Annotated in this window: 57 protein-coding genes, 1 tRNA gene and 1 other RNA gene (2 of these 59 only partly in view); 7 read left to right on the forward strand and 52 right to left on the reverse strand. The window is 71.0% G+C overall.

The window, feature by feature from the left end:
* From C6C15_RS12775 to C6C15_RS12855, 17 genes are all read right to left on the reverse strand, one after another.
* Nucleotides 1-650 carry the 5' portion of an alpha-hydroxy acid oxidase gene (locus C6C15_RS12775; protein WP_105950283.1) on the reverse strand. Its footprint begins 628 nt before the window's first position, so the window shows 650 of its 1,278 coding nt (coding positions 1-650); its start codon is at nt 648-650; its stop codon lies beyond the left edge, outside the window.
* A gap of 10 nt (nt 651-660) precedes the next feature.
* Nucleotides 661-1,383: a FadR/GntR family transcriptional regulator gene (locus C6C15_RS12780; RefSeq protein WP_060921880.1), complete on the reverse strand. Its 723-nt coding sequence runs from the start codon at nt 1,381-1,383 to the stop codon at nt 661-663.
* Between the two features lie 154 nt (nt 1,384-1,537).
* Entirely contained in the window at nt 1,538-2,191 is a 654-nt protein-coding gene (locus C6C15_RS12785; RefSeq protein WP_060921881.1) for a thymidine kinase, read from the reverse strand.
* A 9-nt stretch (nt 2,192-2,200) separates the two neighbouring features.
* Nucleotides 2,201-3,673 (reverse strand): malate:quinone oxidoreductase, encoded by a 1,473-nt coding sequence (locus C6C15_RS12790; RefSeq protein WP_060921882.1) that lies wholly within the window; start codon nt 3,671-3,673, stop codon nt 2,201-2,203.
* A 46-nt stretch (nt 3,674-3,719) separates the two neighbouring features.
* Nucleotides 3,720-4,790, reverse strand: coding sequence for an aspartate-semialdehyde dehydrogenase (locus tag C6C15_RS12795; RefSeq protein ID WP_105950284.1), 1,071 nt, complete (start codon nt 4,788-4,790; stop codon nt 3,720-3,722).
* A gap of 250 nt (nt 4,791-5,040) precedes the next feature.
* Nucleotides 5,041-6,321 carry an aspartate kinase gene (locus C6C15_RS12800; protein ID WP_025104257.1) on the reverse strand — a complete coding sequence of 427 codons (1,281 nt, stop codon included), beginning with the start codon at nt 6,319-6,321 and terminating at the stop codon, nt 5,041-5,043.
* 81 nt (nt 6,322-6,402) lie between these two features.
* Nucleotides 6,403-7,317, reverse strand: coding sequence for a DMT family transporter (locus tag C6C15_RS12805; protein ID WP_060921884.1), 915 nt, complete (start codon nt 7,315-7,317; stop codon nt 6,403-6,405).
* Nucleotides 7,314-7,907, reverse strand: a complete 594-nt coding sequence (recR, locus tag C6C15_RS12810; RefSeq protein ID WP_025104255.1) for a recombination mediator RecR — start codon at nt 7,905-7,907, stop codon at nt 7,314-7,316. Before recR ends, C6C15_RS12805 begins: the two co-directional genes overlap by 4 nt.
* Nucleotides 7,907-10,156 (reverse strand): DNA polymerase III subunit gamma and tau, encoded by a 2,250-nt coding sequence (locus C6C15_RS12815; protein WP_105950285.1) that lies wholly within the window; start codon nt 10,154-10,156, stop codon nt 7,907-7,909. Before C6C15_RS12815 ends, recR begins: the two co-directional genes overlap by 1 nt.
* 126 nt (nt 10,157-10,282) lie before the next feature.
* Nucleotides 10,283-12,790: a glycoside hydrolase family 65 protein gene (locus tag C6C15_RS12820; RefSeq protein WP_060923292.1), complete on the reverse strand. Its 2,508-nt coding sequence runs from the start codon at nt 12,788-12,790 to the stop codon at nt 10,283-10,285.
* Nucleotides 12,787-13,545 carry a beta-phosphoglucomutase family hydrolase gene (locus C6C15_RS12825; protein WP_025104252.1) on the reverse strand — a complete coding sequence of 253 codons (759 nt, stop codon included), beginning with the start codon at nt 13,543-13,545 and terminating at the stop codon, nt 12,787-12,789. The genes C6C15_RS12820 and C6C15_RS12825 overlap by 4 nt, the downstream gene beginning before the upstream one ends.
* A 99-nt stretch (nt 13,546-13,644) precedes the next feature.
* Nucleotides 13,645-14,865, reverse strand: coding sequence for an acetate/propionate family kinase (locus C6C15_RS12830; protein WP_105950286.1), 1,221 nt, complete (start codon nt 14,863-14,865; stop codon nt 13,645-13,647).
* Nucleotides 14,862-16,991 (reverse strand): phosphate acetyltransferase, encoded by a 2,130-nt coding sequence (pta, locus tag C6C15_RS12835; protein ID WP_060923289.1) that lies wholly within the window; start codon nt 16,989-16,991, stop codon nt 14,862-14,864. Before pta ends, C6C15_RS12830 begins: the two co-directional genes overlap by 4 nt.
* Nucleotides 16,992-17,053: 62 nt before the next feature.
* Nucleotides 17,054-17,752 carry a hypothetical protein gene (locus tag C6C15_RS12840; RefSeq protein WP_105950287.1) on the reverse strand — a complete coding sequence of 233 codons (699 nt, stop codon included), beginning with the start codon at nt 17,750-17,752 and terminating at the stop codon, nt 17,054-17,056.
* Entirely contained in the window at nt 17,749-18,357 is a 609-nt protein-coding gene (locus tag C6C15_RS12845; protein ID WP_060922551.1) for a rhomboid family intramembrane serine protease, read from the reverse strand. The genes C6C15_RS12840 and C6C15_RS12845 overlap by 4 nt, the downstream gene beginning before the upstream one ends.
* A gap of 48 nt (nt 18,358-18,405) precedes the next feature.
* Nucleotides 18,406-18,502, reverse strand: an RNA gene (ffs, locus tag C6C15_RS12850) — signal recognition particle sRNA small type.
* Between the two features lie 63 nt (nt 18,503-18,565).
* Nucleotides 18,566-19,033, reverse strand: a complete 468-nt coding sequence (locus C6C15_RS12855; protein ID WP_158698558.1) for a hypothetical protein — start codon at nt 19,031-19,033, stop codon at nt 18,566-18,568.
* A gap of 261 nt (nt 19,034-19,294) precedes the next feature.
* Between C6C15_RS12855 and C6C15_RS12860 the strand changes: the two genes are divergently transcribed.
* Genes C6C15_RS12860 through C6C15_RS12870 form a run of 3 tightly spaced genes read left to right on the forward strand, consistent with a single transcriptional unit; the run spans nt 19,295 to nt 23,739 of the window.
* Nucleotides 19,295-20,284 carry an AAA family ATPase gene (locus C6C15_RS12860; protein ID WP_060922553.1) on the forward strand — a complete coding sequence of 330 codons (990 nt, stop codon included), beginning with the start codon at nt 19,295-19,297 and terminating at the stop codon, nt 20,282-20,284.
* A gap of 10 nt (nt 20,285-20,294) precedes the next feature.
* Nucleotides 20,295-21,485 (forward strand): DUF58 domain-containing protein, encoded by a 1,191-nt coding sequence (locus C6C15_RS12865; RefSeq protein WP_105950289.1) that lies wholly within the window; start codon nt 20,295-20,297, stop codon nt 21,483-21,485.
* Nucleotides 21,472-23,739, forward strand: a complete 2,268-nt coding sequence (locus C6C15_RS12870) for a transglutaminase family protein (RefSeq protein ID WP_105950290.1) — start codon at nt 21,472-21,474, stop codon at nt 23,737-23,739. Before C6C15_RS12865 ends, C6C15_RS12870 begins: the two co-directional genes overlap by 14 nt.
* Before the next feature lie 18 nt (nt 23,740-23,757).
* Here C6C15_RS12870 and trhO read toward each other — a convergent pair whose 3' ends face one another.
* The 12 genes from trhO to mpaB all read right to left on the reverse strand — a co-directional run bounded on the left by trhO (nt 23,758) and on the right by mpaB (nt 33,363).
* Nucleotides 23,758-24,666, reverse strand: coding sequence for an oxygen-dependent tRNA uridine(34) hydroxylase TrhO (gene trhO / locus C6C15_RS12875; RefSeq protein ID WP_105950291.1), 909 nt, complete (start codon nt 24,664-24,666; stop codon nt 23,758-23,760).
* Between the two features lie 29 nt (nt 24,667-24,695).
* On the reverse strand, nt 24,696-25,427 hold the full coding sequence (locus tag C6C15_RS12880) for a hypothetical protein (protein WP_105950292.1): 732 nt from the start codon (nt 25,425-25,427) through the stop codon (nt 24,696-24,698).
* Nucleotides 25,424-26,152 (reverse strand): ABC transporter permease, encoded by a 729-nt coding sequence (locus C6C15_RS12885; RefSeq protein ID WP_105950293.1) that lies wholly within the window; start codon nt 26,150-26,152, stop codon nt 25,424-25,426. Before C6C15_RS12885 ends, C6C15_RS12880 begins: the two co-directional genes overlap by 4 nt.
* Complete coding sequence (locus C6C15_RS12890; RefSeq protein WP_234024149.1) at nt 26,149-26,865, reverse strand: ATP-binding cassette domain-containing protein; 717 nt, start codon at nt 26,863-26,865, stop codon at nt 26,149-26,151. The genes C6C15_RS12885 and C6C15_RS12890 overlap by 4 nt, the downstream gene beginning before the upstream one ends.
* Before the next feature lie 2 nt (nt 26,866-26,867).
* A complete protein-coding gene (gene mpaP, locus C6C15_RS12895) occupies nt 26,868-28,553 on the reverse strand; it encodes a daptide biosynthesis intramembrane metalloprotease (protein ID WP_105950295.1) in 1,686 nt (561 codons plus the stop codon).
* Entirely contained in the window at nt 28,550-29,362 is an 813-nt protein-coding gene (gene mpaM / locus C6C15_RS12900) for a daptide-type RiPP biosynthesis methyltransferase (RefSeq protein ID WP_060922559.1), read from the reverse strand. Before mpaM ends, mpaP begins: the two co-directional genes overlap by 4 nt.
* Before the next feature lie 69 nt (nt 29,363-29,431).
* A complete protein-coding gene (gene mpaA3, locus C6C15_RS17455; protein WP_301178377.1) occupies nt 29,432-29,551 on the reverse strand; it encodes an MpaA3 family daptide-type RiPP in 120 nt (39 codons plus the stop codon).
* 10 nt (nt 29,552-29,561) lie between these two features.
* Nucleotides 29,562-29,687, reverse strand: a complete 126-nt coding sequence (gene mpaA2 / locus C6C15_RS17410; RefSeq protein WP_257721411.1) for an MpaA2 family daptide-type RiPP — start codon at nt 29,685-29,687, stop codon at nt 29,562-29,564.
* Nucleotides 29,688-29,730: 43 nt separating this feature from the next.
* The gene (mpaA1, locus tag C6C15_RS17415; protein ID WP_255218700.1) at nt 29,731-29,865 is read right to left on the reverse strand and encodes an MpaA1 family daptide-type RiPP; all 135 of its coding nucleotides are present in this window, start codon (nt 29,863-29,865) and stop codon (nt 29,731-29,733) included.
* A 5-nt stretch (nt 29,866-29,870) separates the two neighbouring features.
* On the reverse strand, nt 29,871-31,043 hold the full coding sequence (gene mpaC, locus C6C15_RS12905; protein WP_105950296.1) for a daptide-type RiPP biosynthesis dehydogenase: 1,173 nt from the start codon (nt 31,041-31,043) through the stop codon (nt 29,871-29,873).
* Nucleotides 31,040-32,299 carry a daptide-type RiPP biosynthesis aminotransferase gene (mpaD, locus tag C6C15_RS12910; RefSeq protein ID WP_105950297.1) on the reverse strand — a complete coding sequence of 420 codons (1,260 nt, stop codon included), beginning with the start codon at nt 32,297-32,299 and terminating at the stop codon, nt 31,040-31,042. Before mpaD ends, mpaC begins: the two co-directional genes overlap by 4 nt.
* Nucleotides 32,296-33,363 (reverse strand): daptide biosynthesis RiPP recognition protein, encoded by a 1,068-nt coding sequence (mpaB, locus tag C6C15_RS12915; RefSeq protein ID WP_105950298.1) that lies wholly within the window; start codon nt 33,361-33,363, stop codon nt 32,296-32,298. The genes mpaD and mpaB overlap by 4 nt, the downstream gene beginning before the upstream one ends.
* Before the next feature lie 165 nt (nt 33,364-33,528).
* On the opposite strand from mpaB, the gene C6C15_RS12920 reads away from it, so the two are divergent.
* Nucleotides 33,529-33,616: transfer RNA gene (locus C6C15_RS12920), tRNA-Ser, on the forward strand.
* 52 nt (nt 33,617-33,668) lie between these two features.
* Here C6C15_RS12920 and C6C15_RS12925 read toward each other — a convergent pair.
* The 7 genes from C6C15_RS12925 to C6C15_RS12955 all read right to left on the reverse strand — a co-directional run bounded on the left by C6C15_RS12925 (nt 33,669) and on the right by C6C15_RS12955 (nt 41,506).
* A complete protein-coding gene (locus tag C6C15_RS12925; protein ID WP_158698559.1) occupies nt 33,669-34,271 on the reverse strand; it encodes a GNAT family N-acetyltransferase in 603 nt (200 codons plus the stop codon).
* Between the two features lie 18 nt (nt 34,272-34,289).
* Nucleotides 34,290-34,931 carry a phosphatase PAP2 family protein gene (locus C6C15_RS12930; RefSeq protein WP_234024150.1) on the reverse strand — a complete coding sequence of 214 codons (642 nt, stop codon included), beginning with the start codon at nt 34,929-34,931 and terminating at the stop codon, nt 34,290-34,292.
* A 47-nt stretch (nt 34,932-34,978) separates the two neighbouring features.
* Nucleotides 34,979-36,139, reverse strand: a complete 1,161-nt coding sequence (locus tag C6C15_RS12935; protein ID WP_060922564.1) for a cystathionine gamma-synthase — start codon at nt 36,137-36,139, stop codon at nt 34,979-34,981.
* Nucleotides 36,140-36,193: 54 nt separating this feature from the next.
* Entirely contained in the window at nt 36,194-37,564 is a 1,371-nt protein-coding gene (locus tag C6C15_RS12940; RefSeq protein WP_025104232.1) for a cystathionine beta-synthase, read from the reverse strand.
* Nucleotides 37,565-37,766: 202 nt separating this feature from the next.
* Nucleotides 37,767-38,735: a carbohydrate ABC transporter permease gene (locus C6C15_RS12945; RefSeq protein ID WP_025104231.1), complete on the reverse strand. Its 969-nt coding sequence runs from the start codon at nt 38,733-38,735 to the stop codon at nt 37,767-37,769.
* Nucleotides 38,735-40,072 (reverse strand): carbohydrate ABC transporter permease, encoded by a 1,338-nt coding sequence (locus C6C15_RS12950; RefSeq protein ID WP_025104230.1) that lies wholly within the window; start codon nt 40,070-40,072, stop codon nt 38,735-38,737. Before C6C15_RS12950 ends, C6C15_RS12945 begins: the two co-directional genes overlap by 1 nt.
* Nucleotides 40,073-40,183: 111 nt before the next feature.
* The gene (locus C6C15_RS12955; protein ID WP_105950299.1) at nt 40,184-41,506 is read right to left on the reverse strand and encodes an ABC transporter substrate-binding protein; all 1,323 of its coding nucleotides are present in this window, start codon (nt 41,504-41,506) and stop codon (nt 40,184-40,186) included.
* Nucleotides 41,507-41,789: 283 nt separating this feature from the next.
* Here C6C15_RS12955 and C6C15_RS12960 point away from each other — a divergent pair, with 283 nt between their 5' ends.
* Nucleotides 41,790-42,794: a LacI family DNA-binding transcriptional regulator gene (locus C6C15_RS12960; RefSeq protein ID WP_083371072.1), complete on the forward strand. Its 1,005-nt coding sequence runs from the start codon at nt 41,790-41,792 to the stop codon at nt 42,792-42,794.
* Nucleotides 42,795-42,860: 66 nt separating this feature from the next.
* Here the strand turns inward: C6C15_RS12960 and rplL are convergent, their stop codons facing one another.
* The 3 genes from rplL to C6C15_RS12975 all read right to left on the reverse strand — a co-directional run bounded on the left by rplL (nt 42,861) and on the right by C6C15_RS12975 (nt 45,082).
* On the reverse strand, nt 42,861-43,244 hold the full coding sequence (rplL, locus tag C6C15_RS12965) for a 50S ribosomal protein L7/L12 (protein ID WP_025104227.1): 384 nt from the start codon (nt 43,242-43,244) through the stop codon (nt 42,861-42,863).
* 48 nt (nt 43,245-43,292) lie between these two features.
* Nucleotides 43,293-43,781, reverse strand: a complete 489-nt coding sequence (gene rplJ / locus C6C15_RS12970) for a 50S ribosomal protein L10 (protein ID WP_025104226.1) — start codon at nt 43,779-43,781, stop codon at nt 43,293-43,295.
* Between the two features lie 326 nt (nt 43,782-44,107).
* Nucleotides 44,108-45,082 carry a hypothetical protein gene (locus tag C6C15_RS12975; protein ID WP_158698560.1) on the reverse strand — a complete coding sequence of 325 codons (975 nt, stop codon included), beginning with the start codon at nt 45,080-45,082 and terminating at the stop codon, nt 44,108-44,110.
* Nucleotides 45,083-45,322: 240 nt separating this feature from the next.
* On the opposite strand from C6C15_RS12975, the gene C6C15_RS12980 reads away from it, so the two are divergent.
* Nucleotides 45,323-46,003, forward strand: a complete 681-nt coding sequence (locus C6C15_RS12980) for a YqaJ viral recombinase family protein (RefSeq protein ID WP_060923575.1) — start codon at nt 45,323-45,325, stop codon at nt 46,001-46,003.
* A gap of 15 nt (nt 46,004-46,018) precedes the next feature.
* Here C6C15_RS12980 and C6C15_RS12985 read toward each other — a convergent pair whose 3' ends face one another.
* From C6C15_RS12985 to C6C15_RS13010, 6 genes are all read right to left on the reverse strand, one after another.
* Nucleotides 46,019-46,510, reverse strand: a complete 492-nt coding sequence (locus C6C15_RS12985) for a hypothetical protein (protein WP_105950301.1) — start codon at nt 46,508-46,510, stop codon at nt 46,019-46,021.
* Complete coding sequence (locus C6C15_RS12990; protein ID WP_105950302.1) at nt 46,507-47,127, reverse strand: hypothetical protein; 621 nt, start codon at nt 47,125-47,127, stop codon at nt 46,507-46,509. The genes C6C15_RS12985 and C6C15_RS12990 overlap by 4 nt, the downstream gene beginning before the upstream one ends.
* An 11-nt stretch (nt 47,128-47,138) precedes the next feature.
* The gene (locus C6C15_RS12995) at nt 47,139-47,711 is read right to left on the reverse strand and encodes a signal peptidase I (protein ID WP_105950303.1); all 573 of its coding nucleotides are present in this window, start codon (nt 47,709-47,711) and stop codon (nt 47,139-47,141) included.
* A complete protein-coding gene (locus tag C6C15_RS13000) occupies nt 47,708-48,289 on the reverse strand; it encodes a SipW-dependent-type signal peptide-containing protein (protein WP_234024151.1) in 582 nt (193 codons plus the stop codon). Before C6C15_RS13000 ends, C6C15_RS12995 begins: the two co-directional genes overlap by 4 nt.
* 42 nt (nt 48,290-48,331) lie before the next feature.
* The gene (locus tag C6C15_RS13005) at nt 48,332-48,958 is read right to left on the reverse strand and encodes a SipW-dependent-type signal peptide-containing protein (RefSeq protein WP_060923006.1); all 627 of its coding nucleotides are present in this window, start codon (nt 48,956-48,958) and stop codon (nt 48,332-48,334) included.
* Between the two features lie 159 nt (nt 48,959-49,117).
* Nucleotides 49,118-50,002, reverse strand: a complete 885-nt coding sequence (locus C6C15_RS13010; protein WP_199787656.1) for a LysR family transcriptional regulator ArgP — start codon at nt 50,000-50,002, stop codon at nt 49,118-49,120.
* A gap of 69 nt (nt 50,003-50,071) precedes the next feature.
* Here C6C15_RS13010 and lysE point away from each other — a divergent pair, with 69 nt between their 5' ends.
* Nucleotides 50,072-50,725 (forward strand): L-lysine exporter, encoded by a 654-nt coding sequence (lysE, locus tag C6C15_RS13015; RefSeq protein WP_060923008.1) that lies wholly within the window; start codon nt 50,072-50,074, stop codon nt 50,723-50,725.
* A 4-nt stretch (nt 50,726-50,729) separates the two neighbouring features.
* Here the strand turns inward: lysE and C6C15_RS13020 are convergent, their stop codons facing one another.
* The 7 genes from C6C15_RS13020 to nusG all read right to left on the reverse strand — a co-directional run.
* Nucleotides 50,730-51,086, reverse strand: coding sequence for an iron chaperone (locus tag C6C15_RS13020; protein WP_105950306.1), 357 nt, complete (start codon nt 51,084-51,086; stop codon nt 50,730-50,732).
* A 40-nt stretch (nt 51,087-51,126) separates the two neighbouring features.
* Nucleotides 51,127-51,930 (reverse strand): amino acid ABC transporter ATP-binding protein, encoded by an 804-nt coding sequence (locus C6C15_RS13025; RefSeq protein WP_085606301.1) that lies wholly within the window; start codon nt 51,928-51,930, stop codon nt 51,127-51,129.
* Nucleotides 51,917-52,582, reverse strand: a complete 666-nt coding sequence (locus C6C15_RS13030; protein ID WP_105950307.1) for an amino acid ABC transporter permease — start codon at nt 52,580-52,582, stop codon at nt 51,917-51,919. Before C6C15_RS13030 ends, C6C15_RS13025 begins: the two co-directional genes overlap by 14 nt.
* A gap of 3 nt (nt 52,583-52,585) precedes the next feature.
* The gene (locus tag C6C15_RS13035) at nt 52,586-53,401 is read right to left on the reverse strand and encodes an amino acid ABC transporter substrate-binding protein (protein WP_060923012.1); all 816 of its coding nucleotides are present in this window, start codon (nt 53,399-53,401) and stop codon (nt 52,586-52,588) included.
* A 199-nt stretch (nt 53,402-53,600) separates the two neighbouring features.
* On the reverse strand, nt 53,601-54,290 hold the full coding sequence (rplA, locus tag C6C15_RS13040) for a 50S ribosomal protein L1 (protein ID WP_025102336.1): 690 nt from the start codon (nt 54,288-54,290) through the stop codon (nt 53,601-53,603).
* Between the two features lie 11 nt (nt 54,291-54,301).
* Nucleotides 54,302-54,733: a 50S ribosomal protein L11 gene (gene rplK, locus C6C15_RS13045; protein WP_025102337.1), complete on the reverse strand. Its 432-nt coding sequence runs from the start codon at nt 54,731-54,733 to the stop codon at nt 54,302-54,304.
* A 284-nt stretch (nt 54,734-55,017) separates the two neighbouring features.
* On the reverse strand, nt 55,018-55,514 hold the 3' end of the coding sequence (gene nusG / locus C6C15_RS13050) for a transcription termination/antitermination protein NusG (RefSeq protein ID WP_060923013.1). It continues 538 nt past the right edge of the window; only the last 497 of its 1,035 coding nucleotides appear in the window; its start codon lies beyond the right edge, outside the window — the gene reads right to left on this strand; its stop codon occupies nt 55,018-55,020.

A 55,514-nucleotide genomic window follows, 5' to 3' on the forward strand; every position in this document is an offset into this window, starting at 1 on the left:
GTGAGCTGCGGGGGGATGCTGAAGCCGTTGCGCTTGTCGCGGAGACGGGCGCCGGCGACCGGGGTGTCGACCGTGAACTGCAGGGTGTCGAAGCCGGCGGCGGCGGCGCGACGGGCGAGCTCGTACGAGATCTCGCGGTCGCGCATGACGTAGAGCTGGAACCAGTTCCGACCGGGCACGGGGCCCTGCGGCTCCCGGACCGTCGCCGCCTTGACGTCCTCGATCGAGGTGGTCCCGAGGGTGGACAGCGTGAACGGGATACCTGATGCGGCCGCGGCTCCGGCGCCCGCGACCTCACCCTCGGTCTGCATGAGCCGGGTGAAGCCGGTCGGCGCGATGCCGAACGGGAGCGCAGACGGACCGCCGAGGATGTCGACGGCCGTGTCGACGTCCGGCGCCGGCTTGAGGATGCCGGGGTGGAACTCCACGTCCTGGAACGCCTGGCGTGCCCGGCTCAGCGACAGCTCGCCCTCAGCGGCGCCGTCGGTGTAGTCGAAGGCGGCCTTGGGTGTGCGGCGCTTGGCGATCGTGCGCAGATCGTCGATGGTGAGCGCGGCGTCGAGGCGGCGCTTGCGCCCGTCGAGCTCGGGCTTCTTGAACTTCATGAGCTCCAACAGCTCGGCGGGGTTGGGGAGCTGGCGCTGGACCATGTTCTGCCTCTCAGTTCTGCGGGGTGATGGCGCGGGTGAGGCCCGCGGCGGTGTAGTAGCCGGTGATGTGGGCGCGCACCAGGCGCCGGGCGGTGTCGATCTCGCCCGCGTCGATCGCTGCGACGAGGGCACGGTGCTCGGACCGCAGGCGGTCGGCCATGCGGTCCCAGTCATCGACGGTCGCCGCGCCCGCGAGCACGTACGACTCGATGGCGGAGCGGAGTCCCGCCATCATCGCCGCGATGACCGTGTTGCCGCTGCCCTCCGCGAGGGAGAGGTGCAGCTGCGCGTCGAGGGCCAGGAACTCGGCCGGAGTGAGGGCGCCGTCGTCCATCGCGGTGAGCAGCTCGTGCGCCCGCACGGTGTCCCGCTGGGCGGCGCCTGCCATCGCCTCCACGACCGCATCCTCCAGGACCAGTCGCGTGCGGACGACGTCGTCGAGGGGGAAGCCCTGCGCGGCCACCTGGAGCCTCAGGAGCGCGGACATCCCGCCAGTGGGGGTGGCGATCACGATGGCGCCCGCCTGGGGGCCCGAGCCGGTGGCGGTGCGGATGAGTCCGAGCACCTCGAGCACGCGGAACGCCTCCCGGACGCTCGATCGTCCGACGCCGAGGTCGCTCGCGAGGTCCCGTTCGGACGGCAGCCGGTCCCCCGGGCCGAGACGACCGTCGAGCAGGTCACGCTCGATGTGCTCGAGCACGAGTCGCCATGCGCGCGCCGGCTGCTCCGTCATCTCGCCTCCTGTGGTCAGACCACAGGTTAGCGTGTGTGGTCAGACCACGCAACGCGGCGATGCTGCGCGCATGAGCCACCCCTTTTCGCGCGTCCCGGCCCGGTGCGTACGCACGCAGAGGGGTGGGGCGACCGGAAGGGGGTGGGTCAGCGGGTCAGCCGAGGCGGCCGCCGGACTCCTCCAGGTAGCAGGTGCCGCACAGCGACTCGTAGGTCGTGAGCTCGGGCGAGGCGGAGCCGTCGGCGCCCTCGTCGATCGCGACCTGGTCGCCGTCGAACACGAAGCGGCCGCCGACCACGCGGCCGTTGAACACCGCCTTGCGCCCGCAGCGGCAGATCGTCTTGAGCTCTTCCAGGGAGTGCGCGATGGCCAGAAGACGGGCGGAGCCGGGGAACGCGTGGGTGCGGAAGTCGTTGCGGATGCCGTAGGCCATCACCGGGATGCCGTCCTCCACCGCGATACGGAAAAGGTCGTCGATCTGTGTCGGCGTGAGGAACTGCGCCTCGTCGATGAGGAGACAGGCCACGTCGACCGGGCCCGTCGGGAGGAGCTCCTCCTCCGTGGACCGCCGCATGCGCTCGCGGTGGACCGCGAAGAGCGCGCGGGCGTCGTCGTCCGGACCGATGAGGAAGTCGACGGGGCGCGTCACCCCGAGGCGACTCTCGATCTCGCCGGCGCCCTTGGTGTCGATCGCGGGCTTGGCGAGCAGCACATGCTGGCCGCGTTCCTCGTAGTTGTACGCAGCCTGAAGCAGGGCAGTCGACTTGCCCGAGTTCATCGCGCCGTAGCGGAAGTAGAGCTTCGCCACGGTCCGGGGTCAGGCGTTGATGCCGAGGACGGCGGCGGTCGCGGTGGTCGACTCCTCCGCGAGCTCCGCGTCGCCGTTGAGCTTCCGGCCGAAGGTGGGGATGAGGTCGCGCAGCTGCGACTCCCAGCCCGGGTACTCGCCGGGGAAGCACTTCTTCAGCAGGTCGAGCATGATCGGCACCGCCGTCGAAGCCCCGGGGGATGCTCCGAGGAGACCGGCGATCGAGCCGTCGCCCGAGGCGACCACCTCGGTGCCGAACTGCAGCACGCCACCCTTCTTCGGGTCCTTCTTCATGACCTGGGCGCGCTGACCGGCGTCGATGAGCGTCCAGTCCTCGTCCTTGGCCGTCGGCATGAACGTGCGGAGGCTGTCGACCTTCTTGCGGTGGTTCTTCATCAGCTCGCTGATGAGGTACGTGATGAGGTCGGGGTTGGCGAAGGCGACCCGCAGCATCGGCCAGAGGTTGTGCGGCCGGACCTGCGTGACGATGTCGAGCATCGAGCCGTTCTTGAGGAACTTCGGGCTGAACGTCGCGAACGGCCCGAACATCAGCGACGCCTCGCCGTCGACGACACGCGTGTCGAGGTGCGGGACCGACATCGGCGGCGCGCCGACCGAGGCCTGCGAGTAGACCTTCGCCTTGTGCTGCGCGACGATCTTCGGGTTCGTCGTCTTGAGGAACTGGCCACCGATCGGGAAGACGCCGTAGCCCTTGATCTCAGGGATGCCGGAATTCTGCAGGAGCTTCAGCGCCCAGCCACCGGCGCCGACGAACACGAACTTGGCCTTGATCTCGTTCGGGGTGCGGCCGACCGTCGTGCGGTACTTGATGAGCCAGGTGCCGTCCTTCTGACGCTTGAGCGACTTGACCTCGTGGTTGGTGCGCACGGCGACGCCCGACTCACGCAGGTGATCGAACAGCTGGTGCGTGAGGGCACCGAAGTCGACGTCGGTGCCGGCGGGCACCCGGGTCGCCGCGAACGGCTCGCCCTTCCGCCGCTTCTGCATGAGGAGCGGCGCCCACTGATTGATGACGCGGGAGTCTTCGCTGTACTCGATGCCGGCGAACAGCGGCTGCTCCTTGAGCACCTCGTAACGCTTCTTGAGGTACGCCACATCCTTCTCGCCCCGCACGAACGTCATGTGCGGCGTCGCGTTGATGAAGGTCGACGGCTCGTCCAGCACGCCCTTCTCGACGAGAGAGGACCAGAACTGGCGGCTCTGCTGGAACTGCTCGTTGATCGAGATCGCCTTGGCGGGGTCGAGCGGAGCGTCGCCCTGCTGCGGCATGTAGTTCAGCTCACACAGCGCGGCGTGCCCGGTCCCGGCGTTGTTCCAGGGGTTGGAGCTCTCCTGCGCTACGTCCGACAGCCGCTCGAAGGCGACGATCTTCCAGTCCGGCTGCAGCTCGTGCAGCAGGGTACCCAGGGTGGCGCTCATGATGCCACCGCCGATCAGGACGACATCGACGTTTTCAGTCACCCGAACAGTCTAGTTCGCGGCCAGGACACCGCAGACCATGCGGCCCTCAGGAGACCGGAGCGAGTCGCTCCGCGAGGACCTCGGCGATCTGCACCGCGTTCAGCGCCGCTCCCTTGCGGAGGTTGTCGTTGCTGATGAAGAGCACGAGCCCCTTGCCCTCCGGAGCCGACTGGTCGGCACGGATGCGACCCACGAAGCTCGGGTCCTTGCCCGCGGCCTGCAGTGGGGTCGGCACCTCGTCGAGCACGACGCCGGGCGCCGCGCTCAGCACCTCCGTGGCGCGCTCCGGAGTCAGGTCGCGGGAGAACTCGGCGTGGATCGACAGCGAGTGACCCGTGAACACCGGCACGCGGACGCAGGTGCCGGCGACGCGCAGGTCGGGCAGCTCCAGGATCTTCCGGCTCTCGTTGCGGAGCTTCTTCTCCTCGTCGGTCTCGTTGTCTCCGTCGTCCACGAGGTTGCCCGCGAGCGGGATCACGTCGAAGGCGATCGGCGCGACGTACTTCTCGGGCTCGGGGAAGTCGACCGCGGAGCCGTCGTGCACGAGGCGAAGGGTGTCGCCCTGCGCGAGCACGCCCTCGACCTGGCCGAGCAGCTCCTGCGCGCCCGCGAGTCCGGAGCCGGACACCGCCTGGTAGGTCGACACGATCAGGCGCTCCAGGCCGGCCTCGGCGTCGAGGACCTTCAGCACCGGCATCGCCGCCATCGTGGTGCAGTTCGGGTTCGCGATGATGCCCTTGGGCCGGTCGTCGATCGCGTGCGGGTTGACCTCGCTGACCACGAGGGGGACCTCGGGATCCATGCGCCAGGCGCTCGAGTTGTCCACGACCACGGCGCCGGCCTCGGCGAAGCGGGGGGCGTAGGCGCGGCTGGCAGTGGCACCGGCGGAGAACAGGGCGATGTCGATACCGGACGGGTCGGCGGCCTCGACATCCTCGACGATGACCGTCTGTCCGCCGAACTCGATCGACGTTCCCGCGGAACGCGCCGAGGAGAACAGCCGCAGCTCGCGGATCGGGAACGAACGCTCCGCGAGAATCTCGCGCATCACGGTGCCCACCTGGCCGGTGGCGCCGACGATGGCGACGGAGAGTCCTGATTCGGAGATGCGGGTCATGATGTTCCTTGGCTTCGTGCGGTACGGCGTACGAGGCTTCGGGCGCGGCGTCGGGATGCTGATGCTGCGCCTGGCGCCGGTGTCAGGGTTTCCGCGAGTCTATCGCGCTGCGACCACCCCGAAGCCCGTCGGTTTCACGAAGGCAGGCGCCCCCGGCGAATCAGGCGAACGCGGGACAACAGGCACGCGTGCACAGGGCGGCTTGAACCCGCGCGAACGCCTGTGCTGGCGTAGCGCGCTGGCGTGGGGGTCAGCGACCGGTGCCGGCGTGGACCGTGGCCTCCGCGTCGCCGTCGAGACCATAGGCGGTGTGCACGGTGCGGGCGGCCTCGGTGAGGTCGGTGTCGCGGAGCACGACCGAGATGCGGATCTCCGACGTGGAGATCATCTCGATGTTGATGCCGCCGGCGGACAGCGCCTCGAACAGGGTCGCCGAGACACCGGAATGCGTGCGCATCCCCGCGCCGACCACGGACAGCTTGCCGATCTGGTCGTCGTGGATGAGGTTCTGGAAGCCGACCTCGGTCTGCTCGCCGGCGAGCGCCTTGAGCGCGGCAGCGGCGTCGGCCTTCGGGACCGTGAAGGAGATGTCCGTGCGCCCGGTGGCCGAGACGTTCTGCACGATCATGTCGACGTTGGCGCCGGACTTCGCGACGATCTTGAAGATCTCGGCGGCCTTGCCCGGGACGTCGGGCACCCCGGCGACGGTGATCTTGGCCTGGCTGAAGTCGGTGGCGACGCCGGCGACGATCGGTTCTTCCATGACTGCTCCCTCGGCTTCGCGAGGGTTCTTCATGCCCTCGCCCAGAACGTATGTACCCTCGGCCGACGAGAACGTCGACCGGGCGTGGATGAGGACGCCGTGCCGGCGGGCGTACTCCACGGCACGGATGTACAGGACCTTGGCGCCGTTGGCGGCGAGCTCCAGCATCTCCTCGCTGGAGACGTGGTCGAGCTTCTGCGCCTTCGGGATCACGCGCGGGTCGGCGGTGAAGATGCCGTCCACATCGCTGTAGATCTCGCAGACGTCGGCCGATAGCGCGGCCGCCAGCGCGACGGCCGTCGTGTCCGACCCGCCCCGGCCGAGCGTGGTGATGTCGCGGGTGTCGCGGTTGAACCCCTGGAAGCCGGCGACGATGACGATCGCGCCCTCGTCGAGCGCTTCGCGGAGCCGCACGGGTGTGACGTCGACGATGCGCGCCGCCCCGTGCTGCGAGTCGGTGATCATGCCGGCCTGGCTGCCGGTGAACGACCGCGCCTCGAAGCCCATGGAGTGGATCGCCATCGCCAGCAGCGCCATCGAGATCCGCTCGCCGCTGGAGAGGAGCATGTCGAGCTCGCGCGGGGCGGGGATCGGCGCGACCTCGTTCGCGAGGTCCAGCAGCTCATCGGTCGTGTCGCCCATGGCGCTCACGGCGACGACGACGTCGTGACCGGCGCGACGGGTGTCGACGATGCGCTTGGCGACGCGCTTGATGCTCTCTGCGTCGGCGACGGACGAGCCGCCGTACTTCTGCACGATGAGGGCCACGTTCACTCCCTGGGATGTCGGGCGGATCCGCCCACGGTCATTCTACGATCGGCGCGCATGCCGCCCCGCGCATGTGACGACTCAGGCGGGGGCGGGCGGGACGGGCGTCATCGGGCGCAGCCGCCCTCCGGTGGCGGCGAACCAGCACCCGATGATGATCAGCGGGAATCCCAGGAGGAGACCAGGGGTGAGGGGTTCGGCGAGCACGATCGCGCCCAGGACGATCGCCACGACCGGGTTCACGTAGGTGAACAGCGGTGCCCTGACCGGTCCGACCTCGCGGATCAGCGCGAAGAAGGCCAGGAACGCCAATGCCGTGCAGATGACGGCGAGAGCGAGCAGCGCCCCGATCGACGGGAGCGTCGGCACTTCGTGCTGTGTGAGCAGACCGATCGGGAGATAGAAGATGCCGATCATCAGCAGGGACAGCGTGATCGTGCCGAGCGAGGGCACGTCGTTCAGCTTGCGCGCCACGATGAACGGCGCGATCGCGTACAGCACCGCGACGAGCAGCACCTCCCCGGCCGCGAGCAGGCTCACCTCTCCCCCGAAGAGCCCCGGCCCCGCCACGACGATGGCCACACCGATGAAGCCGACCAGAAGACCGATGCCGCGGGCGGGACGCAGCACGCCCCGGTCGCCGCCGCCCAGCGCGATGAGGGCGGCGAACAGCGGCACCGTGGCCACGAGGAGTCCGGTCATGCCGGAGGGCAGCGTCATCTCGGCATGCCCGAGGAGGAGGAACGGTCCGGCCATCTCCACAGCCCCGAAGGCCAGCACCCACGGCCAGTGCCGCAGCGCCGCACGGAGGGCGCCGCTGCGCAGGGCGAACGGCAGCAGGAGGAGCGCGGCGATCAGCGTCCGTCCGGCGACGATCGCCGGCGGGGAGATCGAATCCACCGCCACGCTGATGAAGAGGTAGGGCACGCCCCAGAGCAGGGCCATGACCCCGAAGAGCAGCCAGCCCCGGCGGGAGAAGCCGGACTGCGGGGTCACAGCACGCGCCGGCCCTCGAAGGCCCGGCCGAGCGTCACCTCGTCCGCGTACTCGAGGTCGCCGCCGACCGGGAGGCCCGAGGCGAGCCGCGAGACCGTGATCTGCATCGTCGTCAGGAGCCGGCTCAGGTAGCTCGCCGTCGCCTCCCCCTCCAGGTTGGGGTTCGTGGCGATGATGACCTCCTGCACGGTGCCGTCGGCGAGCCGCGTCATGAGCTGGGCGATCCGGAGGTCGTCCGGCCCGATGCCCGCGATGGGGCTGATCGCGCCGCCGAGCACGTGGTACAGGCCGCGGAACTCCCGCGTGCGCTCGATCGCCGCGACGTCCTTCGCGTCCTCGACCACGCAGATCAGCGCCTGGTTGCGGCGGGGGTCGCGACAGATCGCGCAGCGTTCCTGCTCCGCGACGTTGCCGCAGATCTCGCAGAAGCGCACCCGGATGCGGATCTCGGTCAGCAGCTCGGCGAGACGGGCGACGTCGAACGTCGGCGTCTGCAGGATGTGGAACGCGATGCGCTGCGCCGACTTCGGGCCGATGCCGGGAAGGCGGCCGAACTCGTCGATCAGCTCTTGGACGATGCCGTCGTACATCAGGAGAACCTCGTGGGGGGCTCGTAGGGCTCTTCGCGAAGGAACGTCGCGCCGAGCACCTGGCGGATCACGGCCTCTCCGTAGCGCTGCACGCCGCCGGCGGCGGGGGTGCGCTCGACGACGACCGGTGGAGCGGCCGCGGGGGTCGTATGGGCGGCCGCCTGCGGGGCCGCCGCCGGAGTCGCACGTGGGGAGGGAGGGCGGTCGTACGGAGCCGGGGGCTCGTAGGCCGGATCGTACGGCGGCTCCTCGTCGAACGCGGGAGCGTCGTCGTCGCCGGGCAGCGGCGGCTCATCGCGATCGATCCTGCCGTCGGTCGGCGGGGTCGGGGCGGCGGAGGCGGCCTCGACCTCCTCCGGCTCCTCGTCGACGGCGAGGGGCGCGGCGGGCGCGGCGGCCGCTGTCGTCGGGATGGGTGCGACCGCCCACTCCGTCACGGGGGCGGCGGCGGCGCGGGTCTGCGGGCGGGAGGGACGCGCTGACGCAGGCTCCGATGCGGAAGGGGTGTCGGCCGGGGCGCCGGACGCCGAGGAGGCGGGCTGCCGCGGCGCACCGCCGGACGGCATCGGGGCCGGCAGGTACTTGACCCGCACCCCGACCTCCTGCTCGATGGCCGTGCGGAGGTGGTCGGACGGTCCGGAGCCCGGCGTGGTCCCCTTGAACTTCGCGACGTCGTGCTGACTCGTGAATCCGAGGGTCAGCACCTCGGACTCGCCGTCGTAGGCCAGCGGCTGCACGGCGGTGGCGAGCAGCCAGGACGTGCGGCTGATGCCTTCGAGGCGCTTCAGCACGGCGGGCCAGGCGTCGCTGACACGGTCGAACGTGACGGGGGCGGACGGCGCGGCAGACGACTTTGGGGCCGGCGCGGGCGCAGGTTCCGGGGAGGGCTCGGGCTCTGCGGCCGGCGCAGGAGCGGACGGGGCCGGTGCGGGAGCGGACGGGGCCGGTGCGGGAGCGGACGGGGCCGGTGCGGACGAGGTCGCTGCCGATGCCGTGGGCGTCGCCGTCTCGGGCTCGCGCGGGACAGCCGCCGAGGGCGGGGCGGACACCGGCGGGATCACCGGCGGATGCGTCGTCGCCGGCGGGTGCAGCGCGCCCGTCGCCGAGGAGCCGGACAGGGCCGAGCCACCAGGAGCAGCAGCGAGCACACGGGCGACCATGAGCTCGAGGTGGAGTCGCGGTGACGTGGCGCCGGACATGTCGTCGAGCGCCGCGCTGACCACGTCGGCCGTGCGGGAGAGCCGCGCGGCGCCGAAGGACTCGGCCTGGCGGCGCATCCGGTCGAGCTCGTCCTCGGCGATGCCGCGGAGCACGGCGGAGGCGCCGGAGCCGACGGCGGCGATGACGATGAGGTCGCGCAGGCGCTCCAGGAGGTCGTCGACGAAGCGCCGCGGGTCCTGTCCGGTCTGCACCACGCGGTCGATGGCCGGGAAGGCGGTCGCGGCGTCGCCCGCGGCCAGCGCATCGACGATCTCGTCGAGGAGCGCCCCGTGGGTGTACCCGAGCAGCGCCACCGCCCGCGCGTAGCCGACCGTGACGGTCTCGGAGCCGGCCGGGGCATCCGATCCCGCGATCAGCTGATCCAGCAGCGACAGCGTGTCGCGGGGAGAGCCTCCCCCGGCGCGGACGACCAGCGGCAGGACACCCTGTTCGACGATGACGCCCTCTTCCGCACACAGCTTCTCGACGTACTCGAGCATCGCGGCGGGCGGGACCAGTCGGAACGGATAGTGGTGGGTGCGCGAGCGGATCGTGCCCAGCACCTTCTCGGGCTCCGTCGTGGCGAAGATGAACTTGACGTGCGGCGGGGGCTCCTCCACCAGCTTCAGCAGCGCGTTGAAGCCCTGCGGGGTGACCATGTGTGCCTCGTCGAGGATGAAGATCTTGAAGCGGTCACGGCTCGGGGCGAAGGTCGCCCGCTCGCGGAGGTCGCGGGCGTCGTCGACGCCGTTGTGGCTCGCCGCGTCGATCTCGACGACGTCGAGCGATCCCCCGCCCGCCCGGGACAGCTCGACGCAGCTCGGGCACGTCCCGCAGGGGGTGTCGGTCGGCCCCTCCGCGCAGTTGAGGCACCGCGCGAGGATGCGCGCCGAGGTGGTCTTGCCGCAGCCGCGAGGACCGGAGAACAGATAGGCGTGACCCACACGGTCGCCGCGCAGCGCGGTCATGAGCGGATCGGTCACCTGAGACTGCCCGATCATCTCGCCGAACGTCTCGGGTCGGTAGCGGCGGTAGAGGGCTGTGGTCACCCCTCCAGCCTACGGCGTGCCACCGACGTTGCTCCCCTCTCACTCGACCCGGCCCCTTTCACGCGAGCCACCCCCTTGCGGACGTCCGCAAAGGGGTGGGGCACACGCAAAGGGGTGGGTCGGCGGTCAGTCGATCGTCTCGATGACGGGGATCGCGCTCGTGATCACCGGAACCGAGGCGGAGAGCCGCGTACCGTCGTCGCGGCGGGCGTCGGCGAACTCCTGCAGGGTCGGGCGTCCGGGGATCACGGGTCCCTGGTTCGCGAGCGGGACGATCACCTCGTCCTCCAGGGTCGCGATGTACGCGTTGTCCCGCACGCTGAACGGCACCGGAGGTCCGCTGCGCACCTCGACGCGCAGCTCGTGCCGCGTGACGGTCACCTGCATCGCGGTCCCCTGCCACTGCAGCGGGAACGACAGCGACGGCCAGGACTCGGGGAGCCGCGGGTCGAAGCTGAGGTCGCCGCCGTAGTCGCGCATGCCGCCGAAGCCGCAGACGAGGGCCGTCCACACACCGCCGGCCGAGGCGACGTGCACGCCGTCGGCCGCGTTGTGGTGCAGGTCGTGCAGATCGACGAACAGCGACTGCTCGAAGTACTTCTGCGCGAGGTCCTGATAGCCCACCTCGGCCGCGAGGATCGACTGCACGACCGCCGAGAGGGTCGAGTCGCCCGTCGTCAGCGGGTCGTAGTAGTCGAAGTCGGCCTTCTTCTCCTCGGGCGAGAAGTGGTTGCCCTGGAGGAACAGCGCCAGCACGACGTCGGCCTGCTTGAGCACCTGGAAGCGGTAGATCACGAGCGGGTGGAAGTGCAGCAGCAGCGGGCGCTGGTCGGCAGGGGTGTTCGCGAGGTCCCAGACCTCCCGCTCCAGGAACAGCGAATCCTGCGGGTGGATGCCGAGGCTCTCGCTGTACGGGATGTACATCGCCTCCGCGGCCCGCTCCCAGGACTCCGCCTCACCGGAGCCGAGGCCCGTGCGCTCGACGAGGGCCGCGTAGTCCTCGGGGTAGCTGTCGCGGATCTCCCGCACGACCTTGGCCGCGTACCGGAGGTTGTATCGCGCCATGACGTTCGTGTACAGGTTGTCGTTCACGACGGTCGTGTACTCGTCCGGGCCGGTGACGCCGTGGATGTGGAACGTCTGGAGGCCGTCACCGGCGCCGGACTGCTCGACGAGCCGCGACCCCCGCCAGAAACCGAGGGTGGCCCAGAGCCGCGCGGTCTCGATCGCAACGTCTGCACCCTCGCGGCGCAGGAAGGCCTCGTCCCCGGTCGCCCGCACGTACTTGCCCAGCGCGAAGCTGATGTCCGCGTTGATGTGGTACTGCGCGGTGCCGGCGGCGTAGTACGCCGACGCCTCCTCGCCGTTGATCGTGCGCCACGGGAACAGCGCTCCGGCCTCGTTGAGCTGGGCGGCCCGGCGGCGCGCCGCGGGGAGCATCTTCACCCTGGCTCGCAGCGCGTTGTAGGCCCACCGCGGCGTCGTGTAGGTGAGGAACGGGAGCACGTAGATCTCGGTGTCCCAGAAGTAGTGGCCGCTGTAGCCGGAGCCGGTCAGCCCCTTCGCGGGGACACCGGCGCCGTCCGCCCTGGCCGAGGCCTGCGCGAGCTGGAACAGGCACCACCGGGTGGCCTGCTGCAGGTCGTCGCGCCCGCCGATCTGCACGTCGCTGCGCTCCCAGAACGCGTCGAGCCACTCGCGCTGACGACGGAACACCGTCTCCACGCCCTCGTCCGCTGCCCGGTCGAGCGAGCGACGGCAGCGGTCGACGAGCTCCCGCGGGGGCACCCCGCGGGACGAGTGGTAGCTGACGAGCTTGGTGATCGTGATGGGGACGCCGGCCTTCGCCTGGACGCGGAAGACGTTCTTGGCGATGTCCGGCTCGATGAGCGTGCGGACGTTGTAGTCGTTCTCCGTCTCGATGATGTGATCGGCGACGACGGCGACGGTCATCCCGGAGGCGGCGACCCGATACGACAGCGCGGAGCGCAGCCCGTCCTGCCAGTGCTCCGCCGGCTCCAGCACGCGGTCCGCGATGCGCTCGGCCTTGCGCGGGTCGAAGGCGGCGCCCTTGGTCGTCATCGGGGAGCCGGCGTAGACGCCCGCCCCGTCCTGACGGTTGAGCAGCTGGCAGCTGATCGTGACCGGGGCGTTGGCGTTCTCGACGACGACCTCGAGCCGCAGCACGGCGAGGTGGCGCTCCTCGAAGCTCACGAGACGCTGATCCCGCATGCGCACCCGCTTGCCGGACGGGGTCTCCCAGACCACGCGCCGTTCCAGCACGCCCGTGCGCATGTCGAGCGTGCGGGCGTACTCGCGCACGTCCGCGTCGTCGAGGGAGATCGGCTCGTCGTCGACGTAGAGGCGCATCACCTTGGCGTCGGGGGCGTTGACGATCGTCTGGCCGACCTCGGCGAAGCCGTAGGCCTGCTCGGCGTGCCGGATCGGCCACGTCTCGTGCAGGCCGTTGATGAAGGTGCCGTGCTCCTGCGCGCCGCGCCCCTCGATGTGGTTGCCCCGGAGCCCGAGGTAGCCGTTGCCGACCGAGAACAGCGTCTCGCCGACACCCTCCTCCGAGTAGCGCGTCTCGATGAGACGCCACGGGTCGACGGGGAAGCGGTCGCGGTCGATCATGCGGTCTCCGGGGTGTCGGTGCGGGCGGCGGGAAGCAGGACGCCGAGGTCGTCGACGACGTGGGTCGCGCCGGCGGCGCGGAGTGCGTCGGCGCCGGCGCCGCGGTCGACGCCGATGACGACGGCGTAGCCGGCGGCGGCGGCCGATGCGGCACCGGAGGTGGCGTCCTCGACGGCGATGCTGCGGGCCGGGTCGACGCCGAGGGCCGTGGCGCCGGCGGCGAACATGTCGGCCGCGGGCTTGGAGGCGAGGTGCTCGCGCTCGGCGACGACGCCGTCGATCACGACGCGGAAGAAGGACCGGATGCCGGCGGCCGCCAGCACCTCTTCGGCGTTCTTGGAGCTGGAGACGACGCCGAGCGGGATCCCCGCGGCGTGCAGCGCCTCGACGACGGCGAGGGAGCCGGGGAACGGAGCGATGCCCTGGCTGCGGAGGGACGCCGCGAACGCGGCGTTCTTGCGGTTGCCGATCCCGCAGATGGTCTCGGCGGACGGGTCGTCGTCCACCGAACCCCAGGGCACCTCGACGTTGCGGCTGCGCAGCAGGCTCGCGACGCCGTCGTAGCGCTTCTTGCCGTCGACGTAGGCGAAGTAGTCCTCGTCGGTGTACGGCGGCGTGATGTCCCAGCGGGCGAAGACGTCATCGAAGACCGCCTTCCAGGCGCGCATGTGCACCTCGGCGGTCGGCGTGAGGACGCCGTCGAGGTCGAACAGCACACCGTCGGCGTGGAACAGGTCGGGCAGCGCGTCTGGCACAGAGCCTCCAGGAGAAGGACGAGGGTCGGGTCGGCACCTCTCCGTGCCACTGTGCAAGCGTAATGGCGGTGGCGCGCGCGGGGTAACCCCGGACCGCGATCAGAGCAGTTCGGCCGTCTGCCTGGCGATCTGGAGCTCCTCGTCGGTGGGGACGACGAGGACCGTCACGGCCGAGGCGTCCGTCGAGATGACGCGGAGGCCGCGCTCCTTCGCCTCGTTGCGGGCGGGATCGATCTCGATCCCCGCGAAGCCGAGCGTCGCCATCGCCGCCGCCCGCACGGGCGCCGCATTCTCACCGACGCCGGCGGTGAAGGACACGACGTCGACCCCGCCGAGCTGGGCGATGTAGGCGCCGGCATAGGCCCGCAGACGGTGGACGTACACGTCGAAGGCGAGCGTGGCGGCCTCCTCCCCCGCGGCGACGCCGGCGAGGATGTCGCGCATGTCGCTGCGTCCGGCGAGTCCCGCCAGCCCGCTGCGGGTGTTCAGCAGCGCGTCGAGGTCGTCGATGGTGTAGCCGGCGCGACGGGACAGATGCACGAGAGCGGCCGGGTCGATGTCACCCGACCGCGTGCCCATGACGAGGCCCTCGAGCGGCGTGAGGCCCATCGAGGTCTCGACCGAGCGACCCCCGTCGATCGCGGTGACCGAGGCGCCGTTGCCGAGGTGGAACACGAGCTGTCGGAGGGTCCCGAGGTCGCGCCCGAGGAAGCGTGCGGCGGTCTCGCTGACGTACTGGTGGCTCGTGCCGTGGAATCCGTACCGACGGACACGGTGCTCGGCGGCGAGCGCCGCATCGATCGCGTAGGTGTAGGCCGCCGGCGGGAGCGTCTGATGGAACGCGGTGTCGAAGACCGCGACATGCGGGACGTCGGAGAACACGGCACGGGCCGCCCGGATGCCGGCGAGGTTCGCCGGATTGTGCAGCGGCGCGAGCACGGCGAGCTCGTCGATCTGCCGCTCGACGTCGGCGTCGATCAGGGTCGGCGCGTAGAAGCGCGCACCGCCGTGCACGACCCGATGCCCGACCGCGACCGGCGGATGCGCGTCGAGGGAGGGGCCGTGCGCGGCGAACTGCGCGCGCATGACCTCGAAGGCCGCGGCGTGGTCGGGGATGGCCTGTTCGTCGCGGTACGTGGCGTCGAGCATCGTCGCCGACGGTCCGTCACCCGGCTCCGGGCGCACGGTGTGGGCGACGGGGCTGGAGTCCTGGCCGATGCGCTCGATGAGCCCACTGGCGAGCTCGTCCTCGTGCGCCGTGTCGATGAGGCTGTACTTCAGCGAGGACGACCCGCTGTTGATGACGAGGATCGCGCTCACGCCTTCTCCCCCGCTCGTTCGGCGCCCTGGGCCTGGATCGCCGTGATGGCCACCGTGTTCACGATGTCGTCGACGAGCGCGCCGCGGGACAGGTCGTTGATCGGTTTGTTGAGCCCCTGCAGCACCGGACCGATGGCCACGGCGCCGGCGGAGCGCTGCACCGCCTTGTAGGTGTTGTTGCCGGTGTTGAGATCCGGGAAGACGAACACGGTCGCGCGCCCCGCCACGGCCGAGTCCGGCAGCTTGGCCTTGGCGACCGCCGCGTCGGCGGCGGCGTCGTACTGGATCGGACCCTCCACGAGGAGTTCGGGAGCGCGCTCGCGCACGAGCGCCGTCGCTGCCCTGACCTTGTCGACGTCGGCCCCGGACCCGGACTCGCCGGTGGAGTACGACAGCATCGCCACGCGGGGGTCGATGCCGAACTGCCGGGCGGTGGTGGCGGACGAGATCGCGATGTCGGCGAGCTGCTCGGCCGTGGGATCGGGGATGACCGCGCAGTCGCCGTACACGAGCACGCGGTCGGCGAGGGCCATGAGGAACACGCTGGAGACGACGTTCACCCCCGGCTTCGTCTTGATGATCTCGAAGGACGGCCGGATCGTGTGCGCCGTGGTGTGCGCGGCACCGGAGACCATGCCGTCGGCGAGCCCGAGATGCACCATCATCGTCCCGAAGTAGGAGACGTCGGTGACGGTGTCGGCGGCCTGCGCGAGCGTGATCCCCTTGTGGGCGCGCAGCCGCGCGTACTCGGCGGCGAAGCGCTCAACGAGGGCCGGGTCGGTGGGACTCAGCACCTGCGCGCCGGCGATGTCGAGGCCGAGTTCCGTCGCCCGCGCGCGGATCGCGCCGTCGTCGCCGAGGATCGTCAGCTCCGCCACCTCGCGGGACAGCAGCGCCGCCGCCGCCCGGAGGATGCGGTCGTCGTCGCCCTCGGGGAGGACGATGTGGCGGCGGTCGGACCGCGCGCGTTCCATCAGGCCGTACTGGAACATGAGCGGCGTGACGACGTGCGCCTCCGCGAGCCCGAGCTGCTCGGTGAGCTCGGCCACGTCGATGTGCGCCTGGAAGAGTCCGAGCGCCCGGTCGTAGCGACCGCGCGAGTCGGCGGAGATGCGTCCGCGGGTGCCCATCACCCGCACCGCCGTGTCGTAGGTGCCGAGGTCGGTGGTGATGATCGGCACCGAGGAGGCGAACCCGTCGAGCAGCTGGAGGATCGGGTCCGGCAGCGGGAACGGCCCGTTGAGGATGATCCCGGCGATCCGCGGGAACGTGCCGGAGGAGTCGGCGAGAAGGGCGGCGAGCAGCACCTCGGTGCGGTCTGCGGGGATCACGACCACGGCCTCGTCGGTGAGGCGCGGCAGGACGTTCACCATCGACATGCCGGCCACGACGATCGACAGCGCGACCGCGGTCAGACGATCCTCGTCGCCCTTGAGCAGCGTCCCGTCGACCGCGGAGACGATGCCGCGGATGGACGGCGCGACGAGCGCGCGGTCCTCGGGGAGCGCCCAGACCGGCGTGCCCTCGGGGAGGACCGCCCGCACCGCGTCGACGATGGCGTCGAGCCCGTCGGGGTCGGCCCTGTTCACGGCCACCGCGAACAGCTCCGCGCGCTCCTCGGCCAGTTCCGGCAGCGCCAGGGCGGCGATCTGGCCGACGGCGGCGGCCTCCCGCGCCGTGGTCGTGCCGAGCTGCTCGGCCTGCCGCTGCTGGTCGCGTCCGCTCAGCACGAGCAGGACGGGGGCGCCGAGGTTCGCCGCGATCCGGGCGTTGAAGCCGAGCTCGGCGGGGCTCGCGACGTCGGTGTAGTCGCTGCCGACGATGACGACGGCGTCGCACTGCGCCTCGACGGCCTTGAAGCGCGCGACGATGGTCGACAGCGCGCCCTCGGGATCGGCGCGCACGTCGTCGTAGGTGACGCCGATGCAGTCCTCGTACTCGAGCTGGACGCCGTCGTGGGCGAGCAGCAGCTCGAGGATCTCGTCGCGCTCGGCGACCGCGCGGGCGATCGGGCGGAACACGCCCACGCGCGGCGACACGCGCATCAGCGCATCGAGCACCCCGAGGGCGATCGTCGACTTCCCGGTGTGGCCTTCAGCCGAGGTGATGTAGATGCTCCGCGACACGGCTCCAGCTTAGGCGGGCACCCCGACACCGCACCCCGCCGCTGCCGTGACAAACGCGCGCGTCACTCGCACGGGCCGGACAGCACGTCGACGACGGCGGCCGCATCCTCCTGGTACCGCGTGTAGTAGTCCCGGTCCGTGTTCACCTGCACCCGGTGGATGGCGTGCGACGGCGCCATCGACCGCCAGTCGGGGACCCGCGCCAGGCGCTCGAAGAACAACCGGGCCGCGGTGGCGGGATCCATCCGCTGCTCCGCGCTCCCCCACCAGTCCTGCTGCTGGAAGAGGCCGATGCTCGTCGTGCGCGATCCATCCGGATTGGTCCAGCCGCGCGTCTCCCAGTCCCCGTAGTCGATGTTGCGCAGGCTGCTCTCCCCCATCGCGGTCATGACGCCGAGGATCTGGCCGTCCCGCGCGAACCCGAGCTCGTCGGCGGTGCGGATGATGGTCGCGGCGTTCTCGAGCTGTTCGCCGCTCCACCCGGCGACGCCCGCCTGGGGGAAGGTCGACGGCCGGTCGAGGCAGACCGGCGCCGGATCCCTCGCCAGCCCCAGCGGGATGAGCACGAGCAGCACCGCCCCCGCGGCCACCACCGCGGCGGACACGGCGACGCGCCGCAGGATCCGCTTCCGCTGTGCGCGCCGGGCGGCCCGACGGCGGGCCTCGCGGCGTCGGCGGTTGGCGGCCTCGCGCGACGCGGCGGGCCGCCGAGTCGACGGGGTCCGCGTCCCCGTCGTCCTGCTCGTGCGCGGAGCCGTCATCGTCCGACGGCGCGGCGCTGGTCGGGACGCCGTCCGGCGAGCGCGGCTGCACCGCCCCCGATGGCACCGAACAGATGGCCCTGCCAGGACACGCCGTCCGCGACGCCGAACACCCCGGCCAGCATGGTGCCGCCGTACAGGCCGACCACGACGACCGCGATCACCGCGTAGAGGATGCGGTGCGACACGCGCCCGGGGGCGAACACCCGCATCACCACGTAGCCGAAGTACCCGAACACGAGCCCGGAGGCGCCCACGGTCAGCGTTCCGGGGGCGTTCACGAGCCAGGTCCCGAGCCCGCCGACGACCGCGACGATCACGGTGACGGCCCAGAACCGGCGCGTGCCCTCGACCGCGACCAGGCAGCCGAGCACGAGGAACGGCACGGAGTTCGCGATCAGATGCGCCCAGCTCGCGTGCAGCAGCGGGGCGAAGACGATCCCCAGCAGTCCCGCAGGGTCCCACGAGCGGATGCCGAGGCCGCTGAAGGAGCCTGGCAGCACGGCGTCCGCGAACTGCACCGCCCACATCGCCGCGAGCAGGAGCACGGGCGAGGCGAATCGCCGCAGCGGATGCTCGGGCCTGGCCGGCGGAGGAACGGTCACCGCTCGATTCTCGCAGGAGCACCCTGGGGCCGGCTGGACGCGGGCAAAAGAAAAGACCCTCCGCGCACCCAGCAGAGCCCGGTTACCCTTGCTGCGTTTCCGCCCTGGGGGAATTGGCCTGGATGCCGCCACGCGGAGAGCCGTCGTCCACTCTACCCGACGCCGACCGTCGCGATGACACACCCCGCTCGTCGAGAGACTGTGCAGGTCAGGGATCCATCGATGCGCGGACGGAGACGACGGACGGTTCCTCATCTGCTCGCTCGGAGAACCAGTCGACCAACTCCGACGGGCACTCGACGTCCGCGACCTGGACATCGAAGCTCCCCGGCACGCCCGACAACTCGGCGCACCCATAGATGCTTGCCGAATATCCGGCCAGGCCGGACGGGATCGAGACGTTGATGGGGAAGAACACACAGGCTGTGATCGTGTCGCCGGCACGCTGCAAGCAGTACATGGTGTTCGCTGCCCGAGCATCTGGCAGTTCCTCGAGCCCGGACAAGAGTTCGAACGTGGAAACCTCCGCGTAGTGTTCGGGGGCGGGATCGCTGCCGGTGGGGGTCGACTCCACCGCCGAGCTCATCGCAGCCACTGCGGCCCTCACATCGTTTCCGAGGCGCGCTTCGGCGATTCCGCCTGTATCGGGTCCACATGCGGTGAGCATCACGGCCATCGAGAGAACCATGCACGCCTGAGCCGCCCGCGTCCTCCTCACCACTGCAGCACACCTGTCCCTGTTTGACCCGACCCCGAGCGACTGTTCACCATCCGAGCACTCAATGCATACCACCTTGCTCGACGCCGCGGTACCGAATCTGGGGCTGACCGCCGGCCCGCTGTCTGCGGGATACCGGGCAGCCCGGCATGGTCCCGTGGGCCGTGCGGAGCGTACGATCGATGCACGCGCATCGTTGCGCCGGACGAGAGGGAACGCATGCCAGAGAACGCCCCCCTGAGCCCGGTCGCGATCGACGCCGACGGATTCGCCGCCCAGACCGCGGCCATCCTCGGCTCGATCAGCCAGGTGATCGACGGGAAGCCCGAGGCCGTGCGCAGCGCCCTCGTCTGCCTTCTCGCCGAAGGCCATCTGCTCATCGAGGACGTGCCCGGCGTCGGGAAGACGATGCTGGCGCGCGCCCTCGCCGCGACCGTCGACGCCACCGTCCGGCGCATCCAGTTCACCCCTGACCTCCTGCCCGGCGACGTCACGGGGGTCTCGGTCTACAACCCCGTCGATCGCGAGTTCGAGTTCAAGCGCGGCGCCGTCTTCGCCCACATCGTCATCGCCGACGAGATCAACCGTTCCTCCCCCAAGACCCAGTCCGCGCTCCTGGAGGCCATGGAGGAGGGACAGGTCACGGTCGACGGCTCCACGCATCGGCTGCCCGACCCGTTCCTCGTCGTCGCCACACAGAACCCGCTGGAGATGGAGGGCACCTACGCGCTCCCCGAGGCGCAGCGCGACCGGTTCATGATGCGCATCTCGATGGGTTACCCCGACCCCGCGGCCGAGGCCCTCATGCTGCGGCAGCGTGACGTCGTGAACCCGCTGGCGACCGTGACCCCGGTCGCGGACGCCACCGCGATCTCGCAGCTCATCGCCTGGGCCCGGGCCGTGCATGTGGCGCCCGCGCTCGAGGAGTACGCCGTCGCCCTCGCCCAGGCGACGCGGAACGACCCCAGCCTGCACCTCGGCGCCAGCCCGCGGGCCACGTTGCAGCTCGTCCGCGCCGCGAAGGTCTGGGCCGCACTGGACGGCCGCGACTACGTCATCCCGGATGACATCACGGACCTGCTGATCCCCGTGTTCGCCCATCGGCTGCTCCCGGCCCGCGGCGCGCATCGGGCGGGCGCCCAGCCGGTCGAGGCGGCGCTCACCCAGATCGCGGAGCGCGTGCGCGTGCCCGTCGCGACCCGTTCCTGAGGACACTGCCATGCGCCGTCGTCGACTGCTCACGCCGCGCGGCACCGGTGCGCTCATCGCCGCCCTCGCATGCATGATCGCGGCCAACGTCCTCGGCGCGCGGATCCTGCTGTACCTCGGGGTGCTGCTGGCCGCGCTCACGCTGTTCGCCGCCCTCGCGGTACGCCTCCCGCGGCGCTCCGGGACGGTCAGTCGGCAGATCTCGACCGACCTGCTGACGGTGTCCGAGACCTCGCGGGTCACGGTCCGCTTCACGTTGCGCGCCCTCCGGGTCCCGCACGGGCTGTGGCACGACGTCCTTCCCACCGCGGTCACCGGAGACTCGAGCGGCGAATACCCCGCGGACACACCCCAGCTCAGCTACCTCGTCACCGGCGTGCGCCGCGGCGTCTGGCCCCTGGGGCCCCTCGTGCTGCGGACGGTCGATCCGTTCGGTCTCGCCCAGCGCGAGCAGGCGTTCGGCGACACGCGCACCGTCACGGTCGTCCCGGAGGTCTTCGCGCTCACCCCGCTCGCCGTGCGGATCGGCGCCGCGGGCGGGACCGCGCACACCTCGTCCACCCGCCTCGGCCAGGGCAGCGACAACCTCTCGCCCCGTGGGTACGCCCCCGGCGACTCGATGCGTCGCATCCACTGGAGGGCCACGGCACACCGCGGCGAGCTCATGGTCCGGCAGGAGGAAGAGGAATCGAGCCCGGACGCGGTCGTCGTGCTCGACCGCGCCGCCGGCGGCTGGGCGCCGGGCACCGATGTCGTCGACCCGGCGTTCGAGGCCGCCGTCTCCCTGTGCGCATCCGCCGCCGTCCACCTCGCAGCGGAGGGGTACAGCGTCGACGTCCTGGACAGCGCCGGCACGCTCCTCGGCGCGCTCCGCGGACACGAGGACGACCGGGACGGACTCCTCGTCGCCCTGGCGATGGTGACGCCGCGCGGTGAGAGACGCGATCTCGTCGCCCTCCTGGGAGGGACTCCGCCGGGCCCGCTCGTCTACGTGACCGGACGGCTGGACGAGGAGGACGCCGCGCTGCTGCGCCCGGCCGGGGCTGCGGCGCCGCTGCTGTTCAGCACGGATCCGCTTCCGGGAGCGGAGGACGCCGCCCGCCACCACGGCTGGACGGTGACGCGGCTCGGCATCGACGTGGCGGACGCCTGGGACGACGCGCTGTCGGCACGGACGGGAGCCACCGATGTTCCGCGCTGAGCGCCCGCAGCCCGCTCCTGTCCCCGCCGGCACGAGCGCACGCTGGCACCGCGACAGGGAGGAGCCGCCGCCCGGTGTGCTCGCGCCGGCGGCCCTCGCCGGGCTCGCCGCACTCACGGCGCTGTGGCCGTTCACCGCCGTCATCGTCCCGGGGACCTGGTCCTTCGTCGCGACCGTGGTCATCATCGCGGTCGTGGGGGTCGGCGCGCTCGTGCGTCACCTCCTGCGCAGGCGCTCGGAGGGCATCGCCGGGCTGCTCGCCCTCCTGGGGCAGATCATCGTGGCGGTCGGCGTGCTCACGCTGCTCCTCGCGGGGGACACCGCGGCCGTCGGGGTCGTCCCGACGGCCGCGACCCTGAGCCGGTTCCAGGTCCTGGCTGCGGCGGCAGCGGAGGAGATCGTCTTCGGCTCCGCCCCGCTGGAGGCCACTCCGGGGCTCGCAGCGGCCCTCGGCGCGGGCTTCGCGGTCGTCGCGATCCTGCTCGATCTCCTCATCGTGAACCGATCCGCCGTGCTCGCGACCGTGCTGATGGGCGTCACCGGCGCGGTGCCCATGATCATCACCCTGGGTGCCCCGAACCTGGGGTGGTTCGCCGCGGCGGCTGTCGTGGGCCTCCTCGTGTTCCGCTTCACCGCCCGCCGCCATCCGGAGTCGCCGCGCCGATCGTCGCCAGGGGTCGCGGTCGCCGTGGGCGCCGCCGCCCTCGCGACCACCTTCGTCGTGACGCCGCTGCTCCCGGTCGGCTCGACCATCACGGGCACCGGGGTCGGCGTGACGGTCGATGCCTCGCTGCGGCTGGGCGACGATCTGCGGCAGCCGAGCCCCGTCGAAGTGCTGACCGTGGCCGCGAAGGCGGACGCCGCCCCGTACCTCCGTCTCACGACGCTCTCCCGGTTCGACGGCCGCGTGTGGCAGCCCGATCGCGGCGACCTGCAGTCTCAGGTCGACGGCTTCGGCGAACCGGAGTGGGGAGACGACATCACCACCGCCGAGCAGACGACCTCGATCCGAGTGCTGCGCATGTCGAGTTCCTGGCTGCCGCTGCCGTATCCCGCCACCGACGTGCAGGGACTCAGCGCAGCATGGCGCGTCTCGCCCGAGAACCGCACCCTGTTCTCCCGCCGTGCCGATGCGGTCGGCAACGATTACACCGTGACCTCGCTCCGAGTGACACCGACGCTGGAGCAGATCCGCGCGGCGGAGGCCGCCCCGCCTGTCGAGGACGCGGAGCGCGAGGACGTCGAGCTGCCGGGAATCATCTCCGAGTTGGCGTCAGAGGTCACCGCGGACGAGGAGTCCGACTACGACCGTCTGGTCGCGCTGCAGAACTGGTTCCGGTCGGAGTTCGAGTACTCGCTGGAGACGCCCGTCGACGAGGGGTTCGACGGAACCGGCGCTGACGCGGTGGCCCGTTTCCTCGAAGAGCGGTCCGGGTACTGCGTGCACTTCGCAGGCTCCTTCGCCCTCATGGCCGAAAGCCTGGGCATGCAGGTGCGCATCGTGGTGGGGTACCTCCCCGGGTCGCCTACCGATGAGAAGCGCGGAGACGAGTCGATCTTCTCGGTGTCGAGCGATCAGCTGCATTCCTGGCCCGAGGTGCTGTTCCCGGGGATCGGCTGGGTACCGTTCGAGCCGACCGCCTCCCTCGGCGTGCCCACGGCCTTCCGTGCAGGGATCACCGGAGGGGGGACCGGCGGCAGCCCGACCACCCCGGCACCGACCACGGCACCTCAGACCGAGGAGACGTCGGGCCCGGAGGTCGACCGGAGGGACGCGGATGCCGGCTCGACGGACTCCGGGGAGCTGAGACGGCTCGACCCGACGCCCGTGCTCCTCGCCGCGCTCGGAGTCGTGGCCCTCCTTCTGCTTCCGGCGGCCGTCCGGATCGTCGAGCGGCGCGTCCGCATGGGCCGTGCGGCGCGAGGCGACGCGGCCGCCGCCTGGGCGGAACTGCGGGACACCCTCCTCGACCTCCGGATCGCGGTCTCGGATGCGGACAGTCCTCGGATGCGGGCCGCCGGGCTCGTCCGGGAGGCGGGGGCGGACGAGGAGGCGCTGGGGCGGCTCATCACGGCCGTGGAGCGGGCCAACTACGCTCGCTCGTCCGCGGTGGAGGACGATCTCGCGGCGCCCCTGCGGTCCGTGCTCGTCAGCCTCCGCGCGCATGTCGACGGCACGACGCGAGCCCGAGCCGTGCTGCTGCCGCGGTCGCTCTACGCCCCGCGGGGGTCCGACTCGCGGCTCCTGATCTGACGCTCGGCCGCCGGACGCTCAGGTCTGCGACGGAGCAGCCGTCACATGCGCCGGGCACGTGACGGCCTCGCAGTCCGCGCAGACCACGAACTGCATCCGGCAGGAGAGGTCGGGGCAGTTCGCGGTGCGTTTGGTCGCCGCACCACACCCTGCACACACGCCGATGACGCGCGCGTGATCCGAGAAGTCGACGGACCCGCGCCCGTCGAAGACGTAGAGCGATCCGTCCCAGAGGCCGTCGTCGCCGTACGTCTCGCCGTAGCGGACGATGCCGCCCTCGAGCTGGTAGACCTCGCCGAAGCCGCGGGACACCATGAGGCTCGACAGCACCTCGCAGCGGATGCCCCCGGTGCAGTAGGTGACGACGGGCTTGCCCTTCAGGTCGTCGTACACGCCGGAGTCGAGCAGACGCACGAAGTCCCTGGTGGTCTCGGTGTCCGGCACGACGGCGCCGCGGAAGCGTCCGATCTCAGCCTCCAGCGCGTTCCGGCCGTCGAAGAACACGACCTCGTCCCCGCGCTCGGCGACCAGGGCGTGCAGCTGGTCGGGGGTGAGCCGCGCGCCTCCGCCGACGACGCCGTCCGCGTCGACGCGGAGCTCGTCCGGGGCGCCGAACGACACGATCTCGTCGCGCACCTTCACGCTCAGCTTCGGGAAATCGAGGCTGCGGCCCGCCTCGTCGAGTCCGGTGCCCTCGCTCCATTTGATGTCGGTGTCCCGGAAGGGGGCGTAGGAGCGGAACGAACGCGCCCACTTCTTCAGAGCCGGGAGGTCCCCGCCCAGAGTGCCGTTGACGCCGTGCGCCGAGATCAGCAGCCGTCCGCGCAGCCCCAGCGCCTCGCCGAGGTCACGCTGCCAGACGCGGATGGCCTCCGGGTCGGCGAGCGGGGTGAACGCGTAGAAGAGGACGATCTTGGGGGTGGCCACCCAGGAATCCTACGTCGCCTCCTGAAGCGCTACGACACGTCCCTCCGCAGGAAGACGATCGCCCCTGCGCCGACCGCGAGCAGGACCCATCCTGCCGCGAAGGGCACGGCCGCGGGCCCGAGGCGTCGATCCGCCGGGATGCCGATGACGGACACGTCGAACTGGAAGGCGCCGAGCAGGGCCGGGAGAGGCAGGTATGCGGCGCCTGCGCTCCAGAACAGCGCGACGAGCATCCCGAACCCCATCGTGAGCGCGGCGGCGAAGAGCGCCGCGAGATGCGCCTGCACGACGATGCCGACGCCCAGCCCCCACAGCGCCGCGGCCGCACCGAGGGCGACAGCCGACGCGACGGCCGACGCGTTCACGGGCACGCCGCCCATGGTGACGAGCAGCGCCGTGCGACCGCCGACCACCGCGGCGCCCGCGACGACCGCGCCGCCCAGCGCCGCGGCGGGCACCCGGGCGACGAGCAGCGCCCATCGGGACTCCAGCATCAGCCGCTGCGCGACGACGCCGTCCCGCCGGTCGATCGTGTAGCGGAAGGAGCCGTAGACGGCCGCGAGGATGCCGGCGTAGGTCGCGAGCACGGCGTCGAAGGGGGCGACAAGCTCCTCCCGGGCCGCCGACGGGGCCTCGGCGAGCTCCGCCGGGATGCTCATCGCCAGGGAGAGGGACAGCAGGAAGGCCGCCAGCGCGACTCCGAGGAGGACGACGTCCCCGGCCGCGCCCCGCGCCTGTGCCCGCAGCGCTCGACCGATCACGCGACGCTCCGCCGTCCCCGGACGGCGGCGAGCGCGACGAGGCCGACCGCCCATGCCGTCCCGATGGCGAGGGCGGGCGCGAAGGCGAGCAGTCGGCCCTGGTACTCCGGCACGCTCAGCGCCGCGATGGCCATGCCGGGAGAGAACCGCGCGATCTCGGGCGCGGTCCGCAGCATCGCGAACTCCAGCGCCATCGGGAAGACGAGGACGATGATCGCCGTTGCGTAGTAGTTCCGGGTGATCCAGCCGATCGCGCCGCCGATGAGGGCACCGAGGACCACACCGCCCAGAGCCCCCACGACGATGCGCCCTGCCTCCGCCGTGAACACGAGGCTGAGCCCGTGCCGGGCGAGGAAGACGGAGATGCCGAGCGTCCACAGCAGGATGACGACCACGGCCAGCGTGAGGGCGATGAAGACGCCCGCGACCAGCTTCCCCGGGAAGGCGCGGCGGAACCCGACCGCCGTGAGCGTCCGGTCCATGGAGCCGTAGTAGTACTCCCGCGTCACCGGGTACGCGCCGACGAACGCCGCCGAGATGACCGACCACGCGAGCGGCTCCAGCAGCCGGGCCGTCGCCGTGCCCGCGTCGAGGCCGTCCACCGCGAGACGGGAGCCGTCGGAGAAGAGCACGAAGGCCGGCATGAGGACCGCGACGAGGTACACGGCCAGGATCGACAACCCGCTCACCGCGCGCAGCAGTTCGCCGCGGATCACGCCGCTCATGCGGGGGCTCCTTCGACGAGGTCGAAGTACCGGCTCTCGAGCGAGTCGGCCCCGCCCGTGACGAGGTCGTCCAGCCTCCCGGCGAAGAGCGCGCGCCGTTTGATGACGACCACCTCGTCCACGACCTGCTCGAGCTCGGAGAGCTGATGACTGGAGACGAGCACCGTGCCGCCGCGTTCGGCGAAGCCGCGGAGGAACCGGCGCAGCCACCGGATGCCGTCGGGGTCCAGACCGTTGGCAGGCTCGTCGAGGATGAGCGTCCGCGGCGCACCGATCAACGCCGCGGCCAGGCCCAGCCGCTGCGCCATGCCCGTCGAGTAGGTCTTCACACGACGGCGCGCATCGGCGGCGAGGCCCACCTCGTCCAGCACCTCGTCGACGCGGTCGCGGGGCATCCCGGCGGCGAGCCGGCAGATCTCCAGGTGCCGTCGCCCCGAGATGCCGGGCTCGAAGCCGAACCCGTCCATGTGGACGCCGACGTGCGCCGCCGGGTTGTCCAGCGTCCCGAACGGCGCCCCGTCGATGACGGCCTCGCCGCTGGTCGGCCGCACGAGTCCGACGATCGCCCGCAGCGTCGTCGACTTCCCCGCGCCGTTCGGGCCGAGAAGCCCGACGATCGCCCCGCGGGGCACCGCGAACGACAGGTCTTCGACGGCGGTGCGGCGTCCGAACCTCTTCGTGAGGCCGCGTGCCTCGATGGCGTGCTGATTCATGTTCATCCTCTCTCCTCCTCGCTCGTGAGAGCTGTCAGCGGGGACGCGACCGTCGCCCAGAGCGCCTGCCAGAGCGGGGTCGTGCCGAGGTCGACGCGCGCCTGTCCGGCCGCCGGCAGGGCACCCCGCTCCCCCGTCACCTCCACCTCCGCCACGGCCGTCGCCGGGACCGATGCCTCGGGCATCCTGACCGGGAAGAGCGCCTCGATCGGCACCTCGGTCTCCGTCGCAGGTCGGGTCCGGATCGTCCCCTCGCCGAGGTACTCGCTGGCGAGGATGCCCCGCGTCGACAGGACCACCGGAGCGCCGTCCGGGATGCGGGCGCCGGGATCCCGTCCGCCCTGCACCAGGACCACCCGGTCGTCGTCCACGGAGAACCCCAGCACCGCGGCCGTCGGGACCGGGACGAGGATGCCGGCGGCCACGATTCCGGCCGCGAGCGCGGCGGTCACGCCGACGAGGCGGAACCGCGAGGCACCCGATCGCCACACCCGGAGCAGAGCGCGCACCAGGAGGACGACACCCGCCACGACCACGACGGCCTCCAGAGCGAGCACGAAGAGGCTCGCCGCCAGGCCGCCTCCGTCGAGCAGCTGCGCGGTCCGGACGACTGCGAACAGCACCATGACGACCGGGGCCGCCAGGCAGCAGAGACCGAACGGCACGCTCCACCACCGCTCCAGCGCCCGCGGCTGCCGCGGCGCCCCGAACACGAGGCGGGCGAGGAAGCCCGCGCCGTCGCGGATCGACCTCCTCCGGAGATTCGGCTCGTCCAGGGCGCTCATCAGGGCGAGGTACCCGTCGAAGCGCACGAAGGGGATCAGGTTCACGAGTACGACGACCGTGCAGGAGATCGCGAGGAGCAGCAGTGTCTCGCGGGCCGCCGCCGACGGCAGGGCGAGAGCGGCGAGCATGGCCACCGCCGCCACCGTGGCGTGGACGGCGGGGCCGGCCAGGGCGATCGCCACACGATGCCGGCGGTCGGGGAGCCGCCAGCCGTCCGTGACATCGACGAAGAAGGCGGGCGTGAGGTACAGGAGCATGAACCCCGCGCGCCGCGGCCGGCCTCCCAGCCGGGTGAGGGTGAGCCCGTGCGCGGTCTCGTGGACCAGCGTCGCGAGACCGAGCGCCACGACGACGAGGGCGAAGCCGGCGAGCGGCACAGGACGAGCGAGCACGGCACCCAGCTCGCCGGGGTGCAGGGCCGCGCCGACGATCCCGGCCCCGACCACCGCGGCGACGACCGCGAGGACCGCACGACGCGGTACGGGCACGACCACACGGTCGAGACGCGCGAAGAGCGCGGAAGCGCGGAGGGTCGCGAACTGCACGGTGAACGGCGGCCGATACGTGACACGGCCGGGCAGCCGGGACGCGCCCCCGTCCAGGAGCCCGTTGTCGCGGAAGCGCTCCATCAGTCGCAGCACGCTCTCGTCGGTCTCCCCCGGGGCGAAGCGCGTCTGCAACGCCGAGACGGGAGTCCGGCCGTCCATCGCCGTCAGCAGGTCGACCACCGCTCGGGACAGTCGGGCGGTCGGCACGCCCTGGACGGTGGCGAGCCACCCGGACCCCTCCGCCGTCGGCTCGAACGCGACGCCGGCGGCGAGAGACGGGCACGAGTCCGCCGTGAGGGAGGCGCGGCCGTCCCCGCGGCGACGCCGATCGGGTCGAGGTCCTGCCGTCGTCATCGCCGGCCCCTTCCATCCCCGGCGCGGGAGGTCGTGAGGAGCAGGATCTCCACGCCCGCGGGCGTCCGCACGGGAGACCTCTCCGGCGCCGTGAACCCCGCGGCGACGAGCTCACCCGCGAGGACCTCGGGGGTCAGCACGTGCAGGCGACTCGTGAGGACCGGCACCTCCGCGCGCGGGGCGATGTCCGCGAGGCGGACCCAGTTGACCAGCCGTGCGGCGCCGTCGTCCTCGATCTGCTGTGCGAAGAGGTAGGGCTCGTCTCCGGCGCTGCCGGGGACCGTGATCTCGCGGTCGGTCGGGATTGCGAGAGTGTCCGCCGACACCCCGTCCGCGATGGTGAGGGCGAAGACGCCGGCGGAGGCCAGATGACGTCGAACGCCCGCGTAGAGACGCGCCCGGTCTTCGCGATCGAGCAGCGTGATGGAGGTCGCCCCGAGGACGACGAGGCCGAAGTGCCCGCCGAGTGCGAGGTCGCGCATGTCCGCCACGACGCACTCGACGGTCGCTCCGTGCGGCACGGCGCCGCGGAGGCGCGCGAGCATGTCCGCGGAGAGATCGACCGCCGTGACGCGGTGCCCGGAGCGTGCGAGCGGGATCGTCAGCCGTCCGCTGCCCGCGGCGAGGTCCAGGACGGGTCCGGGGGCCGTGTGCGCGAGCCCCAGGACCTCGCGGATCTCCGCCCGGTCCGGGCCGACGAGCCGGTCGTAGAAGTCGGTGCCGGCTCCGGCGTACAGGTCCTGTGCCCTGGCGGTCGCGCCGACGAGGTCGAGCCGTGCCGCCACGGTCTCGGTGATCAGGGACGTCATCCGTGCATCGCCTCTCCTCGGCTGGATGGTCGGGGGGGTGCGGGCGGACGATCCCGCCCGCACCCGCTGTCAGGTCGCGATGGCGGCGGCTCCGCCGATGATCGCGATGATGTAGCTCGCGTGCTCCCACCACTCGAGCGGGGTGTCGATCTGTTCGAGTTCCAGGAACTCCAGCGACGTGGACTGCACAGTGCACCTCCTAGGTCAGAGCGAGAATTCCGATGATCACGCCCACGGCGAAGCCGCGGATGTAGTCATCGGCATCGCCCGGCGCGTCCATGGCCTCGAGTTCGGTGAACTCGAGCGCCGGCAGTGCTGCGGTCATGCGTCCCTCCTTCCTTTCTCCGATCGAGTGCTGCCGGACGGCATCACGTGGCGGCTGCCGCACCGATCCCGATGAGGACCAGCGCGCCGATCACGCCCTGGTAGAAGCTGTCCCAACTGGGGGCCTCCATCGGGTCGAGCTCCTGGAACCGGATGCTCATCTCCGTGCTTTCGTTCATTCCCGTCACCTCCTCTCCGCCACTCGGGGCCGGCGATCGCCGACCGGGGACGGGCTCCACCGGGAGTCGTGAAGCACAGCGCGGACGTCCGCGGCGCGGATTCCGCGCAGCATGGGGCGGTGATCACCCCACGCCCTCTCCACGGCGGCGGCGATCCGATCGATCTCCCGTGCGCTCGGGCGCGGCGGTGACGGGAGGCCGCCCTGATCGACGACGACGGCGATGCCGGCGGCCGGGTCGCGAGGCAGTGCTGTCCCCGCCGCGACGCCGGCCCAGAAGGCGTCGAGGCTGGCGCGGTCGCCCCAGCGCGGATCGCCCGCACCGATCCGCTGCCAGACGGCGGCGATGACCGCCGCCGTGGCCGTCATCTTGCGGACGCCGAGATGGAAGGCGACCTCGTTCGCGAGGTACCAGTGCCGGGCGCTGTACGGATCGGGGCCGCGAAGGGCGGCCGTGCGCTGGGTCGCGGCGCTGAGCCGCGCGAGGCGCAGGCGTCCCGTCGTCGACATCACGTCCCGCGCGGCCGCCTCGAGCAACGCCCGACCGAGGATCCGCGCGTCGCGGTCGGCCCGCGCCGTCCGTGGACTCGTCGAGGCGCCGGCCACCCGGAGGAACGCCTCCAGCGCTCCCTCTCGCACGGCAGCAGGGGTGAGCGTGGCGAGCTGGTCGGGATCGAGGACGGCGTGGCGCGGACGCAGCGGGCGACCGACGAGGAGCCGGGCTCCGCAGCGGTTCCGGAGGATGGCGACGCTGTTCGTCTCCGACGACGTGCCGAGCGTCGTCGACATCGCGACGATGTCGACCGGCGGAGGCGCGTCGGGCAGGATCGTGAGTGCCGAGGTCGCCGCGTGCCGCAGGGCGAAGTCCAGGAGGCGTCCGGGGCTGAGCGCGAGGGCCGCGATCTTGCTCGCATCGAGGACGCTTCCGCCGCCGACGGCCACGATGACCTCGGGCGGTCGCCGGACGAGCTCCTCGGCGATCAGGAGGATCCCCAGCTCATCCACCGCGGCAGCGTCCACCGTCATCGTCCGGCCCGACTGCGGGGTGGGGAGGGGGTGCGCGACGGCCGCGTCGGCGAGCACCAGCGTGTCGCGTCCCGCTGTCAGACCCACCATCGTCTCTCGTGCGCGCGACCCGTGCCACAGCGTGGGGACGCGTGCGGTGAACGGCACGGTCATGCCACCGCCTCCCGCGCCCGAGCCAGGCCGCCTCGCACGGCCCGGTCGGTCTCGGCCACCTCCGCCGGGGTGAAGCCGTAGCCGGGGATGAGCTGGAAGGAGCTCGGACCGGGGTGCACCACGACACCGCTGTCGGCGATGGCGGACACCACCTCCAGGACGTCGGTCCCGGAGAGCGGGGACCCGTCCGGGCGGCGGAGCCCCACCCCGACGAAGCAGCCGCTGCCGGTGACGTCGGTGACGATCCCGTCCTCCTGCCAGGTCCGCGCGAGGCGATGCAGCGTCGACGCGAGGGCCTGCGTGGTGGCCTCGACGTCGATACGGCGGAGCTCGTCGATCACGGCGAGGACCGCGGCCGCGCAGGCAGGCGTGCCCGCCTGCGTCTCCCCGTGCACGAACGTCCATCCGCCGCGGGCGAATGCCGTCGCGATGCGGTCGCCGACGAGGAGCGCCGCCGCTCCCATCGCCCCGTTCGTCAACGCCTTCGACACGAGGAGGACGTCCGGGGCGGCTGCCCAGCGGTCGGTGGCGAACATCGCGCCGGTGCGCCCGAAACCGGTCGCCACCTCGTCTGCCACCAGCAGGAACCCGTGCCGCTCCCTCAGCTCCAGGAGACGACGGACGAAGGCGGCGGACAAGGCATGGGCGCCGCTGCCGAGGACGGGCTCCACCACGACGGAGGCGACGCGGGAGCCTTCACGCTCCAGCAGCGCTTCGAGCTCCGCCCCCTCGTCAGTGTGCGACACGTGCCGCACCGTGCGCCTGTCGACGCCGTAGACCGACTGCAGCAGGTCGTCGCCGCTCAGCACATGACTGCCGTACATCGTGCCGTGATAGCTGCCGCGCAGGCCGACGACGAGCGACCGCGAGCCCGCGCCCTGCTGCGCCCAGTACTGCCGGGCGAGCTTCATGGCGGCGTCGTTGGCCGCCCCGCCGGAGGTGGAGAAGATCACCCGCCGGTAGCGGTCGGAGCCCGCGAGGGCGATGAGGGCGTCGGCGGCGTCTTCGGCGTACCGGTGCGGGGCGCGGAACAGCGAGAGGTACGACGCGTCGCGGGTCGCCCTGCTCACGGCCTCGGTCACCGCGGGATTGCCGAAGCCGAGGGGCACGTTCCACAGGCCGCTGGTCGCGCAGAGGCGGTCGGAGCCGTCGGCGTAGAAGAGGCGATGACCGGCGGCCCCGATCGCCACCCGATCCGGAGGGAACGCGGTGTCGGCGGGGAGCATCGACGTCCACAGCGCGTGCGGCACGCTCATCTCGCACCGTCCCCCGAGGCGTCCTCGGTCCGCGCACCGAGGTGGACGCCGAGCGCGGCGAGCGCCTCCAGGCACAGGTGCCGTGCGTGGGCATCGGGCACTCCGCAAGCGCGCGCCACGCGCGCCGCCGCCCGCCCGCGTGTGCTCGAGGTCTGGATCGCGTCGACCACCGCCGCGGTCAGCGGCGACAGGAGATGCCGACGGAGCGTCCGGACGTCGGCGAGCAGGAACCCCTCGGCGGTGTCGAGCAGGAACGGGTCGTCGGCCAGGGCCTCCGCCTCCGCGAGGTCGTCATCGAGGAGCGCCCACCCGTAGCCCGCGATCCGGGCGGTGCCGTTCGGCAGGCGGAGCATCTTCCGGAGATCGGCGGCGTCCAGGTATCGACGGAGCCACGGCCGGGTGTCGAGTTCGGCGACGAGGTCGGCCGAGCCGGGCACGCCGCCCAGCATCGACGCCCGCGGGAGAGCCCATCCGAGGGCGTCGGGGAGGTCGTCCACGTGGCCGATCGCCTCCCCCTGCAGCCCGAGATGCACACCGCCGTCCCCGTCGATGCGGACGGCGCGCGGAGTCTCCACCTCCTGCGGCCGCGCGAGAGCGGAGCGGTCCGCCAGCAGCACCCGCGGGTCGAGCATCGCGGCGGCGAAGACTCCGGTGCCGCGAGCGAGGTCGGCGTCGTCGAGGAAGGCACGCCAGCTCGCCTCGTCGAAGAAGCGCATGGCCGTCGGTCCGACGATCTGGACGAAGGAGGCCGCGATGTAGTCCTGGAGCTCGACGCCACGCTCCCCCAGGAACAGCTCGTCACCGAGGTCGGCGAGCCGTCCTCCGTAGCCGACGACCCGCGCCGCCGCCGGCCGAGGCGCCGATCCTGCGGGCTCGAGGATCACGTCCTCGGGGTCGGCCGCAGCCGCGAGGGCCTCAGCCCCGGTCTCCGCCTCGCGCAGGAACACGCGACCGCGTGCCGCGTGCCCGCCGGTGACCCACGCCCGCAGGGCGTGCGGCCCGAGGAGCGGATCTTCGCCCGTCGACCCGTCGTCCTGCCGTGCCGTCGTCGCACTCGTCCCCATGATCCCCCCAGAGAACCGGATCCGTCTGACGCCATTGCGTCTTCATATGAAGATATACAGACCTCTGCTGACGCGCAATATAACAGGTTTCGTGGTCGCGGGCCGGCATCGCCGGTATGTCACGAGGCCCCCGGGACATCGGATAGGATGGACAGGTTGTTCCCTGGTGACGTGTCCGAGCGGCCGAAGGAGCACGCTTGGAAAGCGTGTGTTGTGCAAGCAACCGCGGGTTCGAATCCCGCCGTCACCGCCACAGACGAAGAAGACCTCCGCATCGCGGAGGTCTTCTCTCGTTTCGGGCGGCGTCAGCCGTCGAAGCGCACCCCGTACGTCAGACCACCGGGTGCGGACGGGAGCACGGTCATGCCGAGCCGCTCGTAGAACGCGGCCGCGCCGGAGTTCGCGGGATCCATGCCGAGGTGCAGCGCCGGGACACCGCGCCGGCGCAGCTCGGCGAAGAGCGTCTCGATGAGACCGCGACCGAGTCCCTGCCCCTGGGTCTCCGGGAGCAGGTCGATGTGCAGATGCGCCGGGTACTCGGCGGCATGCGGCTCGACCCCCGGCTCCCTGGTGTAGCCGTACTCGATCAGCTTCTCCTCGCGCGTCTGCGGGTCCGCCGATCGCGGATAGCGCGCGTGCAGGCCGGGCCACCACTCGTCGCGGAACCAGGCGTAGAAGGCGTCGGTGTCGTCGGTGGCGACGATGTAGCCGATGGTGCGCCCGTCCTCCGCCTCCACGACCCAGGCGAGGTCCGGGTGCCGTTCGACGTACGCCACCGCGAAGAGGTTCCCCCACAGCTCGTCATCGGGCAGCACCCCGGTGGCGTCTCCCCCGGCGTCGGCCGTCCGCAGGCAGATCTCGAACATCGCCGGGCGATCGGTCGGACGGTAGGGACGGATGCGCGACACGGGGGCTCCTCGGACGGGTCAGGTTCCGCTCAGCCTATCGGCGCGGGCAGTCGCCTCGACGTCGCGTCGCACCCACGGCACCAGCCAGGCGGCGAGCACGAGCACGACACCGGCACCGACGAACGCCCCGCCGAGGGTGTCCGTCGCCCAGTGCACCGACAGGAAGGTGCGCGACAGCGCCATGAGCACGATCCAGGCCGCCCCCACGATCGCCACCCACACCCGCGGGAAGAGCACCCAGAGCACCAGGGCGATGGTCGCCGCATTCGCGGTATGACCGGACGGGAACGAGCCGTAGTCGCTCACCACGAGCATGTCGTGCGGCCGGGCACGGCCGAAGACGTTCTTCAGGAGCTGGACGGCTCCGGCGCTGACGAGGAAGCACAACGCGGCGAACAGCGCCCCCCGCCATCGGCGCAGCAACAGCAGGACGGCGATGGTCGCCAGCGGCACGGCGAGGATGGCGACCCAGCCACCGCCGATCCAGTTCAGCGCGAGGGCGAAGCTCAGCATCCAGTCCGCGCGGACCGCGGCGATCGTGTCGTTCCACCACTGGTCGAGGCCGGGCGTCTGCGGATACACGAAGACGACGAGAGCGCCGAGGGCAGTGGCCAGGAGGAGGCAGGCGACGCCCCACCACAGCAGCATCCGTCGATTCATCGTCCCATTGTGACGGACGCCCCCGCGATCGCGGGTCGCCGTGCCGGTCAGCGGGCGATGCGGGCGAGACCCTCCTCGAGATCCGCGATGAGGTCAGCCACGTCCTCGATGCCGACCGAGAGCCGCACGACGTTCTCCGGCACCGCGAGCTCCGTGCCGCGGACCGACGCGTGGGTCATCTCCGGCGGGTACCCGATGAGCGACTCCACGCCGCCGAGCGACTCGGCGAGCTGGAACACGTGCGTGCTCTCGGCGAAGGCCCGGGCGGCGTCCGCCCCCGCGGCGAGACCGAGCGACAGCATGCCGCCGAAGCCGCTCATCTGCCGCGCCGCGATCCCGTGACCGGGGTGCGACGGGAGGCCGGGATAGAACACCTGCGCGAACTCCGGCCGCGCCTGGGCCCATTCGGCGATGGCCTGCGCGTTCTCGGAGTGCTGGCGCACCCGCACCGCGAGGGTCTTGATGCCGCGGGTCGTCAGCCAGGCGTCCAGCGGCGCCGAGACCGCCCCCACCGCGAACTGCTGGAACTTCACGGCCTCGACGAAGCGGTCGTCGCCGAAGACGACGGCGCCGCCCAGCACGTCGGAGTGCCCGCCCAGGTATTTCGTCGTCGAGTGCACGACGAGATCGGCGCCGAGCGCGAGCGGCTGCTGCAGAGCCGGCGAGGCGAACGTGTTGTCCACCACGACGAGGGCACCGGCCGCATGCGCCACCTCGACGATGAGCGCGATGTCGACGACCTTCAGCAGCGGGTTGCTCGGCGTCTCCAGCCACACGATGCGCGTCTCGGGTCGGATCGCCGCGCGGATCACGTCGACGTCGGAGAGCTCGACCGTGGTCGTGTCGATCCCCCACGGCGCGAGCACCTTCGTGAGCAGGCGGTAGGTGCCGCCGTAGACGTCGTTCCCGAGGAGCACGTGGTCGCCGGGCTTGAGGATGCCGCGCAGCAACGCGTCCTCGGCGGCGAGACCGGACGCGAACGACAGCGCCCCGACCCCGCCCTCGAGAGCGGCGAGCTGCGTCTCCAGCGAGGAGCGCGTCGGGTTGCCCGCACGGTTGTACTCGTAGCCGTCCCGGAAGCCGCCGATGCCGTCCTGCACGTGCGTAGACGACTGGTAGATCGGCGGGATGATCGCCCCGGTGATCGGGTCGGGCGCCTGACCGGCGTGGATGGCTCGGGTAGCGAAGGCGTGGTCGTGGTCGGACATGCTCTCAGCCTACGTCCGGGCCCTTCGACGGGTGCCGGCCTGTTACGTCCCGCGTCACCGGGAGAGGTAGCCGAGCAGGTCCTGTCGGGTCAGCACGGTATGCGGCTTGCCGTCCTCGGTGACGAGGAGGGCGTCGGCGTCGGCGAGCGCGGCCCGTGCCTGCGCGACCGGCGCGTGGATGCCGATGAGTGGCAGCCGCTCCCCCACGTGTGCGCCGACGGCGTCGCTCGGTTCGGCGTCGCCCCGGAAGAGCAGGTCGAGAAGGCCCTTCTCGTCGACGGTGCCCACGACCTCGCCCATCATCACGGGCGGCTCCGCGCTGAGGACGACGAGCTGCGAGACCTCGTACTCCGTCATCATGCCGATCGCCTCGAGCACCGTGTCGGTGGGGTGCGCGTGCACGAGGTCGGGGAGGCCGTGGCGGGAGGCCCGGGCGGCGAGCACGTCGGCGACCGTCTCCCCCTCCTCCACCTCGCTGAACCCGTAGGAGCGCATCCAGCCGTCGTTGAAGATCTTGCCCAGGTAGCCGCGTCCGCCATCCGGGAGGAGCACGACCATGACCGCATCCGCCGGCAGGTCCTTCGCCACCCGCAGCGCCCCGACGACGGCCATGCCGCTGGAGCCGCCGACGAGGATGCCCTCCTCGCGGGCCAGGCGCCGCGTCATCGCGAACGACTCCGCATCGCCGACCGCGACGATCTCGTGCGGGACGGCGGGATCGTAGGCACCGGGCCAGATGTCCTCGCCCACGCCCTCGACGAGATAGGGCCGGCCGGTGCCGCCGCTGTAGACGCTGCCCTCCGGATCGACCCCGATGATGCGCACCGCGTCGTCGGACACCTCGCGCAGATAGCGTCCCGTGCCGGTGATCGTGCCGCCCGTCCCCACGCCGGCGACGAAGTGCGTGACGCGCCCGTCGGTGTCGCGCCAGATCTCCGGCCCGGTCGTCTCGTAGTGGCTGCGCGGCCCGTTCGGGTTCTCGTACTGGTTCGGCTTGAAGGCCCCGGGGATCTCCCGTGCCAGCCGGTCGCTCACGCTGTAGTACGACTCCGGGCTGTCCGCCGGGACGGAGGTCGGGGTCACGACGACCTCCGCACCGTACGCGCGGAGCACGTCGATCTTGTCCTCGCCCACCTTGTCCGGGAGCACGAAGACGCACCGGTAGCCGCGCTGCTGCGCCACAAGGGCGAGCCCGACGCCGGTGTTGCCGCTCGTGGGCTCGACGATCGTGCCCCCCGGCTGCAGATCGCCCGCGGCCTCGGCGGCATCGATGATCCGCGCGGCGATCCGATCCTTCGCCGACCCGCCCGGGTTCAGGTACTCGAGCTTCACGAGCACCGTGCACGCGATGCCCTCGGTGACGTGCTGGAGCTTCACCAGGGGCGTGTCGCCGACGAGGTCGACGATCGAGTCTGCGTACTTCATCTGTTCAGGGTACGGCGCGGGCCCTCGCCTGCGGGGCTGTGTTTCAGCGCCGCTTCGACAGGCTCAGCGACCCAGAAACCTGGGTCCCTGAGCCTGTCGAAGGGCGCTGGGTCCCTGAGCCCGTCGAAGGGCCCTGGGTCCCTGAGCCTGTCGAAGGGCCTGAGCCTGTCGACGGGCCTGGGTCCCTGAGCCTGTCGAAGGGTCAGCCCTTCGTCGCGCCGGCCAGCAGGCCGCGCACGAAGAAGCGCTGCAGGGCGAAGAACACGATCAGCGGGACGATGATCGAGATGAACGTTCCGGCCGACTGCAGGAACCACTTGTTCCCCCAGGTCCCGGAGAGCGAGTTCAGCGCCTGGGTGATCGGCAGGGCGCCGGGCGAGGCGAAGATCGTCGCGACCAGCAGGTCGTTCCACACCCAGAGGAACTGGAAGATCGCGAAGGACGCGATCGCCGGAGCCGCCAGCGGCAGGATGATCCGGAAGAACACCTGACCGTGTCCGGCGCCGTCCACGCGGGCCGCCTCGATGATCTCGCCGGGGATCTCGGAGATGAAGTTGTGGAGCATGAACGTCGCGAGCGGCAGCGCGAAGATCGCGTGCGCGATCCAGACGCGGGCGAAGCTGTACTGCACCTCGTTCAGCCCGAACCCGGGGAAGATCGGCACGTCGTTGATCGTCAGTCCGTCAGAGAACAGGCTGAGCAACGGCACGAGGGCCATCTGCAGCGGCACGATCTGCAGCGCGAACACGAAGATGAAGAGCATGTTCCGACCCTTGAAGTCGATCCATGCGAACGCGTACGCGGCGAGCGACGCCATCACGATCGGGAACACGGTCGCGGGGATCGTGATCGCCAGCGAGTTGATGAACGCCGTCGCGAGGGTCGTCGAGGTGCCGCCCGAGTTCCACGCCTGCACGTAGTTGTCGAACGTGAACTCCGGGTTGGAGAAGACCGTCCACCAGCCGCTGTTCTGCGTGTCGGCGCCCGGGCGGAACGACGTCACGAAGAGACCGAAGGTCGGGATCGTCCAGAAGAGCGCGATGACCGCGGCCGCGATCGTCGCCCCCTTCGAGGTCAGCTTCTTGTGGGCGGTCGCCTCGTTGCGGCGCGTGTCCCGCGCCACCTGGCGCTTGGTGCGGTTGTCCACGACGGTGGCCTGCGTTGCACTCATCAGCGGATCTCCCTCTGCTTGGCCATCGATCGGGCGTTGTAGATGATCAGCGGCAACACGAACAGGAACAGCACGACGGCGAGCGCCGACGAGTGCCCGTAGCTCTGGAACCGCTGCTGCTGGTTGACCATCTCGAAGCCGAGGACGCTGGTCTCGTCCCGTCCGCCGGTCATCACGGCGACGATGTCGTACACCTTGAGCGAGGCGATCGTGATGGTCGTGAGCACGACGATCAGCGACGACCGGATGCCGGGCACGGTCACGTTGCGGAAGCGCTGCCAGGCGTTCGTGCCGTCGAGCTCGGCCGCCTCCATCTGCTCGACCGGCACGGCCTTGATCGCGGCCGAGAGGATGACCATGGCGAAGCCGGTCTGGGTCCAGATGAACACGATGAGCAGCATGAGCGTGTTGAGGATCGGCTTGATCGCCAGCCACTGCACGGGGTCGCCGCCGAAAGCGGTCACGATCGCGTTGAGGAGACCGATCTGGTCACCCTGCCGGGCGTCGTACATGAACTTCCAGATGATCCCGGCGCCGACGAACGAGATCGCCACCGGCATGAAGACCAGCACCTTGAGGAACTTCTCGCCGCGAGCCCTGTCGATGAAGACGGCGTAGGCGAGGCCGATGACCACGGAGATCACCGGAGCGAGCAGCGCCCAGATGATCGTGTTGATCACCGACGACGTGCCGACCGGGTTGGTGAAGACCCAGATGTAGTTCTCGAGCCCGACGAACTCGTCGCCGGTCTTGTCGAAGAAGGACTTGAAGATCGTCGAGATCGCGGGGTAGATGAGGCCGAGCAGCAGCATGATGGCCGCCGGGGCCATGAACAGCACGAGCTGGAAGAGATAGCCCGCTCCCTGCCGCGCGCGGAAGTCCGCGAAGAAGAGGAGCGCCCCGACGAGGAGCGCGATCGCGACGACGTACACGACGGCGTTCGCGTAGGGACGGAGCAGCAACAGCGCGAGCACCGGGATGACGAGGCACGCGACCAGCCGCATGATGAAGTAGCCGCGACCAGGGCGGGGCGCGAACTCGATCAGCACGAGGATGATCGCCACGACCACGCCGAACACGAGCAGCACGGCCGGGATCTGCACCAGCGGATTCAGACCACCGAGCCACAGGAAGAAGCTGTTGAGCGAGAACCCGATCGTGATCCGCGAGGACTCCTCGGTCGGAGCGGTGAAGACGAGGAGGAGAGCCAGCGCGACGACGACCACGAATCCGATCGCGAGGATCGTGCGTGTGGTCTTCCTCCCCTTCTCGTCGGTGCCGTGCGTCGTCGGCGGCGCGTCAGCCTCGACGGGTTTCTCGATGGTCGCGTGCGACATGAACGTCCCCTTCTGGATCGTGCTGGGTTCCCGCGCAGTATGGATGGGTGGAGCGGGGCCGGGCTTGTGCAGCCCGGCCCCGCTCAGCCTGAGAAGATCGTGTCGAGGCGATCAGTTCTCGTAGCCGGCCTGGATGTCGGAGAGCACCGTGTCGGTGTCCTTGCCGTCGATCCAGTCGACCATCCCCTTCCAGAACGAGCCCGAGCCGACGGTCGACGGCATCAGGTCGGAAGCGTCGAACCGGAAGGTCGTCGCGTCGTCCTGCATGATGGTCATCGCCTCCTGGAGGAACTCGCTCGAAGCGAGGCTCGGGTCGGCGTTCTTGTTGGCGGAGATGACGCCACCGAGCTCGACACGGGCGTCGGCGAACTCCGGCGATGCCATGAACTCGAGCACCTTCTGGGTGGCCTCGTCGTCGGAGAAGGCCGCGACGAACTCGCCGCCACCCTCGACCTGGAGCTCACCGGCAGTCTCGCCCGGCATGATGAACGCGTAGACGTCGCCGTCCGGCGCGACCTCGGGGACGTTGCCATCGGCGGTCTCCGTGTCGAGGAAGTTCGCCGACAGGAACGACGCCTGGTGGGTCAGCGCGCAGTCGCCCTTGGCCACCGCGTTGGCGACGTCGCCGAAGGCGGTCGAGTTGATGCTCTTGACGTCGCCGTAGCCCGCGTTGACGTACTCCGGGTTGAGCAGGATCTCACCGACGGCGTCGAAGGCCTGCTTGATCTCGGGGTCGGTGAACTTCACGTCGCCGGCCACCCAGTCGTCGTACACGTCGGGGCCCGACTGGCGCAGGACGAGGTCCTCGATCCAGTCCGTGCCCGGCCAGCCCGACGCCGCCTCGGAGGCGAAGCCGGCGCACCAGGCGGGACCGCCGGTCTTCTCGACGATGGTGTCGGTCAGGGCGATCATGTCGTCCCAGGTCTCCGGGACCTCGACGCCCCACTCGGCGAACTGCTTCGGCGAGTACCAGACGTAGCCCTTGAGGTTCGCGAGCATCGGCGCCGCGTAGAAGGTGTCGTCGAACGTGCCGTACTTCTTCCAGTCCTCGGACCAGTTCTCGTCGACGGCGGTCTCCACGGCCTCCGGGGCCGGCATGACCTTGCCGGTGTCGACGAGGGTCTTGAGCAGACCGGGCTGCGGGACGATCGCGATGTCGGGTGCGTCGCCACCGGTCACCTTGGTGACGATGTTGCCCTCGAAGCCCTTGTCGCCGGTGTACTCGACCTTGATCCCGGTGTCCTTCGTGAACTGCTCGAAGGAGGCGTTCAGGTCATCGGCCTCGACGCCCGTGATGCCGCCGGAGATCCGGACCGTGTCCTTGGTCTCTCCGCCCTCATCGCCCCCGCCCTCGGCGCAGCCGGCGAGCGCGAGAGACGCGACGCCGACGAGTGCGATGGGGGCGAGCAGGCGGTATCGCTGTGACAAAGCCATGTACTTCTCCTCTTCAGGTGGATCTTCAGTCCGCCCAAGGAGAGCAATCGCCACATCCATTGGGGAACCGATTCCAGGCCAACCTACTCGGGTTCCTTCGCGCCGTACAACTGGGGAAGGTTACAAGATCACAACCGTTTGAGGTCGGTGCCCCCCGCGCAGTGGGAGCGCTCCCAGTTCCGCGGGTCTGGAACCGGTTCCTCCCCGCGTGTGGAACGGCTACGATGGCTCCCGGCGAGCGCCCGATGGCTCGCCGTCGTGGAACCGCGTCGAGGAGGACACGATGAGCACGATCGCCGACGTCGCGACGCGCGCCGGTGTGTCCAAGGCGACCGCGAGTCGCGCCCTGAGCGGCCGCGGCTACGTCTCGGAGGAGACGAGACAGCGCGTGGAGGAGGCGGCGCACGACCTCGCGTACGTCGCGCACTCCTCCGCCACCAGCCTGGCGACCGGGCGCACCGGCACCATCGGCCTGGTGATGCCTCCGGTCGACCGGTGGTTCTTCTCCGAGCTGCTGGCGGGCGTGCAGGAGGCGCTGCTCGCGCGCGACCACGACCTGTCGCTCTACGGCGTCCCCGAGCGCTCGGAGACCAGGGAGCGGCTGTTCGAGAGCGTGCTGCCCGGCCGGAGATTCGACGGCATCATCGCCGTCGGCATCCAGCCCAGCGCCCGCGAGCTGGAGCGCCTGCACCGCACCGGGCGCCCGCTCGTCAGCGTGGGCCCCTACAGCGCCGGATCGAGCGCCGTGTCGATCGACGACGCGGCCGCCGCGCGGATCGCCACCGAGCACCTGATCGAGCTCGGCCACACCGACATCGCCTTCGTGGGCGGCGCCACCGACGACACCGACCTCAGCTACGGCGACGCGCGACGCCTGGCCGGCTACCGGGAGGCGCTGCACGCGGCGGGACTGACTCCGCGGGCGCGCATCGCCGGGGCGGCCCCGACGATGCCCGGGGGCTATGCCGCGGCGGCGGGACTCCTGGGCGACCGCCGGCACCGACCGACCGCCATCGTCGGCGTGTGCGACGAGGCGGCCATCGGCGCCGTGATCGCCGCCCGCCGCCTGGGGATCGCGGTGCCCACCGAACTCAGCGTCGTCGGGATCGACGACCATGAGCATGCGGAGATGTTCGCCCTCACGACCATCGGGCAGTCGCCGCGGGATCAGGGCCGGGAGGCCGTGCGCCTGCTCATGCGGCGGATGAGTGAGCCGGACGCTCCGGTCGAGCGCGTCGAGGCCGCCTCGGCCCTCGTCGTCCGCAGCTCGACCGCGGCGCCGCGCTGACCCCGCAGACGCACGAAGGCCCCGGGCGGAACCCGGGGCCTTCGCAGAAGCGCTGGTGCGCTGGAATTACTTGAGGGTGACGGTCGCGCCGGCCTCTTCCAGAGCAGCCTTGGCCTTCTCGGCCGTCTCCTTGTTGGCGCCCTCGAGGACGGCCTTCGGAGCACCGTCGACGACGGCCTTGGCCTCGCCGAGGCCGAGCGAGGTGAGCTCGCGGACAGCCTTGATGACCTGGATCTTCTTGTCGCCAGCAGCCTCGAGGATGACGTCGAAGGAGTCCTTCTCCTCCTCGGCCGCGGCCTCGCCTGCGCCACCAGCGGCACCGGCGACGGCGACGGGAGCAGCAGCGGTGACCTCGAACTTCTCCTCGAACGCCTTCACGAACTCGTTGAGCTCGATGAGGGTCAGGCCGGCGAACTGCTCGAGCAGCTCCTCGGTGGAAAGCTTCGCCATGATGTATCTCCTAGATAGATGGGGTTTGTAGACGAGATCGCCGGTCGCTTACGCGGCCTCGGCGGTCTCCAGCTTTTCGCGAAGCGCGTCGATGGTGGCCGCAGCCTTGCCCATCGTCGCCTTCATCATGCCCGCGGCCTTCGCCAGCAGAACCTCGCGGCTCTCGAGCGAGGCGTACGTGTTGACCTCGTCGGCGGTGAGGGCCTTGCCCTCGAAGATGCCCGACTTGATCACGAGAAGCGGGTTGGCCTTGGCGAAGTCACGCAGAGCCTTGGCGGTGGCGACGAAGTCACCGTGCACGAACGCGACAGCCGACGGCCCCTTGAGGTCGTCGTCCAGCGCGGAGATGCCGGCCTTGTTGGCGGCGATCTTGGTCAGCGTGTTCTTCACCACGGCGTACTCAGCGTCCTGACGGATGCTGTTGCGCAGCTGCTTGAGCTGGGCAACCGTCAGACCGCGGTACTCGGTCAGCAGGACGGCGTTCGAGTTCTCGAATGACTTCGTGAGCTCGTTGACCGATGCATCCTTCTGCGCCATGGTCACTCCTTGGTGTGTACGAGGCGCCGCACGGTGGTGGGGCGCCGGCCTCCGACCCCCTGCAAAAGAGAAGAGCTCCGGCGCAAGCGCACGGAGCTCGGAAGTTCGTGACACCTGCGCGGGCCCCTGCGATGCAGAGCTTCGATCCTGTGCGCTCACGCGCACACGATGACCAGCGGTCTTCGGTTATGACCACTGTACCCCACCCCCACCTCTCCCCCAAATCCCCCCTCCTCTTCCCGTCGACCCACCCCTTTCCGTGCACCCCGGCCCCTTACGCCTGCACGTAGGGGGCCGGGGTGCACGGAAAGGGGTGGGTCGAGGGCTCAACGGGCGAAGAGGCCGAAGGCACGGAAGTGCGCGTCGGCCGCGGCGAGGGAAGCGACGTCCGCGCTGGTCACCCGGGCCACCCGCCAGCCGGTGGTTCCGCGCACCCAGTCCTCGCGGATCTTCTCGTCCAACACGACCCTCTCCGCGGTGCGGTCCCCGCGGAGCTCGTCATCCAGGTACTTGTCCCGGCCGTCGCACTCCACGAAGGTGCGGCACTCGTCGACGGCGATGTCCATCCAGAACCGGCCGCCGCGCGGTCCGTCCACCGGTACCTGTAGACGCGGCCTGCCGAAGCCGAGCTGATGGAGCCGGTACCGCGTCACGCTCTCCAGAGGCAGTTGCGCGCGACCGTCGGCCAGACCCACGATCCGGCGCGCCTGCACGATGCCGCGGAGCCGCGGACGGCGCACCCGATCCGCCAGGTCGGCCAGGAGAGCCTGCTCCGCGGTGTCGTCGAACTCCCACGGGTCACCGCCGACCAGAGCGAGGGCGGCATCCGCGCCCGCGAGGGCCGCCTCGGGAGAGACCGTGCGGGCGAGGTCGACGACCGTCCGGGCGAGGGAGGTGCAGCGGATGCCGTCGCGCTCCACGATGTCGCCGGGGGAGACAGTGCCCTCGTGCCGCAGGATCCCGGACGTGCTGTGGCGACGGTCGGGCGGGGCCGTCACATGGACCCTGGCCGGACGCACCCGGTACAGCGGCAGTCCCCACAACACCGCGGCCGAGGCATGCGAGAACACAGGCTGCGTCCCCGAGGCCGCGAGATCGGCGGCCACCACCTCCGCACGATGCCGGGACTCCGGGGCCAGCTCGCTCCAGGTCCGCAGCGCGAGGTACCACCCACGGCGCACATGATGCAGCTGCCGCCCTTCCACCGCGGCGTGGAGCGTCCGAGACCCCCAGCCCTCCTCCTCCAGCCGTCGACGACCGAGGAGCATCCCCCTGATCTCCTCCACACTCACCTGTCTCATCCCCCCGACCCTTCCCTCTCCTCTCGCCACTCCCCCGCCTTCCCACCGTTCTCCACACCCTTCTCTCCCCTCCCGCCCCCTGTGCAGTAACCGTCCTCGCCCGCCGACCCACCCCCTTGCGTTCGAGCCACCCCCTTGCGCGCGTGCGTAGGGGGCCGGGACGCACGCAAGGGGGTGGGTCGGCGGGAGGGGGCGGCGTGTACGACGGGTACGGGGGTGGGGGAGAGTTAGAGTCTTCTGGTGACCCCGGAACTCCAAGCTCGCATCGTCGCGGACTCGCGCGACCGCGTGGCATGGATGAGGGCACGCTCCCGCGGCATCACGGCCACTGACGTCGCCGGACTCACGAGCGAGCGCTCGATCGCCCGTGCTGCCGACGCCAAGCTCGGCGGCGGGCCGCGGTTCGGCGGCAACGCCTACACCGACCACGGCCGACGCCGCGAGCCGGAGATCGCCGCCTGGGTCGCGGCCACGCACGGCATCTTCCCCTCCTCCGCGCTGTTCCGCGCCGAGGTCGAGCACCGCCACCTGGCGACGCCCGATGGCATCTCGGTGGACGCAGACGGTCGTGTCAGCCTCGCGGAGATCAAGACCACCAACAAGGCCTTCCGGGGGATCCCCCGCACCTACTTGCGCCAGGTGTGGTGGCAGCAGCACGTGCTGGGCGCCGAGCGCACCCTGTTCGTCTGGGAGGAGCACGTCGACTTCTCCCCCGTCCACGACGAGCCCCGCTGCGTCTGGATCGACCGCGACGAGCGCGAGATCGCGAAGCTCGTGGGGCTCGCCACCGACCTCATCGACGAGCTGTACCGCCGCACGACGGGACGCACGGTCCCGGCCCGCTCCGCCACTCCCCTGGACAGCCGTCGCGAGCAGCTCCGCGAGCGCGACGCCTTCCGCGCCCTCGCCCTCGCCGACTGAGCGGACGGCGCGTGCTCACGTGCACGTGTTGTTCCCGCCCAGACCGAGCAGTCCGCCCACCGACAGCGTTCGCGTCGCGGCGGGCGAGACCCAGGACGTTCCGGGGAGAACGGCCTCGACCCGCACCGTGTTGGACGAGCCGAGCAGGCTTCCGAGCAAGGTGCTCAGCAGGCCCGAGCTGATCGTGGTCGAGTACGCGTAGGGCCCGCTCCCGCTCTGGCTGACCGAGCCATTGTCGACGACGACGGTGTTGATCGACAGCCGCTGCTGCGCCTTCAGGTACGGCGAGGTCCAGGTGATCGTGAAGCCGGTGAAGGTACCGAGCAGGCTCGACACCGTGCAGGAGGTGATGGACGGCGCGACCAGCCGCGATGCGGTGAAGGATCCCGCGGCGTGTTCGACATCCGTGAAGCGCGCCGCCGTGGACTCGACGGACGACGCGGAGAAGGCGGCACAGAGCAGGGCGACCGCGACGACCCCGGCGCCCCTCCGTCGATCGCGCTTCATCGCGGCACCTCCCCACCGCCAGAACGGCGCCGACCGGCGCCGAGGGCGGCGCCGCCGACCACGACCAGCCCCGCCGCCACGATCAGGGGCGCGATCCCCGGCGAGGGCCCCGTCGTCGCGAGCCCGCCGCCCGGGCCGGCGAGCACCGTCTCCCCCGCCCCATGCGCGACGACCTGCACCTCGGTCGTCCCGGCACCATCCGCAGGATCCAGCGCGATCGCGAGACGGAGGTGGGCGGTCTCAGAATGTGCGATCTCGGTCACCGGCACCTCGGCACCGTCCCGGGGGATGCTCCAGTCATCGCGGACGACCGTCGAACCGGACGCGCACCCCGAGGCACCCCAGGGTTCGGAACACAGCGCGATGTCCACCCGGAGGCGGGCGTCCCCCGTCGCCCGCACGCCGATGCGGATCCGTCCGGGCTCCTCGGCGTCGGCGCTGACCTCGACATCCCACTGCACGGGCTGGCCGGGAAGCATGCCTCCGGCGGAGTCCCAGTCCGCGATCGAGACGAGCCGCAGCACGTCGCCCTGGATCACCTCCGATGTCGGCTCCGCCCGGGCGACGCCCGGAACCGCCACGGCGAGCAGGAGAGGCGCCGCGAAGAGGGCCGCCACCCCGCGCCGTCTCACGACCCCTCCGTGCGCACCGGGGCCCGCCGCGGCGTCCGCGGCCAGAAGGCCCAGACCACGAGCGCCGTCGCCGCGATCGTCAGCACGGCGAGGACCACCGGGTCACCCAGCGCCACCACCACGGCGGCCGCCCCTGGCACCGCGAAGAGCACCGTGCGGACGGAGGACACCGGGTACGCGACGGGATCCTCCGCCGCGTTGGCGTCGCCGCGCAGGGTGAGCATCCGCTCGTCCTCGGCGGCTCCCGGTTCGACGGCCGTGACGCGATGGGTCACCGGGAGCTCACCGGGCCGGTCGACCGTCACGACGTCCCCGACCTCGACCTCCTCCGCGGGCACGCGCTGCACGACCGCCACGGAGCCGGCGGGGATCGTCGGCGCCATCGATCCCGTCCGGAACAGGATGAGCGTGATCTGCGACGTCGCGGCGAGGATCACGAGGACGATGCAGATGGTGCCGGCCGCAGCGGCGCACCACAGGAGGAGATCGCCCAGCATCCTCCGCCCGCGTCCGCGAGCCCCGACCGCCTCGCCGGTCCGTGCTCGCCCTTCCCGACGGGTCCTGGTCATGACGACGTTCCCTGGATCTGCCAGGTCTGGGTCATCGTGAGCCCTTGCGCGCCGTTCCCCGCCGCCGTGGGCAGGGTCACCGCGAAGCAGTAGTTCACCTGCGCCGCCCCGTTCGCCGCGACCGCCTGCGTCGTCGTCCCCGCCGTCGTGAGGGTGGACCCGTCAGGAACGACAGCGGTCCCCGCCGGATACGTCGCCGCCGTGCAGGAGGTTCCGGTTATCGTCCGCACCCCATAGGTGAGATACGTCGCCAATCCCGTTCCACCCGGTGTTCCCGGCGTGAGCTGCAGCACCCCGGCCACCGAGGGGTTCGCGGTCCGCACGCTGAACAGCGCGTACGTCGTCGTTCCCGGTGCCATGGCGGTGGGCGGCAGCTGGAAGTTCAGCGCGGCCGCCGTTCCCGCCGTCGCGTGACTGGAGAAGGTCGTCCCGTCGGTGGCCCCGACGATGTCGAAGCGGCCCGCCGTGAAGGTCGCGGCGCCGTGTTCGGAGTCGTTCCAGGCGGCGAGGGTCGCGGTCGCGCCGACGCCCAGCACGAGACCCCCGGCGAGTATCGCCCGGATCCGGCGGGAGCGCATCCGTCCCTTCTCCCGCCTCACTCTGCGGGTGTCCATGAAGACTCAGCTCGTGGACGTGGCCGTGAACTTCCACGTGGCGTCCGTCACCAACCCCGGCTCCAGCGCGGCATCCGCCGTCACGGCGAAGCAGAGCTGCACCGCGGTGCCGGCCGTGTCGGCGGTCGCGCCCTCGGTGAGAGGTACGGTCGTCACACCGGTCTGCGCGTCGAGCGTGGCCCCGGTCGCGATGGGGGTGCCGACCGCCGAGGCCGCGTCGCATGTCGCCCCGGGCGCGAGTTGATAGACCGCGTAGGACAGATGGTCCGTGTTCGAACTCGCCGCCGGGTCCGCGGTCGTCCCGTCGGCGACCAGATCGGCTCCCGTCGTCGTCCCGGCGGCGAGCCGCACCCAGAGGCCGGCGTAAACGGTGTCGGACGGCGACATATTGCCGACCACCCCCGCCGGCAGAGTGAAGGCCAGTGCCGCTGCCGTGTCGCCGTCATCCACGTTGTGGTCACTGAAAGTCGTGCCATCCGTGGAGCCCTCCAGGTCGAAGGCCCCGGCCGTGAACGTCCCGGTCGCGAACTCGGAGTCGTTCCAGGCGGCGAGAACTCCCGCCACCCCCACACCCAGGACGAGACCACCCGCGAGCACCGCAAGGACTTTTCGTTGCGTCGTCTTCGTCGCCATCTTTTCCCCCCTCAGGAATCCGGTCTGCGCGATGCCCGACGAGTAGAGCTCAGGCCTCCCGCGTGCTGGTATATTGCCGGACCCCGGGGGCGAGGACAAGCCCCTCTTCGCGGCAGCCGTCGTCAGCCTCGCCCACGCGCCGACGCCGTCCCGGCCCCGTCAGGGTTCGCGAGCGAGCACCCGGCGCGCCTCCCCCGCGACCTCGGACGCGATCGTGTCGAGCAGCGCGGAGCGCAGGTTCCACTGCTGCCAGTACAGCGCCACGCGCAGGATCGGACCGCCCAGCGCCACGAGTCCCGGCACCTCCTGCAGCCGCGGCACCATCCCCCACCCCAGCCCGAGGCCGACGGCCAGCGCATAGTCGTGCGACGCCGGGACGTAGTGCCGGGGAACCCCGGCCGCCGGCACTCCCCGCGCGGCCAGCCACTCGTGCTGGAGGGTGTCCCGGCGGTCGAAGTCGACGAACGGCGCGTGCGCCAGAGCACCGGGGGTCACGCCGTCCGGGAACCATCGACGGGCGTAGGCGGCTTCGGCCATGGCGCGGTACTCGAGCACGCCGAGGGGCGTGACCGTGCACCCCGCGACCGCCGTGGCCTCGCTCGTGACCGCCGCCATGACGGTCCCCGATTCGAGCAGGCGCGCGGTGAAGTTCTGATCGTCGCGATGAAGATCCAGATCGATGTCGTGCACAGCCGAGAGCCGGGCCATCGGAGGGAGGAACCAGGTCGCCAGGGAGTCCGCATTGACGGCCAGGGGCACCGTGATGCGGCGCCCTCCACCGCCTTCCTCGATCCCGACCCCGGCAAGCGCATCCTGCTCGAGGAGGGCGATCTGCCGCGCGAGCCGCACGACGGATTCCCCCGCCTCGGTGAGACGGACCGGCTTGCTGCGCACGAGGAGGATCCGCCCGAGTTGCTGCTCCAGCGCCTTGAGACGCTGACTGACCGCGGATGGGGTGACCTGCAGTCGACGCGACGCGGCATCGAGGGTGCCCTCGTCGGCGACGGTGGCCAGCGTGGCGGCGAGCTCCGGGTCGATCCTCACATCAGCGATGCTAATGGTGCGGAAGGAATCTTCGCTGCACCTCATGCTCAGCCCTCCTAGGCTCGACACATGCTCACCGTCCTCGCCGGTCTCGGCCTCGGTCTCTCCCTCATCGTCGCGATCGGCGCGCAGAACGTCTTCGTGCTGCGTCAGGGCATCCGGCGCGAGCACGTCCTCGCCGTCGTGATCGTGTGCGCGCTCTCCGACGCCGTGCTGATCATCGCCGGCGTCGCCGGGCTCGGGTTCGTGCTGTCAGCCGCCCCCTGGCTCGTCGTCGTGGCTCGCTGGGCAGGGGCGCTGTTCCTGCTCGGGTACGGCCTGCTCGCGGCGCGGCGGGCCTGGCGTGGCGGCGAGGAGCTGGTGGTCGACGGGGGCGACGCCCCGGTCCTCGAGGCGTCCGGGGGCACCGGCACGCTCACCCGCACCCGCCTCGCCCCGGTGATCCTCACGACGCTGGCGTTGACGTGGCTGAACCCGCACGTGTACCTCGACACGGTGCTGATGCTCGGGTCGATCGCGGCGACGCACGGCGAGGAGCGGTGGCTGTTCGCGGCGGGGGCGGTCGCGGCGAGCATCCTCTGGTTCACCGCCCTCGGCTTCGGCGCCCGCTACCTCGGACGGTGGCTGCGCACCCCGCGCTCCTGGCGCCTCCTCGACGCGGTGATCGCGGTCGTGATGATCACGCTCGCGGTGAGCCTCGTGCTCCCGGTGCTGGGCGCCTAGGCGTTCACCCGGCCTCGATCTGCGTCACCCGCGCCCGGATGAGCGCGCGGACCGCCTCCACCGGCAGGGGGTGCTCCGGCTGGAACCGGATCGTCCCCTTGTCGAGGCTGACCCCGGGGTGACCGTCGAGGAGGCCCGCCACGGCGGCGACCGCCTCGGGGCTGAACGGGTAGACGCCGATGTGCTTCTTCGCACGCATCACCGAGAGCAGCGGCTTGCCGTCGTACACGAGCGCCGGCATGCCGTAGCCGGTGCCCTGTTCCGCCTCCGGCACCTCCTCCGTGGCGATCGCGTACACGCCATCGATCACCGCACGGTCTGCGGCGTCGAGATCGGTCAGGTAGTCGTCGATGGTGCCCACGCACCGCATCCTGCCACCGATCGCCCGCGGGGTCGAGGACTCACGCGCCGTCGAGGGGCCGGAGGATGCGGGTGAGGAACCGCTGCGTGCGCTCGTGCTGCGGAGCGCTGAACAGCTCGGCGGGCGGCCCCTGCTCGACGACGACGCCGTCGTCCAGGAAGAGCACATGGTCTGCGGCCTCGCGGGCGAAGCTCAGCTCGTGGGTGACGACGGCCATCGTCCATCCCTCATCGGCGAGCTCCTTGATGACGAGCAGCACCTCTCCCACGAGCTCCGGGTCGAGCGCGCTCGTCGGCTCGTCGAACAGCAGCAGGTCCGGCTGCAGGGCCAGTGCCCGCACGATGCCCACCCGCTGCTGCTGCCCGCCGGAGAGCTGATGCGGCCGCGCGTCCGCCTTGTCGGCGAGACCGACCCGGGCGAGCAGCGCCTGCGCCTCGGCGACGACCTCGGCCTTCGGACGGCCCTGCACCCGCCACGGCCCTTCGATCACGTTCTCCAGCACGGTCAGGTGCGGGAAGAGGTTGTGATGCTGGAACACCATCGCCGACCGGTCACGCAACGCGAGCCGCTGCTGCTTCGCGACGCGGGGCTTCGGGCGGATCTCCGGTGCGAAGTCGATCTCCGGGCCCCCGGCCATCGCGATGGTGCCGGCGTCCGGGGTCTCCAGGCCGTTCAGGGCGCGCAGGACGGTCGTCTTCCCCGAGCCGCTGGGCCCGATGAGCACCACGACCTCGCCGCGGTGCAGGGTGAGGTCGAAGCCGCGCAGCACCTCGGTGGTGCCGAAGCTCTTGTGCAGGCCCCGTGCGGTGAGCAGCGGTTCGGCCGTGGGGTCAGTGCGCGACACGACCGTCGAGCCTCCTCTCCAGGGCGCTCTGCCCGAAGGAGAGCACCAGGCAGATCACCCAGTAGACCAGCGCCGCAGCCAGGTACAGCACCATGAACTCGAGCGTGGCGGAGGCGATCTGCTGCGCCACCTTGAACAGCTCCGTCACGAGGATCAGCGAGGTGAGGGAGGTGTCCTTCACGAGCGAGATGAACGTGTTGGACAGCGGCGGCACCGACACCCGGGCGGCCTGCGGCAGGATGATGCGGGTCAACGTGCGGGTGCGGTTCATCCCCACCGTGTACGCGGCCTCCCACTGCCCCTTCGGGACCGAGAGGATCGCCGCCCGCACGACCTCGGCGCCGTAGCCGCCGACGTTGAGCGAGAGTGCGATGATGGCGCTCGGCCACGGATCGAGGGTCACCCCGACGGACGGCAGGCCGAAGAAGATCACGAAGAGCTGCACGAGCATCGGCGTGCCGCGGATCACCGAGATGTAGAACCGCGCGATGCCGGACACGACTGGATGCACCGAGATCCGCATCAGCGCCATGCCGATCGCGATCACGAGCCCCAGGACGAACGACACCAGGGCGAGCGGGATCGTCGCCGTCAGCCCCGCCCAGGCGATCGGCCCGAGCGAGGAGAGGAAGAGCTCCCAGGGATTCTGCATCGCCTACTGCGAGACGTCTTCGCCGAAGTACTTCTCGCTGATCTCGGCCAGGGTGCCGTCGGCACGGAGCTTGTCGAGCGCCTCGTCGACCGCATCGACGAGCGCCTCCTTGTCCTTCGTGAACACGAAGGCCTGCTCCCCGGCGTCGTCGGTCTCCGCGGCGATCTTCAGGCCCGTCGGGCTGTTGGTCGTCTCGTAGTCGAGGAAGGTCAGCTTGTCGTTGACGGTCGCGTCCACCCGCCCCTGGCGGAGGAGCTCCACGGCCTGCGCCCAGCCCTCGACGCCCTCGACCTTGGCACCGGACTCGGTGGCCAGCTCGTACCAGTTGCTCGTGAGGGACTGGGCCGTCGTCTTGCCCTCGAGGTCGTCGAAGGAGGAGATGGAGTCGTCGTCCTCCTTGACCACGATCACGCCGGGCGACACCGTGTACGGGGTGCTGAAGAGGTACTTCGCCTCGCGCTCGTCGTTGATCGACACCTGGTTCGCGATCACGTCGAAGCGGCCGGCATCGAGGCCCGCGAAGATCGCGTCCCACTGGGTCTCCTGGAACTCGACCTTCAGGCCGAGCTCGTCGGCGACGGCCTGGATGATCTCGACGTCGTAGCCGGTGAGATCGCCGGAGCCGCCGTCGGCGTGGAAGCTGAACGGGCGGTAGGTGCCCTCGGTCGCGACCGTCAGCGTGCCGTCCTTGACCAGGCCGAAGTCGGAGCCGGCGGCACTCTCCCCGTCGGTGCTCGCGGGCGTGCTCGAGCCGCTGCAGGCGGTCAGGGCCGCGGCGGCGACGACGAGTGCGGTGACGGCGATGAGACGACGGGACATGGACCCTCCTGGGGCGAGAAAGCGCGGATGCGAGTTTACGCGACGACCGCGGGAACTCCCCCACAGTACGCGGCGCCTCCGACCTTGCCCGCATCGGATGACGCCGGATGTCGGGGCGGCGAGGCCTCCGGGAACGCAGAACGCCCCCGAGGAGGACCCGGGGGCGTTCGGTGCGACGGGTGCGAGACCCGTCGACGCGTCAGATGGCGTTGACGTCCAGCGGGATGCCGGGGCCGAACGTGGTCGACACCGCACCCTTCTGGATGTAACGGCCCTTGGCGCTGGACGGCTTGAGGCGGACGATCTCCTCGAGAGCGGCGTCGATGTTCTCGTTCAGCTGCTCGGCCGAGAACGAGGCCTTGCCGATGACGAAGTGCACGTTGGCGTGCTTGTCGACGCGGAACTCGATCTTTCCGCCCTTGATCTCCTCGACGGCCTTGGCCGGGTTCGGAGTCACGGTGCCGGTCTTCGGGTTCGGCATCAGGCCACGGGGACCGAGCACCTTGCCGAGACGACCGACCTGGCCCATGAGCTCCGGGGTCGAGACCGCGGAGTCAAAGTTGGTCCAGCCGTCGGCGACCTTCTGGATGAGCTCGGCGCCGCCGACCTCATCGGCGCCGGCGGCGATCGCAGCCTCGGCCGCGGGGCCGGTGGCGAACACGATGACGCGGGCGGTCTTACCGGTGCCGTGGGGCAGGATGACGGTGCCGCGCACCATCTGGTCCGCCTTGCGCGGGTCGACGGCGAGCTTCAGCGCGACCTCGACGGTCGAGTCGAACTTCGCCGAACCGGTCTCCTTCGCGAGCGCGACGGCCTCGGACGGCGTGTAGAAACGGTCTGCCTCGATCTTCTCGGCGGCAGCCTTGTAAGCCTTGGACTTGGTAGCCATGATTATTCTCCTCAGCCCTCGACCGTGATGCCCATGGAACGGGCGGTTCCGGCGATGATCTTCGAGGCGGCCTCGATGTCGTTCGCGTTCAGGTCGGCCTGCTTCTGCTCGGCGATCTGACGGACCTGGTCCTTGGTGATCTTGCCGACCTTGACGGTGTGCGGGGTGGCCGAAGCCTTCTGCACGCCGGCGGCCTTCTTGATGAGCTCCGCCGCGGGCGGGGTCTTCAGGACGAAGGTGAAGCTGCGGTCCTCGTAGACGGTGATCTCGACGGGGATGACGTTGCCGCGCTGCGACTCGGTCGCGGCGTTGTACGCCTTGCAGAACTCCATGATGTTGACGCCATGCTGACCGAGCGCGGGGCCGATCGGCGGCGCCGGGTTGGCGGCACCGGCGTTGATCTGAAGCTTGATCAGGCCGGTCACCTTCTTCTTCGGTGCCATTCTCTTTCCTTTCCTCGAGGCGGATGCGAGCATCCGCTTCTCCCACGGCTCCGGCCTCTCCGGCCCGTGGTCGTCTGCGCGCCCTTCGACAAGCTCAGGGACCCATGCGGGCTATCGCACAAACCACGTAAGTCTACCTGATCTCTCCCCCGCTGGCGAGCCGGCCCCTTCCGTACGAGCCGGCCCTATGCGTGCGTCCGCAAAGGGCCGGGAGACACGAAAGGGGGTGGGTCGGGGGAAAGAAAACGGCCGCCCCTGAAGAGGCGGCCGTTCTCGAGACAGTGTCAGATCATCTTGGTGACCTGGTCGAACGACAGCTCGACCGGGGTCTCGCGCTCGAAGAGGGAGACGAGGACCGTGAGCTTGCCGCTCTCCGGCTTGATCTCGCTGATCGAACCGGGAAGACCCGCGAACGAGCCCTCCTTGATCGTGATGGTCTCGCCGATCTCGAAGTCGACCTCGGCGGGAAGCGGGCGGGCGACGGCGACGCCGCCCTTGGCCGCGATGTTCTTGGCGGTCGGGACGTCCTTGACCTCGACGAGGGACTTCAGCATGTTGAAGGCCTCTTCGAAGCGCAGCGGCGTCGGGTTGTGGGCGTTGCCCACGAAGCCGGTGACGCCGGGGGTGTGCCGCACGACCGACCAGGTGTCTTCCGTGAGCTCCATGCGCACCAGCACGTAGCCGGGGATGCGTACACGGGTGACCATCTTGCGCTGGCCGTTCTTGATCTCGACGACGTCCTCCATCGGGACCTCGACCTGGTAGATCTCGTCCTCGACCT

This window comes from Microbacterium sp. str. 'China' (assembly GCF_002993305.1).
GTDB lineage: Bacteria > Actinomycetota > Actinomycetes > Actinomycetales > Microbacteriaceae > Microbacterium > Microbacterium paraoxydans.

What these genes read in the sequence shown, in the direction of transcription:
- C6C15_RS12995 (WP_105950303.1), bottom strand. Translation starts at nt 47,711, where the DNA reads ATGACCAGGACCCGTCGGGAAGGGCGAGCACGGACCGGCGAGGCGGTC.
- C6C15_RS12985 (WP_105950301.1), bottom strand. Translation starts at nt 46,510, where the DNA reads ATGAAGCGCGATCGACGGAGGGGCGCCGGGGTCGTCGCGGTCGCCCTG.
- C6C15_RS12860 (WP_060922553.1), top strand. Translation starts at nt 19,295, where the DNA reads ATGCCAGAGAACGCCCCCCTGAGCCCGGTCGCGATCGACGCCGACGGA.
- mpaD (WP_105950297.1), bottom strand. Translation starts at nt 32,299, where the DNA reads ATGAGCGTGCCGCACGCGCTGTGGACGTCGATGCTCCCCGCCGACACC.
- C6C15_RS12855 (WP_158698558.1), bottom strand. Translation starts at nt 19,033, where the DNA reads ATGGCCGTGATGCTCACCGCATGTGGACCCGATACAGGCGGAATCGCC.
- mpaC (WP_105950296.1), bottom strand. Translation starts at nt 31,043, where the DNA reads ATGACCGTGCCGTTCACCGCACGCGTCCCCACGCTGTGGCACGGGTCG.
- mpaM (WP_060922559.1), bottom strand. Translation starts at nt 29,362, where the DNA reads ATGACGTCCCTGATCACCGAGACCGTGGCGGCACGGCTCGACCTCGTC.
- C6C15_RS12870 (WP_105950290.1), top strand. Translation starts at nt 21,472, where the DNA reads ATGTTCCGCGCTGAGCGCCCGCAGCCCGCTCCTGTCCCCGCCGGCACG.
- C6C15_RS12840 (WP_105950287.1), bottom strand. Translation starts at nt 17,752, where the DNA reads ATGACGGCTCCGCGCACGAGCAGGACGACGGGGACGCGGACCCCGTCG.
- C6C15_RS13030 (WP_105950307.1), bottom strand. Translation starts at nt 52,582, where the DNA reads ATGCAGAATCCCTGGGAGCTCTTCCTCTCCTCGCTCGGGCCGATCGCC.
- C6C15_RS12935 (WP_060922564.1), bottom strand. Translation starts at nt 36,139, where the DNA reads ATGTCCGACCACGACCACGCCTTCGCTACCCGAGCCATCCACGCCGGT.
- C6C15_RS12975 (WP_158698560.1), bottom strand. Translation starts at nt 45,082, where the DNA reads ATGAGACAGGTGAGTGTGGAGGAGATCAGGGGGATGCTCCTCGGTCGT.
- C6C15_RS13005 (WP_060923006.1), bottom strand. Translation starts at nt 48,958, where the DNA reads ATGGCGACGAAGACGACGCAACGAAAAGTCCTTGCGGTGCTCGCGGGT.
- mpaB (WP_105950298.1), bottom strand. Translation starts at nt 33,363, where the DNA reads ATGGGGACGAGTGCGACGACGGCACGGCAGGACGACGGGTCGACGGGC.
- C6C15_RS12885 (WP_105950293.1), bottom strand. Translation starts at nt 26,152, where the DNA reads ATGAGCGGCGTGATCCGCGGCGAACTGCTGCGCGCGGTGAGCGGGTTG.
- mpaA1 (WP_255218700.1), bottom strand. Translation starts at nt 29,865, where the DNA reads ATGAACGAAAGCACGGAGATGAGCATCCGGTTCCAGGAGCTCGACCCG.
- C6C15_RS12960 (WP_083371072.1), top strand. Translation starts at nt 41,790, where the DNA reads ATGAGCACGATCGCCGACGTCGCGACGCGCGCCGGTGTGTCCAAGGCG.
- C6C15_RS12930 (WP_234024150.1), bottom strand. Translation starts at nt 34,931, where the DNA reads ATGAATCGACGGATGCTGCTGTGGTGGGGCGTCGCCTGCCTCCTCCTG.
- C6C15_RS12865 (WP_105950289.1), top strand. Translation starts at nt 20,295, where the DNA reads ATGCGCCGTCGTCGACTGCTCACGCCGCGCGGCACCGGTGCGCTCATC.
- C6C15_RS13035 (WP_060923012.1), bottom strand. Translation starts at nt 53,401, where the DNA reads ATGTCCCGTCGTCTCATCGCCGTCACCGCACTCGTCGTCGCCGCCGCG.
- rplA (WP_025102336.1), bottom strand. Translation starts at nt 54,290, where the DNA reads ATGGCTACCAAGTCCAAGGCTTACAAGGCTGCCGCCGAGAAGATCGAG.
- C6C15_RS12890 (WP_234024149.1), bottom strand. Translation starts at nt 26,865, where the DNA reads ATGAATCAGCACGCCATCGAGGCACGCGGCCTCACGAAGAGGTTCGGA.
- rplL (WP_025104227.1), bottom strand. Translation starts at nt 43,244, where the DNA reads ATGGCGAAGCTTTCCACCGAGGAGCTGCTCGAGCAGTTCGCCGGCCTG.
- C6C15_RS12945 (WP_025104231.1), bottom strand. Translation starts at nt 38,735, where the DNA reads ATGAGTGCAACGCAGGCCACCGTCGTGGACAACCGCACCAAGCGCCAG.
- rplJ (WP_025104226.1), bottom strand. Translation starts at nt 43,781, where the DNA reads ATGGCGCAGAAGGATGCATCGGTCAACGAGCTCACGAAGTCATTCGAG.
- recR (WP_025104255.1), bottom strand. Translation starts at nt 7,907, where the DNA reads ATGTACGACGGCATCGTCCAAGAGCTGATCGACGAGTTCGGCCGCCTT.
- C6C15_RS12940 (WP_025104232.1), bottom strand. Translation starts at nt 37,564, where the DNA reads ATGAAGTACGCAGACTCGATCGTCGACCTCGTCGGCGACACGCCCCTG.
- C6C15_RS13000 (WP_234024151.1), bottom strand. Translation starts at nt 48,289, where the DNA reads ATGCGCTCCCGCCGGATCCGGGCGATACTCGCCGGGGGTCTCGTGCTG.
- mpaP (WP_105950295.1), bottom strand. Translation starts at nt 28,553, where the DNA reads ATGACGACGGCAGGACCTCGACCCGATCGGCGTCGCCGCGGGGACGGC.
- C6C15_RS12820 (WP_060923292.1), bottom strand. Translation starts at nt 12,790, where the DNA reads ATGATCGACCGCGACCGCTTCCCCGTCGACCCGTGGCGTCTCATCGAG.
- rplK (WP_025102337.1), bottom strand. Translation starts at nt 54,733, where the DNA reads ATGGCACCGAAGAAGAAGGTGACCGGCCTGATCAAGCTTCAGATCAAC.
- C6C15_RS12950 (WP_025104230.1), bottom strand. Translation starts at nt 40,072, where the DNA reads ATGTCGCACGCGACCATCGAGAAACCCGTCGAGGCTGACGCGCCGCCG.
- mpaA2 (WP_257721411.1), bottom strand. Translation starts at nt 29,687, where the DNA reads ATGACCGCAGCACTGCCGGCGCTCGAGTTCACCGAACTCGAGGCCATG.
- C6C15_RS12780 (WP_060921880.1), bottom strand. Translation starts at nt 1,383, where the DNA reads ATGACGGAGCAGCCGGCGCGCGCATGGCGACTCGTGCTCGAGCACATC.
- lysE (WP_060923008.1), top strand. Translation starts at nt 50,072, where the DNA reads ATGCTCACCGTCCTCGCCGGTCTCGGCCTCGGTCTCTCCCTCATCGTC.
- C6C15_RS12795 (WP_105950284.1), bottom strand. Translation starts at nt 4,790, where the DNA reads ATGACCCGCATCTCCGAATCAGGACTCTCCGTCGCCATCGTCGGCGCC.
- C6C15_RS12955 (WP_105950299.1), bottom strand. Translation starts at nt 41,506, where the DNA reads ATGGCTTTGTCACAGCGATACCGCCTGCTCGCCCCCATCGCACTCGTC.